The organism is Microvirga makkahensis (assembly GCF_009830105.1).
GTDB classification, from domain to species: domain Bacteria; phylum Pseudomonadota; class Alphaproteobacteria; order Rhizobiales; family Beijerinckiaceae; genus Microvirga; species Microvirga makkahensis.
In genome coordinates this window covers 112,588-169,090 of sequence record NZ_WURB01000005.1, presented here as the reverse complement: position 1 = coordinate 169,090, position 56,503 = coordinate 112,588, and the positions used below count along the sequence as shown (strand labels likewise).

At 64.6% G+C, this 56,503-nt stretch carries 57 protein-coding genes and 1 other RNA gene (1 of these 58 cut by a window edge); 28 read left to right on the top strand and 30 right to left on the bottom strand.

From position 1 onward, the window contains the following. Window positions 1-86 precede the first annotated feature (86 nt). On the top strand, window positions 87-989 hold the full coding sequence (gene argB / locus GR328_RS09160) for an acetylglutamate kinase (protein WP_160884217.1): 903 nt from the start codon (window positions 87-89) through the stop codon (window positions 987-989). A 79-nt stretch (window positions 990-1,068) separates the two neighbouring features. Further along, complete coding sequence (locus tag GR328_RS09155; RefSeq protein ID WP_160884216.1) at window positions 1,069-1,800, top strand: pyrimidine 5'-nucleotidase; 732 nt, start codon at window positions 1,069-1,071, stop codon at window positions 1,798-1,800. Window positions 1,801-1,862: 62 nt separating this feature from the next. On the opposite strand, the gene GR328_RS09150 is transcribed toward GR328_RS09155, so the two are convergent. Both GR328_RS09150 and GR328_RS09145 read right to left on the bottom strand, forming a co-directional pair. After that, a complete protein-coding gene (locus tag GR328_RS09150) occupies window positions 1,863-2,366 on the bottom strand; it encodes a YciE/YciF ferroxidase family protein (protein ID WP_160884215.1) in 504 nt (167 codons plus the stop codon). A 108-nt stretch (window positions 2,367-2,474) separates the two neighbouring features. Next, window positions 2,475-3,662, bottom strand: a complete 1,188-nt coding sequence (locus GR328_RS09145) for a DNA recombination protein RmuC (protein WP_160884214.1) — start codon at window positions 3,660-3,662, stop codon at window positions 2,475-2,477. An 84-nt stretch (window positions 3,663-3,746) separates the two neighbouring features. Here GR328_RS09145 and def point away from each other — a divergent pair, with 84 nt between their 5' ends. From def to truA, 4 genes are read left to right on the top strand one after another with little or no spacing between them, the layout of a single operon-like run. Continuing rightward, on the top strand, window positions 3,747-4,265 hold the full coding sequence (def, locus tag GR328_RS09140) for a peptide deformylase (protein ID WP_160884213.1): 519 nt from the start codon (window positions 3,747-3,749) through the stop codon (window positions 4,263-4,265). Then, window positions 4,262-5,194, top strand: a complete 933-nt coding sequence (gene fmt / locus GR328_RS09135; protein WP_160884212.1) for a methionyl-tRNA formyltransferase — start codon at window positions 4,262-4,264, stop codon at window positions 5,192-5,194. Before def ends, fmt begins: the two co-directional genes overlap by 4 nt. Before the next feature lie 10 nt (window positions 5,195-5,204). Continuing rightward, the gene (locus GR328_RS09130) at window positions 5,205-5,699 is read left to right on the top strand and encodes a GNAT family N-acetyltransferase (protein WP_160884211.1); all 495 of its coding nucleotides are present in this window, start codon (window positions 5,205-5,207) and stop codon (window positions 5,697-5,699) included. A gap of 1 nt (window position 5,700) precedes the next feature. Continuing rightward, window positions 5,701-6,444: a tRNA pseudouridine(38-40) synthase TruA gene (truA, locus tag GR328_RS09125; RefSeq protein ID WP_160884210.1), complete on the top strand. Its 744-nt coding sequence runs from the start codon at window positions 5,701-5,703 to the stop codon at window positions 6,442-6,444. On the opposite strand, the gene GR328_RS09120 is transcribed toward truA, so the two are convergent. From GR328_RS09120 to ffs, 7 genes are all read right to left on the bottom strand, one after another. Next, window positions 6,441-7,031: a hypothetical protein gene (locus tag GR328_RS09120; protein ID WP_160884209.1), complete on the bottom strand. Its 591-nt coding sequence runs from the start codon at window positions 7,029-7,031 to the stop codon at window positions 6,441-6,443. The two genes, truA and GR328_RS09120, sit on opposite strands and share 4 nt — an antisense overlap. A gap of 98 nt (window positions 7,032-7,129) precedes the next feature. After that, window positions 7,130-8,293, bottom strand: a complete 1,164-nt coding sequence (dapE, locus tag GR328_RS09115) for a succinyl-diaminopimelate desuccinylase (RefSeq protein ID WP_160884208.1) — start codon at window positions 8,291-8,293, stop codon at window positions 7,130-7,132. A gap of 3 nt (window positions 8,294-8,296) precedes the next feature. Next, window positions 8,297-9,142, bottom strand: coding sequence for a 2,3,4,5-tetrahydropyridine-2,6-dicarboxylate N-succinyltransferase (gene dapD / locus GR328_RS09110; RefSeq protein WP_160884207.1), 846 nt, complete (start codon window positions 9,140-9,142; stop codon window positions 8,297-8,299). 210 nt (window positions 9,143-9,352) lie between these two features. Continuing rightward, the gene (gene recR / locus GR328_RS09105; protein WP_160884206.1) at window positions 9,353-9,958 is read right to left on the bottom strand and encodes a recombination mediator RecR; all 606 of its coding nucleotides are present in this window, start codon (window positions 9,956-9,958) and stop codon (window positions 9,353-9,355) included. 9 nt (window positions 9,959-9,967) lie between these two features. Then, entirely contained in the window at window positions 9,968-10,288 is a 321-nt protein-coding gene (locus tag GR328_RS09100; protein ID WP_160884205.1) for a YbaB/EbfC family nucleoid-associated protein, read from the bottom strand. Between the two features lie 15 nt (window positions 10,289-10,303). Beyond that, window positions 10,304-12,127, bottom strand: a complete 1,824-nt coding sequence (locus GR328_RS09095) for a DNA polymerase III subunit gamma/tau (protein ID WP_160884204.1) — start codon at window positions 12,125-12,127, stop codon at window positions 10,304-10,306. A gap of 27 nt (window positions 12,128-12,154) precedes the next feature. Further along, window positions 12,155-12,251, bottom strand: an RNA gene (ffs, locus tag GR328_RS09090) — signal recognition particle sRNA small type. Window positions 12,252-12,567: 316 nt separating this feature from the next. Between ffs and GR328_RS09085 the strand changes: the two genes are divergently transcribed. Next, window positions 12,568-12,978, top strand: coding sequence for an HIT domain-containing protein (locus tag GR328_RS09085; RefSeq protein WP_160884203.1), 411 nt, complete (start codon window positions 12,568-12,570; stop codon window positions 12,976-12,978). An 18-nt stretch (window positions 12,979-12,996) separates the two neighbouring features. After that, window positions 12,997-13,899: an NAD(+) diphosphatase gene (gene nudC / locus GR328_RS09080; RefSeq protein WP_160884202.1), complete on the top strand. Its 903-nt coding sequence runs from the start codon at window positions 12,997-12,999 to the stop codon at window positions 13,897-13,899. 210 nt (window positions 13,900-14,109) lie between these two features. Here nudC and GR328_RS09075 read toward each other — a convergent pair whose 3' ends face one another. Further along, a complete protein-coding gene (locus GR328_RS09075) occupies window positions 14,110-14,964 on the bottom strand; it encodes a prephenate dehydratase (protein WP_160884201.1) in 855 nt (284 codons plus the stop codon). Continuing rightward, on the bottom strand, window positions 14,961-15,704 hold the full coding sequence (locus GR328_RS09070; protein ID WP_160884200.1) for a 3-deoxy-manno-octulosonate cytidylyltransferase: 744 nt from the start codon (window positions 15,702-15,704) through the stop codon (window positions 14,961-14,963). The genes GR328_RS09075 and GR328_RS09070 overlap by 4 nt, the downstream gene beginning before the upstream one ends. 273 nt (window positions 15,705-15,977) lie before the next feature. On the opposite strand from GR328_RS09070, the gene GR328_RS09065 reads away from it, so the two are divergent. The 16 genes from GR328_RS09065 (at window position 15,978) to GR328_RS08990 (ending at window position 34,633) form a co-directional block, all read left to right on the top strand. Continuing rightward, entirely contained in the window at window positions 15,978-16,520 is a 543-nt protein-coding gene (locus GR328_RS09065) for a c-type cytochrome (protein ID WP_160884199.1), read from the top strand. Between the two features lie 140 nt (window positions 16,521-16,660). Next, window positions 16,661-18,505 (top strand): extracellular solute-binding protein, encoded by a 1,845-nt coding sequence (locus GR328_RS09060; RefSeq protein WP_343039332.1) that lies wholly within the window; start codon window positions 16,661-16,663, stop codon window positions 18,503-18,505. Next, complete coding sequence (locus GR328_RS09055; RefSeq protein WP_160884198.1) at window positions 18,502-20,367, top strand: extracellular solute-binding protein; 1,866 nt, start codon at window positions 18,502-18,504, stop codon at window positions 20,365-20,367. Before GR328_RS09060 ends, GR328_RS09055 begins: the two co-directional genes overlap by 4 nt. Window positions 20,368-20,382: 15 nt before the next feature. Then, window positions 20,383-20,775, top strand: coding sequence for a DUF4260 domain-containing protein (locus GR328_RS09050; RefSeq protein WP_160884197.1), 393 nt, complete (start codon window positions 20,383-20,385; stop codon window positions 20,773-20,775). Further along, window positions 20,775-21,887: a microcin C ABC transporter permease YejB gene (locus GR328_RS09045; protein ID WP_160884196.1), complete on the top strand. Its 1,113-nt coding sequence runs from the start codon at window positions 20,775-20,777 to the stop codon at window positions 21,885-21,887. The genes GR328_RS09050 and GR328_RS09045 overlap by 1 nt, the downstream gene beginning before the upstream one ends. Before the next feature lies 1 nt (window position 21,888). After that, window positions 21,889-23,052, top strand: a complete 1,164-nt coding sequence (locus GR328_RS09040; protein ID WP_170304113.1) for an ABC transporter permease — start codon at window positions 21,889-21,891, stop codon at window positions 23,050-23,052. Next, window positions 23,049-24,677 carry an ABC transporter ATP-binding protein gene (locus tag GR328_RS09035; protein WP_160884195.1) on the top strand — a complete coding sequence of 543 codons (1,629 nt, stop codon included), beginning with the start codon at window positions 23,049-23,051 and terminating at the stop codon, window positions 24,675-24,677. The genes GR328_RS09040 and GR328_RS09035 overlap by 4 nt, the downstream gene beginning before the upstream one ends. A 12-nt stretch (window positions 24,678-24,689) precedes the next feature. Beyond that, window positions 24,690-25,721 (top strand): cation diffusion facilitator family transporter, encoded by a 1,032-nt coding sequence (locus GR328_RS09030; protein ID WP_160884194.1) that lies wholly within the window; start codon window positions 24,690-24,692, stop codon window positions 25,719-25,721. 44 nt (window positions 25,722-25,765) lie between these two features. Further along, window positions 25,766-26,986: a phosphopentomutase gene (locus GR328_RS09025; RefSeq protein WP_160884193.1), complete on the top strand. Its 1,221-nt coding sequence runs from the start codon at window positions 25,766-25,768 to the stop codon at window positions 26,984-26,986. Window positions 26,987-27,116: 130 nt separating this feature from the next. Continuing rightward, on the top strand, window positions 27,117-28,379 hold the full coding sequence (locus GR328_RS09020; protein ID WP_160884192.1) for a GTP cyclohydrolase II: 1,263 nt from the start codon (window positions 27,117-27,119) through the stop codon (window positions 28,377-28,379). A 148-nt stretch (window positions 28,380-28,527) separates the two neighbouring features. Then, a complete protein-coding gene (locus tag GR328_RS09015; RefSeq protein WP_160884191.1) occupies window positions 28,528-29,781 on the top strand; it encodes a DUF1688 family protein in 1,254 nt (417 codons plus the stop codon). A 29-nt stretch (window positions 29,782-29,810) separates the two neighbouring features. Next, window positions 29,811-30,446 carry a uracil phosphoribosyltransferase gene (upp, locus tag GR328_RS09010; RefSeq protein ID WP_160884190.1) on the top strand — a complete coding sequence of 212 codons (636 nt, stop codon included), beginning with the start codon at window positions 29,811-29,813 and terminating at the stop codon, window positions 30,444-30,446. Between the two features lie 47 nt (window positions 30,447-30,493). Next, a complete protein-coding gene (locus GR328_RS09005; RefSeq protein WP_160884189.1) occupies window positions 30,494-31,405 on the top strand; it encodes a 2-dehydro-3-deoxygalactonokinase in 912 nt (303 codons plus the stop codon). A 151-nt stretch (window positions 31,406-31,556) separates the two neighbouring features. Next, window positions 31,557-32,939 carry a leucyl aminopeptidase family protein gene (locus tag GR328_RS09000; protein ID WP_160884188.1) on the top strand — a complete coding sequence of 461 codons (1,383 nt, stop codon included), beginning with the start codon at window positions 31,557-31,559 and terminating at the stop codon, window positions 32,937-32,939. Between the two features lie 78 nt (window positions 32,940-33,017). Further along, entirely contained in the window at window positions 33,018-33,866 is an 849-nt protein-coding gene (locus GR328_RS08995) for a C40 family peptidase (protein WP_160884187.1), read from the top strand. Between the two features lie 65 nt (window positions 33,867-33,931). Next, window positions 33,932-34,633: a sulfite exporter TauE/SafE family protein gene (locus GR328_RS08990; RefSeq protein ID WP_160884398.1), complete on the top strand. Its 702-nt coding sequence runs from the start codon at window positions 33,932-33,934 to the stop codon at window positions 34,631-34,633. A 15-nt stretch (window positions 34,634-34,648) separates the two neighbouring features. Here the strand turns inward: GR328_RS08990 and GR328_RS08985 are convergent, their stop codons facing one another. From GR328_RS08985 to GR328_RS08940, 10 genes are all read right to left on the bottom strand, one after another. Beyond that, on the bottom strand, window positions 34,649-35,590 hold the full coding sequence (locus GR328_RS08985) for a 2-hydroxyacid dehydrogenase (RefSeq protein ID WP_160884186.1): 942 nt from the start codon (window positions 35,588-35,590) through the stop codon (window positions 34,649-34,651). Beyond that, the gene (deoA, locus tag GR328_RS08980) at window positions 35,587-36,909 is read right to left on the bottom strand and encodes a thymidine phosphorylase (RefSeq protein ID WP_160884185.1); all 1,323 of its coding nucleotides are present in this window, start codon (window positions 36,907-36,909) and stop codon (window positions 35,587-35,589) included. The genes GR328_RS08985 and deoA overlap by 4 nt, the downstream gene beginning before the upstream one ends. A 1-nt stretch (window position 36,910) precedes the next feature. Next, window positions 36,911-37,672, bottom strand: coding sequence for a deoxyribose-phosphate aldolase (deoC, locus tag GR328_RS08975; RefSeq protein WP_160884184.1), 762 nt, complete (start codon window positions 37,670-37,672; stop codon window positions 36,911-36,913). 3 nt (window positions 37,673-37,675) lie between these two features. Continuing rightward, window positions 37,676-38,482 carry a purine-nucleoside phosphorylase gene (locus GR328_RS08970; RefSeq protein ID WP_160884183.1) on the bottom strand — a complete coding sequence of 269 codons (807 nt, stop codon included), beginning with the start codon at window positions 38,480-38,482 and terminating at the stop codon, window positions 37,676-37,678. Window positions 38,483-38,491: 9 nt separating this feature from the next. Beyond that, entirely contained in the window at window positions 38,492-38,896 is a 405-nt protein-coding gene (locus GR328_RS08965) for a cytidine deaminase (protein WP_160884182.1), read from the bottom strand. A 1-nt stretch (window position 38,897) separates the two neighbouring features. Further along, window positions 38,898-39,803: an ABC transporter permease gene (locus GR328_RS08960; RefSeq protein WP_160884397.1), complete on the bottom strand. Its 906-nt coding sequence runs from the start codon at window positions 39,801-39,803 to the stop codon at window positions 38,898-38,900. Window positions 39,804-39,805: 2 nt separating this feature from the next. Continuing rightward, entirely contained in the window at window positions 39,806-40,909 is a 1,104-nt protein-coding gene (locus GR328_RS08955) for an ABC transporter permease subunit (protein ID WP_160884181.1), read from the bottom strand. Continuing rightward, window positions 40,906-41,340 carry a VOC family protein gene (locus tag GR328_RS08950; RefSeq protein ID WP_160884180.1) on the bottom strand — a complete coding sequence of 145 codons (435 nt, stop codon included), beginning with the start codon at window positions 41,338-41,340 and terminating at the stop codon, window positions 40,906-40,908. Before GR328_RS08950 ends, GR328_RS08955 begins: the two co-directional genes overlap by 4 nt. Continuing rightward, complete coding sequence (locus tag GR328_RS08945; RefSeq protein WP_160884179.1) at window positions 41,340-42,863, bottom strand: ABC transporter ATP-binding protein; 1,524 nt, start codon at window positions 42,861-42,863, stop codon at window positions 41,340-41,342. The genes GR328_RS08950 and GR328_RS08945 overlap by 1 nt, the downstream gene beginning before the upstream one ends. A gap of 120 nt (window positions 42,864-42,983) precedes the next feature. Further along, a complete protein-coding gene (locus tag GR328_RS08940; RefSeq protein ID WP_160884178.1) occupies window positions 42,984-43,988 on the bottom strand; it encodes a BMP family lipoprotein in 1,005 nt (334 codons plus the stop codon). A 156-nt stretch (window positions 43,989-44,144) separates the two neighbouring features. Between GR328_RS08940 and GR328_RS08935 the strand changes: the two genes are divergently transcribed. After that, window positions 44,145-44,930: a HesA/MoeB/ThiF family protein gene (locus tag GR328_RS08935; protein WP_160884177.1), complete on the top strand. Its 786-nt coding sequence runs from the start codon at window positions 44,145-44,147 to the stop codon at window positions 44,928-44,930. 339 nt (window positions 44,931-45,269) lie between these two features. Here the strand turns inward: GR328_RS08935 and pheT are convergent, their stop codons facing one another. The 6 genes from pheT to GR328_RS08905 form a co-directional block, all read right to left on the bottom strand. Then, entirely contained in the window at window positions 45,270-47,693 is a 2,424-nt protein-coding gene (gene pheT / locus GR328_RS08930) for a phenylalanine--tRNA ligase subunit beta (RefSeq protein ID WP_160884176.1), read from the bottom strand. Window positions 47,694-47,708: 15 nt separating this feature from the next. Further along, entirely contained in the window at window positions 47,709-48,791 is a 1,083-nt protein-coding gene (gene pheS / locus GR328_RS08925; protein WP_160884175.1) for a phenylalanine--tRNA ligase subunit alpha, read from the bottom strand. Window positions 48,792-48,982: 191 nt separating this feature from the next. Then, window positions 48,983-49,351 (bottom strand): 50S ribosomal protein L20, encoded by a 369-nt coding sequence (rplT, locus tag GR328_RS08920; RefSeq protein WP_160884174.1) that lies wholly within the window; start codon window positions 49,349-49,351, stop codon window positions 48,983-48,985. A gap of 42 nt (window positions 49,352-49,393) precedes the next feature. After that, entirely contained in the window at window positions 49,394-49,594 is a 201-nt protein-coding gene (gene rpmI / locus GR328_RS08915; protein WP_027315905.1) for a 50S ribosomal protein L35, read from the bottom strand. 200 nt (window positions 49,595-49,794) lie between these two features. Further along, window positions 49,795-50,325: a translation initiation factor IF-3 gene (gene infC / locus GR328_RS08910; RefSeq protein WP_160884173.1), complete on the bottom strand. Its 531-nt coding sequence runs from the start codon at window positions 50,323-50,325 to the stop codon at window positions 49,795-49,797. A gap of 127 nt (window positions 50,326-50,452) precedes the next feature. Continuing rightward, window positions 50,453-51,697, bottom strand: coding sequence for a glycosyltransferase (locus GR328_RS08905; protein WP_160884172.1), 1,245 nt, complete (start codon window positions 51,695-51,697; stop codon window positions 50,453-50,455). A 78-nt stretch (window positions 51,698-51,775) separates the two neighbouring features. Between GR328_RS08905 and GR328_RS08900 the strand changes: the two genes are divergently transcribed. Continuing rightward, a complete protein-coding gene (locus tag GR328_RS08900; protein WP_160884171.1) occupies window positions 51,776-52,537 on the top strand; it encodes an alpha/beta hydrolase in 762 nt (253 codons plus the stop codon). A gap of 57 nt (window positions 52,538-52,594) precedes the next feature. On the opposite strand, the gene GR328_RS08895 is transcribed toward GR328_RS08900, so the two are convergent. Both GR328_RS08895 and GR328_RS08890 read right to left on the bottom strand, forming a co-directional pair. After that, window positions 52,595-52,861 carry a BQ00720 family protein gene (locus GR328_RS08895; RefSeq protein ID WP_160884170.1) on the bottom strand — a complete coding sequence of 89 codons (267 nt, stop codon included), beginning with the start codon at window positions 52,859-52,861 and terminating at the stop codon, window positions 52,595-52,597. A gap of 27 nt (window positions 52,862-52,888) precedes the next feature. Continuing rightward, entirely contained in the window at window positions 52,889-53,323 is a 435-nt protein-coding gene (locus GR328_RS08890) for an Hsp20 family protein (RefSeq protein WP_160884169.1), read from the bottom strand. Window positions 53,324-53,573: 250 nt separating this feature from the next. On the opposite strand from GR328_RS08890, the gene GR328_RS08885 reads away from it, so the two are divergent. Beyond that, window positions 53,574-54,374, top strand: a complete 801-nt coding sequence (locus tag GR328_RS08885) for a class I SAM-dependent methyltransferase (RefSeq protein ID WP_205789855.1) — start codon at window positions 53,574-53,576, stop codon at window positions 54,372-54,374. 295 nt (window positions 54,375-54,669) lie between these two features. On the opposite strand, the gene argH is transcribed toward GR328_RS08885, so the two are convergent. After that, window positions 54,670-56,070 carry an argininosuccinate lyase gene (argH, locus tag GR328_RS08880; RefSeq protein ID WP_425487027.1) on the bottom strand — a complete coding sequence of 467 codons (1,401 nt, stop codon included), beginning with the start codon at window positions 56,068-56,070 and terminating at the stop codon, window positions 54,670-54,672. A 203-nt stretch (window positions 56,071-56,273) separates the two neighbouring features. Between argH and GR328_RS08875 the strand changes: the two genes are divergently transcribed. Beyond that, window positions 56,274-56,503: the beginning of an ABC transporter substrate-binding protein gene (locus tag GR328_RS08875; protein WP_160884168.1), read on the top strand. Its footprint extends 1,366 nt past the window's final position; 230 of the gene's 1,596 nt are visible here — the first part of the coding sequence; its start codon is at window positions 56,274-56,276; its stop codon lies off the right edge, out of view.

Genomic DNA, 56,503 nt, shown 5'->3' with positions numbered 1-56,503 from the left:
AACCCTCCCAAAAGTGCATTCCACTTTCGGGTTCGATGCTCTAGAACGCAGGCCGTTTCGTCCTCACCTCACCTCTGGAGCCGCCCATGTCCGATTCCAAACAGCTCCCCGACGTCCATGTACAGGCCGAGGTGCTTGTGCAGGCCCTGCCGCACATGCAGCGCTACGACCAGCAGGTCGTCGTGATCAAATATGGCGGCCATGCCATGGGTGACCGTGCGGCAGCCGAGGATTTCGCCGAGGACGTGGTGCTGCTCGAGCAATCGGGAATCAAGCCTATCGTGGTTCACGGCGGCGGCCCCCAGATCGGCAAGATGCTCGAGAAGCTCGGCATCCGGTCCGAGTTCAAAGGCGGCCTGCGAGTGACGGACGAAGCCACGGTCGAGATCGTGGAGATGGTGCTTGCCGGCTCCATCAACAAGCAGATCGTGGGCTGGATCGGCACCGAGGGCGGAAAGGCCGTCGGCCTGTCGGGCAAGGATGGCAACATGGTCATCGCCCGGAAGGCAACCCGTACTGCCGTGGATCCCGAATCCAACATCGAGAAGGCGGTTGATCTCGGCTTCGTCGGCGAGCCCGAAAAGGTCAACCGTGACGTTCTGGACAAGGTGCTCAGTGCCGAGCTGATCCCGGTTCTCGCCCCCGTGGCCATCGGCCAGGACGGCCAGACCTACAACGTCAATGCGGATACCTTCGCGGGCGCCATCGCCGGCGCCATGACTGCCAAGCGCCTCCTGCTGCTGACGGACGTTCCGGGGGTTTTGGACAAGAACAAGAACCTGATCCCGGAAATGACCATCGAGGATTGCCGCCGCCTCATCGCCGACGGCACCATTACCGATGGCATGATCCCGAAGATCGAGACCTGCATCTATGCCCTGGAGCGAGGCGTGGAAGCGGTTGTCATCCTGGACGGCAAGGTGCCCCACGCGGTTCTTCTGGAACTGTTCACGGATCATGGCGCGGGTACGCTAATCCGGCGGGGCTGAGGCCCCTTTTCGCCGGCCCGAACAATCCCTATATTGTGAGCAGTGGGGCCACACGGCCCCATTGTCGTCTCTGGAACTCATGAACGCAAAACCGCCTGTCGAGAACCACCTGTCGTCTCCCGAATCCCGCGCCTTCTCGCATGTGGATACGTGGATCTTCGACCTGGACAATACCCTCTACCCGCACACATCGCGGGTCTGGCCGCAGATCGACGAGCGCATCACTCTCTACATTGCGAAACTCTTCGGCCTGGACGGCATGTCCTCCAGAGCGCTGCAGAAGTATTTCTACCACCGATACGGCACGACCCTTCGCGCGCTGATTGATGAATATGACGTCGATCCGCACGACTTCCTGGACTTCGCGCACGATATCGACCACACGGACATTGAGCTCAACCCCAGCCTGGGTGAAGCGATCGAGAAGCTGCCGGGCCGCAAGCTGATCCTCACGAACGGTTCGCGCAAGCACGCGGAGAACGTGGCAAAGAAGATCGGCATCCTGGATCACTTCGAGGACGTGTTCGATATTGCCGCGTCCAATTTCGTGCCTAAGCCTGAGCGGCGTGCCTATGAGAACTTTCTCGACAAGCACGGCGTCGAGCCCGCACGCTCGGCCATGTTCGAGGATATCGCCAAGAACCTCGCTGTGCCCCACCAGCTCGGCATGACGACGACCTTGATCGTGCCGAAAGCGGTCGATCCGTTTCGGGAGAGCTTCGAGCAGGAAGCGGTGAAGACGCCCGATATCGACTATATCACGAACGACCTCGCGGAGTTCCTGCGCGCCTTCGCGCTACCTGCGAAATAAGCGCCTCCTCGAATGGAAATGGCCTCCCGAGGGAGGCCATTTCGCGTATGGCTGAAGAGACGTTAAGCAGCCTGCGTGTTGATCTTGCTTTCGGCGATACGATTGAGCTTTTGATCGGTGGCTTTCTCCTGATCGAGGATCTGGTGAAGCACACCCGCGCAATCGTCACGGCCGAGCTGCTTGGCCCAGGCGACCAGCGTACCGTAGCGGGTGATCTCATAATGCTCCACGGCCTGTGCGGCTGCGAGAAGTGCAGCGTCCAGAACCTGCGGATCGTCTATATCGCCCGCAATTTCCTGCGCCTCGTCGATGATCCCGTCTATCGCCGGGCAGGTTACTCCCTTAGGATCATGGCCGTGCATGCGGAAAACCTGCTCGACCATTTGAATCTGCTGCTGTGTCTCACCCAGATGCGTCTGGAAAGCCTGCTTCAATTGAGGATCTGAAGCCTGCTCTATCATCTGCGGCAGAGCCTTCGTGATCTGCTGCTCCGCGTAGTAGATGTCCTGCAGGGTGTGAACAAAAAGGTCGTCCAGCGACTTGATATCTTTCGACAGAAGGCCCATGGCGCTCAATCCTTCTCTTGTTGTGATGCATGCGATATGCAAGCGCCAGCATCCGCTTGGCGCGATGGCTAGAGTTGAGAGAACGTCGCGGTCGAGTGGCGGTTCCGGTTATTCGACAATGCGCAGGTCACGTCCCTGAAGGCGTCGCAGCTCGGCACGAGCCTGCGTTTCGCCCTCCTCGAATTCCAGCGCCTCGATCCGCTCCCCCCGCTTGGTAATCTTTTCCGTCGAGACGCGGATCTGAACCATATCGTCCTGTGCCTGCCGGAAATGAGCGTCGAGCTTGGCCACTCGGCTGTCGAGACGCATCACATCCTCCAACAGCTTCTGCACCTCGGCCTGGATCACGCGCGCCTCCTCGCGGATGCGGGCGTCGCGCACCAGCGCCTGCATGACCTGAATGGCGAGCGTCAGGAGCGACGGAGAAACGATGACGACACGTGCACGATGCGCCTTCTGCACCACGTCGTCGAAATGCTCCGCGAGGTCCGCGTAGATCGACTCCGCCGGGACGAAGAGCATGGCGATGTCCTGCGTCTCGCCGGGGATGAGATATTTCGCAGCGATGTCCTTCACATGGACGAGCATGTCGCTGCGCACCCTCGCGGCGGCGCGGGCACGCGCCTCCTCGCCCCTTGCTTCGCGGAACGCGGTGAAACCCTCCAGCGGGAATTTGGCGTCGATCACGAGGCCTCTTTCGTCCCCCGGTAGCCGCACCAGGCAATCGGGACGGGTGCGATTAGAGAGCGTGGCCTGGAACTCGAATGCATTCGCGGGAAGACCGTCGCGGATGATCGCCTCCATCCGGCCTTGGCCATAGGCCCCGCGGCTCTGCTTGTTGGAGAGAATATCCTTCAAGCCGACGAGTTCGCCCGTGAGCGTGCTGAGGTTCTGCTGGGCCGCATCGATGACGGCAAGCCGCTCGTTGAGCTTCGACAGGTTCTCCGTCTGATGGCGTGTGGAGGCCTCCAGCCCCTGCCCCACCCGGTGCTGCAGACCGTCGATGCGTTCTGAGATCATGCGCACGAAATCGCTCTGACGGGAGCCGAAGACCTCGGCCATGGTCCGCATCCGCCCGGTCATCTCCGCCTGGATCCGGGCCAGCTCGGCGACCTTGTCGTCCATCTCCCGGGCCCGCTCCTCGGCCAGGGCCTCCTCCAGGGCCTTTTCCCGACGCGTCCGCAGGAGAAGCACCGTCACCATGACAAGAAGCAGAAGGCTTAAAGCCGCCATGCCGGTCACGACATGTCCCCAGGTCAGGGCATGAGAGCCGAGGATCAGGATAATATCGTTCATGGCCACGCTTCCGGTTGACGCCGGCATCCGAACATATCACGAACGATTTGACCATCCTCCTGCAAGCCCTTATCTCCCGCAATCATGAGCATCAGACCCCTTGTCATCCTTCCCGATTCCAAGCTCCGACTGATTTCCGAGCCTGTTAAGGAAATCACGCAGGAGATCCGCCAGCTGGCCGAAGACATGCTGGAGACCATGTACGACGCTCCCGGCGTAGGCCTTGCCGCGATCCAAATCGGGGTTCCCTTGAGGGTGATCACCATGGACGTGTCGAAATCCGAGGACGAGCGCCAGCCCATGGTGCTCATCAACCCGGAGATCACCTGGGCTTCGGAGGAGATGCGGTCTTACGAGGAGGGCTGCCTCTCGATTCCCGAATATTACGAGGAGGTCGAGCGGCCTGACCGGGTGCGCTTCCGCTACATGAACCTCCAGGGGGAGGTGATCGAGCAGGAGGCGGATGGTCTTCTGGCCACCTGCGTACAGCATGAGATCGACCATCTGAACGGCGTCCTGTTCATCGACTATCTCTCCAAGCTCAAGCGGGACCGGTTGATGACCAAGTTCAAGAAGGCCGCCAAGCGCGGGGTCGTGGCATGAGCCTGCGCGTCGTCTTCATGGGCACGCCCGACTTCGCGGTTCCCACGCTGGCGGAGATCGTCGGCCAAGGCCACGAGATCGTTGCCGTCTACACCCGCGAGCCTGCTGCGGCGGGCCGGGGCATGGACCTGAAGCCCTCCCCCGTGCACCGGATGGCGGAGCGGTTCGGCCTGCCCGTCTTCACGCCCAAGACCCTGCGCACCGAAGAGGCGGCAGAGACCTTCCGCAGCCTCGATGCGGATGTGGCCGTTGTGGTGGCCTACGGCATGATCCTGCCGAAAGCCATTCTGGAAGCGCCGCACCTCGGCTGCCTCAATCTTCACGCCTCCCTGCTCCCCCGCTGGCGCGGCGCCGCTCCGATCCAGCGGGCCATTATGGCAGGCGACAAGGAAACGGGTGTCGCCGTCATGAAGATGGAGGAGGGCCTCGATACCGGACCCGTCGCCATGGTCGAGAAGAGCGCGATTGCTCCAGACATGACCGCCGGGGAACTCCACGACAAGCTGATGGTGCTGGGCGCCGATCTGATGGTCCGCGCTTTGGCCGCCCTCTCCCGCGGAGGCCTGAGCTTCACGCCCCAGCCGGAAGAGGGCGTGACATACGCCCACAAGCTCAAGAACGAGGACGCGCGCATCGATTGGTCGAAGCCCGCTCAGGCGGTCCACGACCATATCCGGGGCCTGTCACCCTTCCCGGGGGCTTTCTTCACCGCAGATTTCGGCAAGGGCCAGGAGCGGGTGAAGATCCTGAAAACCATGCCTGGAAAAGGCTCAGGCGAGGCGGGGACGCTCCTCGACGGCGATGGTTCGGTATCCTGCGGCGACGGGGCTGTTCGGCTGCTCCAGGTTCAGCGGGCCGGCAAGGGACCGGTTGCTTTCGATGAGTTCCTTCGCGGCGTGAGGATCGGTCCGGGCGCCCGCTTTTCTTGAGGTCTCTCCATTGGACATTCGTGTCGAGGAAATCGCCGATTGGTCTGCGCTCTACGCGATCTGCGAGGCCGCCTTCCGGCAATCGGGCGAAGCCGACCTTGTGCGTCGGCTCCACGATGACGGAGAGCTGACCCTGTCCCTCGTGGCCTATGCCGACAAGCCGGCTGGACACGTCGCCTTTTCACGTCTGACGCTTCACGGAACTCCTGACCTCAAAGGTTGCGCCCTGGCCCCGCTGGCGGTCGCCCCCGAGTTTCAAAGGCAAGGCGTCGGCTCGGTCCTCGTCCGGCTCGGAATCGAGAGGCTTCGGGCGGATGGCTACGATCTCGTCCTGGTCCTCGGTGAGCCCGACTACTATGCACGCTTCGGCTTCACCCCCGGTCTGGCGACCCAGATGAAGACCCCTTATGAGGGGCCCTATCTCCAAGCCCTTGCTCTTTCCGAGAGGGGAAAAAACGCTCATGGCCCGGTATCCTATGCCAGAGCCTTTGCAGAATTGAAGTGACATGCCCCGCTACAAGCTCGTCGTGGAATACGACGGCACGCCCTTTACAGGCTGGCAGCACCAGACGAACGGCCTCTCCGTACAGCAGGCGGTGGAGGATGCCATCGCGCGCTTTGCCGGCGAAACTGTCCGCGTCCATTGCGCCGGGCGCACGGATTCCGGCGTTCATGCGACCCATCAGGTCGTGCATGTAAGCCTCACGAGGGAATGGCGCCCCGACACGGTTCGCGATGCGACCAACGCTCACCTGAGACCCGCCCCGGTTGCGGTCGTCTCGGCTCAGATCGTACCTGAGACATTCAATGCGCGCCTCTCCGCCGTCAAAAGGCATTACGTCTATCGTATTCTGAACCGCCGCGCGCCGCCGACGCTCGATGTCTCGCGCGTCTGGCACGTAGCCTGGCCTCTCGATGCGGCCGTCATGCATGAAGCAGCGCAAACGCTCATAGGCCGACACGACTTCACCACTTTCCGGGCCGCGGAGTGCCAGGCGAACAGCCCGATCCGCACCCTCGACCGGCTGGATGTGGAGCGCATCGGCGACGAGATCCGGATCTACGCCTCCGCCCGCTCGTTCCTGCACCATCAGGTGCGCTCGATGACGGGAACCCTGGAGAGAGCAGGAGCCGGGCGCTGGTCGGTCGAAGACGTACGTGCGGCCCTCGAGGCCCGTGACCGTACCCGATGCGGTCCCATGGCGCCGTCGATGGGTCTCTACCTGATCGGGGTCGATTATCCGGACTAGCCGAGCAGGGCGCGCGTGATATTCCCTACACAGGAATTGAGGACGATCCCCAGCAGCACGATTCCGAAGGCCGCAAGGCCAGGTACGCCGAGGGTCGCCTTGGTGGCGAACCACTGCATCCGCACGATGATCACGGCGAAAGCCAGACTGAAGACGCTGGCGAGAGCTGGAGTGGCCCAGCCAAGCAGCAGGAGCATGGCGGGCAAAGACAGCACGAGCATGCTCATGACCGTGATCCAGTTCGTCACGATCACGAAGGGCACATAGGCTCTCGTGAGATCGAAGCTGCGGGCGATCCAGATCATCGCGAGAGGCAGCGCAGCGAAGCCCGCCACATGACCCAACGCAACGACGAGGTCGATCCATATACTGTCGAGAAGCGACCGATCGGGCTTCAGCAGGCCAAGACGCAGGCGCTCGAAAGCCAGCGAGACGATATAAGCCGGAAGCGTCAGCCAGATCGCCGCGAAGGATCGCCAGAATCCTCTTTCGCTCATGTCGAAGGACTTCAGCCCCTCGGCCCTGCTGTGGAGCAGGTCGAGCGTCCCCCTGAACGAGCGATTGACCTCATCAGCCGTGACGATCATGAGCAGCCTCACAGAGGTTGGGATGCTCACGAAAACAGGTTCAAACGGGAAAACGTTCCGGCCAGAATGCGACTTTAGTTGAATAAAATCTCGCTTCTCTAAGAGGCTGGCGCGAAATAGGCGTTCAACACTTTGCGATAGATCGCGGCGAGCCGGTCCAGATCCTCCACCGCCACCCGCTCATCGATCTGGTGCATGGTCTGTCCGACAAGGCCGAATTCCACGACCGGACAATCCTTGACGATGAAGCGTGCATCCGATGTGCCGCCCGTTGTGGAGAGTTTCGGACGCAGCCCCGTCTCGGCTTCCACCGCATCGGCAATGAAGCCCACGAACTCGTTGGGAGGCGTGAGAAACGCGATCGCGTTCGTCGGTTCCATGCGCAAGGTATAGCGAATGCCGTTCCCGGCTGCCTCGCTCAGGCGGCGGGAGATTTCCGCTTCCAGGCTCTCGGGTGTCCAAAGGTCGTTGAAACGGATGTTGAACGTCGCCCTCGCCTCGGCGGGGATGACGTTGGATGCGGGATTGCCCACATCCACCGTGGTCACCTCGAGATTCGAGGCGTCAAAGTGGTCCGTACCGTGATCGAGCGGATCGCGCAGGAGCCCTTCGAGGAGGCGCAGCATGCCGGGAATCGGATTGTCGGCGAGATGCGGATACGCCACATGCCCTTGCTTGCCCTCGACGACGATCCTGCCCGTCAGCGAACCGCGCCGCCCGATTTTGATCATGTCGCCAAGCTGGTTGGGATTGGTCGGCTCGCCGAGAATGCAATGATCGAAGCGCTCGCCGCGTCCCTTCGCCCATTCGAGGAGCTTGGCGGTGCCATTGATGGCGGGCCCCTCCTCGTCGCCCGTGATGAGGAAGCCGATGGAGCCCCCGAAATCGGGGTTCTCGCGGATGAATTCGAGCGCCGCTGCCATCATGCAGGCGATGCCGCCCTTCATGTCGACGGCGCCGCGTCCGTAAAGCTCGCCATCCTCGATCTCGGCGCTGAACGGATCGTGCCGCCAGCGGCTTGGATCACCGGGCGGCACCACATCCGTATGGCCGGCAAAAAGCAGGTAGGGCTTGCGGGTCCCGTAGCGGGCGTAGAGGTTCTCCACGTCCTGCGTCCCGGGCTCTGAGAAGACCGGCCGGTGCACCTCGAATCCTGCTGCCTTCAGCACGCCCTCGATCAGAGAGAGCGCGCCGCCCTCCTCCGGAGTCACGGATGGACAGCGAAGGAGCGATTTGGCGAGGAAGAGGGGCGAGTGGTCCATCGGTCAGTCCCGCAGCAGTTCGTTGATGCCTGTCTTCGCGCGGGTCTGCGCGTCCACGCGCTTGACGATCACGGCGCAATAGAGGGACGGGCCGGGCGTGCCGTCCGGCAGGGGCTTTCCCGGAAGGGAGCCGGGCACGACCACGGAATAAGGCGGAACGCGCCCGACGAAGACCTCGCCCGTGTTGCGGTCGATGATCTTGGTGGAGGCCGAGAGGAAGACGCCCATGGAAAGCACCGAGCCCTCGCCCACGATCACACCCTCCACCACTTCGGAACGGGCGCCGATGAAGCAATTGTCCTCGATGATGGTGGGATTGGCCTGGAGCGGCTCCAGCACGCCGCCGATGCCGACGCCGCCCGAGAGATGCACGTTCTTGCCGATCTGCGCGCACGAGCCGACGGTGGCCCAGGTGTCCACCATGGTGCCCTCGCCCACATAGGCGCCGAGATTGACAAAGGACGGCATCAGCACCACGCCGGGTGCGATATAGGCGCCGCGCCGCACGACGCAATTGGGAACGGCCCGGAACGCGGCCACCTTGAACTCGGCCTCGGCCCAACCCTCGAACTTGGAGGGAACCTTGTCCCACCATGTGGCCTGGCCGGGGCCGCCCTTGATCACCTCCATGTCATTGAGACGGAAGGAGAGGAGCACCGCTTTCTTGAGCCATTGGTGCACCTGCCACTCGCCGTCGGCCTGTTTCTCGGCGACGCGCGCCTGTCCCGCGTCGAGAAGCTGCAAAGCCTGCTCGACAGCGTCGCGGACAGCCCCCGTCGTGGAAGCATTCACATTGGCGCGGTCTTCCCAGGCGGCATCGATGGTGCGGGCGAGATCGGTCAGGGACATGGGTTCACTCGGAGATTAGGGATTGTAGATTCCCTGCTTAGCAACGGCAGCTGAGGCTGTCACCTGTACAGGAGAGCCGACTGAATCGCGCATCGCGCAGAAAAGTGGAGCCGATCCTCGCTGGTGCGGCCCAGCCTCGAACGATACGCCGCTCAAAGGTGGAGCATCACGCGGACCCGAAGAGCCGCTTCAGCGAAAAGCCGCCCGTCGTCAGAACGACGTGCGCTGGCGAATCGCGGCGGAGAGCGTGCCCTCGTCGAGATAGTCGAGTTCCCCGCCGACCGGCACGCCATGGGCGAGCTTGGTCACCTTCACCGGCAGATGTCCGAGAAGCTCGGTGATGTAGTGGGCCGTGGTCTGCCCGTCGACGGTGGCGTTGAGCGCGAGGATCACCTCGGCCACGCCCGGCTCGGACGCGCGCGCGACGAGACGGTCGAGATTCAGATGCTCGGGACGCACGCCGTCCAGGGGCGAGAGCACGCCGCCCAGCACATGGTACTTCGCGTTGACCGCGCCGGAGCGCTCAAGCGCCCAGAGATCTGATACGTCCTCCACCACCACGAGAATCGACGGATCGCGCTTCCCATCACGGCAGATGGTGCAGGGATCGGAGGTATCGACGTTGCCGCAGGTCGAGCACACGACGATGCGCTCGTTGGCGATGCGCATGGCATCGCTCAGCGGATTGAGCAGCGTATCCCGTTTCTTGATGAGATGGAGGGCGGCACGGCGCGCCGAGCGCGGGCCGAGACCCGGCAAGCGCGCGAGCAGCTGGATCAGGCGCTCGATCTCGGGACCGGCAACGTGCTGGGCCATTCAGGAGCCTCAGAACAGCTTCAGGCCGGGCGGAAGCGGGAGGCCCTTCGTCAGGCTTTCCATGCGCTCCTGCGCGGCACGGTCGGCTTTGCCGCGCGCGTCGTTCATGGCGGCGACGACGAGATCCTCCAGGATCTCCTTCTCGTCCTGGTTCATGAGCGAGGGATCAATGCTGATGGCTTTGAGATGACCTTTTCCCGAAACCCTCACGGTGACGACGCCGCCGCCGGCAGAGCCCTCGACCTCGAGGTTCTCGAGCTCGGCCTGTGCATCCTGCAGCTTCTGCTGCATAGCCTGCGCCTGCTTCATCAGTCCCATGATGTCCTTCATGACCGCGCTCCTCGATTAGAATAGATCGTCGTCGGCTTCCGCCTCGTGCGCCGCCAGCGCATCGGCCTCGCCCAGGATTTCCGTCTCCGCATCCTCTCCCGCCTTCTCCGCGCGCTCGATCACGTTAACGATCTGCGCGCCTGGGAACTTGGAGAGCACCGCCTGCACGAGCGGGTGGGTGGCCGCCCCTTCCTTGCGCTCCCGCTCGGCGGCCACCGCCTGCTCACGCAATGTGGGCGCGCCCTCATCAGAGGAGAGAGACACCATCCAGCGCTCGCCGGTCCATTGCTGGAGCGCGCGCGCCAGATCGTTGGCGATCGTGCGGCTGCCATTCTCGGTGAGGCTGAGTTCGATGCGGCCTTCCTGGAAGCGCACCAGACGGACGTCGCGCTCCAGAGCCGCCTTCAGCACGATCTCGCGGCGCTCGCCCGCGAGCGCCACCACGTCCTCGAACCGGCGAAGGCGCATGACCGGTTCGGCCGGCGCGGCTTGCGGACGGGGCTGAGGCTGAGGCTGTGAGGTCGCGAGGGCCATGTTGCCGGATGTGGAAGTTCCGCCGGAGGGTCTCGCGGGTGCGGGCGCAGGACCACCGGGAGCGAGCGGCGTGCCGTCTTTCAGCGCGCGCAGGGCCTCGTCGGGCGTCGGCAGGTCAGCCGCATAGGCCAGTCGCACGAGCACCATCTCGGCCGCGGCGATCGGGCGGCTGGAGGACTGGACTTCGGGAATGCCCTTCAACAGCATCTGCCACGCCCGCGAGAGCGTACGCACGGAGAGCTTCTGCGCATAGTCGAGACCACGAGTCCGCTCGATCTCGGAAAGCGCCGGATCCTTCGCTGCTTCGGGGATCAGCTTCAGGCGCGTGACCACATGCGAGAAGGCGGCGAGATCGGACAGGATCACCGCCGGATCGGCGCCCGCGTCATACTGGGACCGAAGCCCCGCAAAGGCCGCCGGAACGTCGCCGCGCATCACGGATTCGAACAGATCGATGATCTGGGTGCGGTCGGCAAGCCCCAGCATGTCGCGCACCGTATCGGGCGTCACGACGCCTGCGCCATGGGCAATCGCCTGATCGAGCAGCGAAAGCGAATCGCGCACCGACCCCTCCGCAGCGCGGGCGACGGCGGCCAAAGCCTCCTGCTCCGCCTGAACGCCCTCGGAGGCGCAGATCCGGGCGAGGTGGCCCACGAGCTTGTCAGCCTCGACACGGCGCAGGTCGAAGCGCTGGCAGCGGGACAGGATGGTGACGGGCACCTTCCGGATCTCGGTGGTCGCGAAGATGAACTTTGCGTGCGGCGGAGGCTCCTCCAGCGTCTTCAGGAAGGCGTTGAACGCCTTCTCCGAGAGCATGTGGACCTCGTCGATGATGTAGACCTTGTAGCGGGCCGAGACCGGCGAATAGCGGATGCCGTCGATGATCTGGCGAACGTCGTCGATGCCGGTATGAGAGGCCGCGTCCATCTCCAGCACATCCACGTGCCGCGATTCCATGATGGCCTCGCAATGGACGCCGAGCTCGGGCAGGTGGATGGTGGGGGCGCCGGAGCCGTCGTGCCTCTGATAGTTGAGGCCCCGCGCCAGGATGCGGGCCGTCGTCGTCTTGCCTACGCCGCGGACGCCGGTGAGCATCCAGGCCTGGGGGATGCGTCCGGTCTCGAAGGCATTCGAGAGGGTGCGGACCATCGCCTCCTGGCCGATCAGATCGTCGAAGGTGCGGGGACGGTACTTGCGGGCGAGAACGCGATAAGGGGAGATCGGCGCGGCCGGTGCCGGCGCGGCGGGGAAACCCGGCAGGGCCGGCTCGTCGTTCAGGGGCGTGCCGGCTGTGGTGTTGTCCATCGGCTGCAAGGCTTTGGGAAACTTGAAGGTGGGAGGCTGGACGAAGACCCGTTCGGTCTCGTTAGGGCTGCTTCCTTCCGGACCTGACCCGGTTGGCGAGTGAGACGTCCCTCGCCAACCTCCCAGTGGCTATATGGGCGTTTCGCGCGAGGAACGCAAGTTGGAAACTTTTTCCTGTGGGTTCATCGCTCGATCTCGCGGGTGATCCCGATATGGCAAGGCGCGGCTTTCCTCAGCGCGAGGTGACCTGACGGCCTGCGTCACCCCGCCCCCACGTTCTTCCCCGTCGTCCCCAGCCTCGTGCCGGGGATCCCGATGCTAGGGGCGCCGCGCTTCCGGTTGGGGACAGGCCCGGCCATGACGGCGAAGGGGCCGGGCTTCTGCCGCATGAATCTGGATGACGGCTGACAGAGAGCCAGGACCTCGGCTACATAGACCCCATGACATTCCAGCTCGATTCCCGGCTTGAGGCCGATACGATCCCGATCGGCGACCTGGCTCTATCCTCGGTCCTGCTCCTGAACGATGCCCGCTTTCCCTGGTTCGTGCTGGTGCCCCGCATTCCGGAGGTGAGCGAAATCACAGATCTTTCTGAGGAACATTACGTTCAGCTGGCGCAGGAGATCCGCATCGCGACGCGGGTCATGCTGGAGATGTCCAAGCCCGACAAGGTGAATGTGGGCGCACTCGGCAACATCGTGACGCAGCTCCACGTCCACGTGATCGGACGCTTCCGCTCCGATCCCGCCTGGCCTGGCCCAGCTTGGGGCCACGGGACCCGGAAGTCCTATCCGGATCACGCCGCAACCGCCCTCGTCGAGCGCGCCGCCGCTCTTTTCGCCAAAGCCTGAGAACCCGAAGCTCCCATCATGACGCGCCCGATCGGCTACATCACCAACCCCCTCGTCCGCCACAGTGGGGAGAGGGAACCGGAGGCCCTGGCCCATGCCGCCCGAAACCCGGAGAGTGCCCTGGTGCTCCTGGCGGGCGACCTGCCGGTCCTGAAGACCGGGGAGCCCGGAACGGGGCTTCTGCCCCTATCTGTCTTGAGCCGCCTGCCCGCCCACAGGGAGCAGGTGTTCCTCGGCACCCTGCAGGAGCGGCCCGTGATCGCGACCCTGGCCGCGCCGGAAGCGGCGGGGCTGTTCCAGGACGATCCGGCCTACGCGGTCTCGGATCTGCGCTCCATCGCCGTTCGCGGTCTCGTGCCCACGGAGGAACTTGGCATTCTCGCCATGGCGAAATCCGTCCTCGACTGGCACAACCGCCACCGCTTCTGCGCCAATTGCGGCGCTCCGACGCAAAGTACCCAGGCCGGTTTCCGCCGCGACTGCGCGGCTTGCGGCGCACAGCATTTTCCCCGCACCGATCCGGTGGTGATCATGCTGATCACCCGCGGCGACAAATGCCTCATGGGCCGTCAGCCGCGCTTCGCGGAGAAGATGTATTCCTGCCTTGCGGGGTTCCTGGAGCCGGGCGAGACCATCGAGGACGCAGTACGCCGCGAGACGTTCGAGGAAGCCGGCATCCGCGTCGGCGAGATCCGCTATCTCGCCTCGCAGCCCTGGCCTTTCCCGTCGAACATCATGATCGGCTGCGTCGGCGAGGCGCTGACGGAAGAGATCAACTTCGACCGCGACGAGCTGGAGGACGCCCGCTGGTTCACCAGGGACGACGTGCGTCGCATGCTGGAGGGCACGCACGAGGAATTCGCAGCTCCCACTCCGATCGCCATCGCGAACTACCTTCTGCGGGAGTGGATGAAGGGCTGAGAAGGATTTTCGTCATCCCGAACGGCGAAGCCGACACAGGATCGGCGGGAGGGATCTGTGACGCCCCTTCTTGTCATGGCCGGGCTCGTCCCGGCCACCTCGACGCGAAAAACGCAGCCCTCGAAAGATCGTCATTACCGGCAAAGGCCGGCGATGACGTGAGTGCGCGGTGGTCACGAGATGAATCCCGGCTCTCACCGGGACGGCTCCTCACTCCGCCGCCTCCCTGATCTTCTCGCGGAACGGGTCTGCCGGATAAACGCCCAGAATCCGCAGCTCGCGGGAGAAGAATTCGAGTTCCTCCAGGGCGCGCTTGAGGTTGGTGTCCTCGGGATGGCCATCGACCTCGGCGTAGAACTGTGTCGCCAGGAATTCGCCCTCGAGCATGTAGCTCTCGAGCTTCGTCATGTTGATGCCGTTCGTGGCGAAGCCACCGAGCGCCTTGTAGAGCGCGGCGGGCAGGTTGCGCACGCGGAACACGAAGGAGGTGACCGTCGCCCCCTTGCCGGCGGGCGCCCATTGCGGCGTCTTGGAGAGGACGACGAACCGCGTGGTGTTGTGTGCCTCGTCCTCCACATCCTCAGCGAGGATCTTCAGACCGTAGATGCTGGCGGCCATGCGCGGCGCGAGCGAGGCGCGGGTCGGGTCCCTCCACTCGGCGACCTGGCGCGCAGAGCCCGCGGTGTCGCCGGCCACATGGGCCTTGAGCCCGAGCTTGCGGATGATCTTGCGGCATTGGCCCAGCGCATGGACGTGGCTGTAGACGCTCCGAATGGTGCCGAGATCGGCCTCCGGCAGCGCCATAAGCTGGAAATGGATCGGCAGGAAGCCCTCGCCCACGATGTGCAGGCCCGAGGTCGGCAGGAGGTGATGGATATCCGCTACGCGGCCCGCGATCGAATTCTCGATTGGGATCATGGCGAGCCCCGCGTGGCCCTCGTTCACGGCGGCGAAGGCATCCTCGAAGGTCGGGCACGGCAGCACTTCCCATCCGGGATACATTTCAGAGCAGATGATGTGGGAATTGGCCCCAGGCTCGCCCTGGAACGAAATGACCTGCTTCATGCTGTCCTCCGGGCCGCGATCATCTCGCGGGCTCTGTTCAAATCGTGGGGCGTATCGACCCCGAGCGGCACGTCGTCGACGAGCACGGCGTCGATGCGCATGCCCGCCTCAAGGGCACGCAGCTGCTCCAGCTTCTCGCGCAGCTCCAGGGGAGACGGCGGCAGGGAGACGAAGCGCTGCAGGGCCCTGCGCCGATAGGCGTAAAGGCCGATGTGATGATAGAGCGGACCATCCCCATAGGGGGCCGTAGCGCGGGTGAAGTAGAGCGACCGGAAACGGCCGGGCGCGACCTCGGCGCCCACCATCTTCACCACGTTCGGATCGGTCCTCTCCTCCTTCCGTTTGATGATCGCCACAAGGGTGGAAAGATCGACCCCGGGATCCGAGAGGGGCACAACCGAGGCCGCGATCGCCCCAGGATCGACCGTCGGCAGATCGCCCTGGACGTTCACCACCACGTCGTGGCGGCCCTCCGGGTCGAGCTTTTCCACAGCCTCGAAGATACGGTCGGAGCCCGAGGCGTGGTCGGAGCGGGTCATGACGGCCCGCCCGCCCGCCCGGGTCACGGCCTCGGCGATCTCGGGCGCGTCGGTCGCGACGGCGACCGGACCGATCCCCGCCTCCGTGGCCCGCCGCCAGACATGGACGATCATGGGCTCGCCCGCGATATCCGCCAGGGGCTTGTTCGGCAGGCGGGTCGCCGCGAGACGGGCGGGGATGAGAACCAGAGGACCGGACATGATGCAATCTTCGCAACAGAAGCTGCGCGGTCCTTAGCAAGGCGAACCGCGTTTGTCATGGGTCCTGCGGCACTCAGTTCCTGGACCCAGGAGCTTCGGCCCGGCGTTTTGAACCCGAGCTGCGACCAATGGAGCGCCGAAACCTGCAAGTACCCCATTGTCAAAACCCCTTCATAACGGCTAAGCAACGCCGCGAAACCGCGGGCCCCCTGCCCGCGTAGCCGTTCTGTTTGCGCTGGGTTCGCCGTAACCAAGGCGAGGAGAGCCTCACTTATGAATATCGAGACCAATAAGATCCTGGGCGCCCTTTTCGGTACGCTTCTCTTCGTAGTGGGCGTCAAAGTCGTTGCCGAAGGTCTTTTCTCGCCTCACGCCCCTGCCGTTCCGGGCTACGACCTTCCGGCCGCAGAGGAAGCCGCCGCCGGGGGCGCCGGCGGCGCTCCTGCCGCTCCAGCCGAGCCGCTCCCCGTTCTCCTGGCCAGCGCCGATCCGGCCAAGGGCCAGGCCTCGGCCAAGAAGTGCGCCTCCTGCCACACCTTCGAGAAGGGCGGCGCGAACAAGGTCGGCCCGAACCTCTATGGCATCGTGGGCCGCCCGGTCGCCTCGCACGAAGGCTTCAACTATTCCAACGGCATGAAGGCTCATGGCGGCGAATGGACTTACGAGGCCCTGAACGATTTCATTCATAACCCGAAGAAGGCCGCCCCCGGCACCATCATGGCGTTCGCCGGCATCGCTAACGACAAGGAGCGCGCCGACCTCCTCGCCTATCTTCAGACCCTGTCCGACAATCCGGTTCCGTTCCCGGCTCCCTGAGGCCCTGCGAACGACCCTGAACTTCGGTGAAGCCGGGCCCTGTGCCCGGCTTTTGTTTTGCCCCTCATCCCTTGCGCTCGCCCCGGACAGCACAAAAATGTAACCTGCCGACAGACGCCTCGCCCTTCAGGAGACGCTTTGTGATCCGTACCCTTCTGGCCGGCTTCCTGGCCGCCTGCCTCAGCCTCCCCCCTCTCGCAGCCCAGGAAGCCCCATGGCGGCATGGCGCGGCCCTCCTCGGAGAGCCCAAGTACCGGCCCGGCTTCAAGCATTTCGACTACGTGAATCCCGATGCTCCCAAGGGCGGGCTGGTCCGGCTCGGTGCGCAGGGCACCTTCGACAGCTTCAACATCGTGGTGGCGGGCGTGAAGGGGGCGCCCGAACAGGGGCTGGGCCTCCTCTACGACACGCTGACCACCTCCTCCTTCGACGAGCCGAGCGCCGCCTACGGCCTTCTCGCGGAGTCGTTCTCCTATCCGGAGGATTATTCCTCCGTCAGCTTCCGCTTACGCCCGGAGGCCAAATGGCACGACGGGCAACCGGTCACGGCGGACGACGTGATCTTCTCGTTCGAAGCCTTCAAGGCCAACAGCCCGACCTACGCCTTCTACTACGCCAACGTGACCAAGGCAGAGAAGACGGGCGAGCGCGAGGTGAAATTCACCTTCAACCAGACCGGCAACCGGGAGCTGCCGCAGATCATGGGGCAGCTGATCGTGCTGCCCAAGCACTGGTGGGAAGGCACGGCTCCCGACGGGCGCAGGCGCGACGTCACGCAGACCACCCTGGAGCCGCCGCTGGGCTCGGGCCCCTACCGTCTCAAGAGCTTCGAGGCGGGTCGCAACGCCACCTACGAGCGCGTGAAGGATTACTGGGGTGTGAACCTCAACGTCAATGTAGGCCAGAACAACATCGACGAAATCCGCTACGAATATTACCGCGACGCGACGGTGCTGCTCGAAGCCTTCAAGGCGGACCGGATCGACTTCCGGACCGAGAACAGCGCCCGCAACTGGGCGACGGGCTATGATTTCCCGGCCAGGCAGGAAGGCCGGGTCGTTCTGGAGGAATTCCCCTACCGCGCCACCGGCATCATGCAGGCCTTCGTGCTCAACCTGAGACGCGACAAGTTCAAGGACGAGCGCGTGCGGCGCGCCTTCAATCTCGCCTTCCCCTTCGAGGAGCTCAACAAGACCGTGTTCTACGGTCTCTATGAGCGCGTAGGGAGCTACTTCCACGGCCTCGAACTCGCCTCCTCGGGCCTGCCGGAAGGCGAGGAGCTGGAGATTCTCGAATCCCTACGCGACAAGATTCCGCCGGAGGTCTTCACGACGCCCTACCAGAACCCGGTCAACGACACTCCGGAGAACATCCGCAAGAACCTGCGCGAGGCGGATCGCCTGCTGCGCGAAGCGGGATGGGAGGTGAAGAGCGGGCGGCGGGTGAATGCGAGCGGCGAGCCGTTGAGCGTGGAGCTTCTCAGCAGCAGCCCCAATGACGAGCGCGTCTTCCTGCCCTACAAGGCAGTGCTCGAGCGCCTCGGCATCATCGTTTCGGTCCGCACGGTGGACGACGTGCAGTTCACGAACCGCACCCGCTCCTTCGACTTCGACATCACCTCGACCGTCTGGCCGCAATCCCTGTCCCCGGGCAACGAGCAGCGTGAGTTCTGGGGCTCCCAGGCGGCCCGGCGCGAAGGCTCGCGCAATCTGGCGGGCATCGCCGATCCGGGGGTGGATGCGCTGATCGACAGGATCATCTACGCCAAGGACCGCGACGAGCTGGTGGCCGCCACGAAGGCGCTCGACCGCGTCCTGCTCGCCCACAATTACGTGGTGCCGCAATGGACGTCCCTGAAGCAGCGCACCGCCCGCTGGGACCGCTACAGCCATCCGCAGACCATGCCCCGTTACGCGGGCGCGGCCTTCCCGACCGTGTGGTGGTACGACGAGGAGAAAGCCGCCAAAACGGGAGCGCCCCGATGAGATCGTTCAATCGCCGCGCCGTTCTCCAGGCCGGTGCCGCCGGCGCGATCGTGAGCCTTCTGCCGGATTCCGGCCTCACCCAATCCGCCGGCGAAACCGAGACCCACGGCCTCTCTGCCTTCGGCGAGCTCAAATACCCGACCGGCTTCAAGCATTTCGATTACGTCAACCCGCAGGCCCCCAAAGGCGGAGCGCTGGTGCTCCAGATCAAGCAGACGACAGGCAACCAGAATTTCGACACCTTCAACACGCTGAACATCTACGTGCTCCGGGGCGATGGCGCCGCCGGCATGGGCGCCACGTTCGATTCGCTGATGGCGGGCTCCGGCGACGAGCCGGACGCGCTGTACGGCCTGGTCGCGAGAAGCGTGCGCGTCTCAGCGGACAAGCTGACCTATCGCTTCATCCTGCGTCCGGAGGCGCGGTTCCACGACGGGTCGAAACTGACCGCGAAGGACGCGGCCTTCTCTCTGAATGTCCTGAAGGAGAAGGGGCACCCCGTTTACCGCGCCCTGCTGACGCAGATGGCTTCGGCAGAAGCGGAAGCCGACGACGTCCTGCGCGTGCAGTTCACGCCGCAGCGCAGCCGCGACCTGCATCTCGTCGTGGCCGGTCTGCCGATCCTTTCCGAGCGCTATTGGCAGGGCAAGGATTTCGAGGCTTCGACGCTCGAAGCGCCGCTCGGTTCCGGCCCTTACAAGGTCGGTAAATTCGAGACGGGACGCTTCATCGAGTTCGAGCGCGTGCCGGATTATTGGGCCAAGGACCTTCCGGTGAATGTGGGCCAGAACAATTTCGACCGCATCCGCTGGGAATACTTCCGCGACCGAACAGTCGCCTTCGAGGCGTTCAAGAACGGCACGCTCAACTATCATGAGGAGTACACCTCGCGCATCTGGTCGACTGGCTACGATTTCCCGGCGGTGCGCGAGGGGAAGGTAAAGAAGGAAGAGATCTCCAACGACTCGCCCGCTACCATCCAGGGCTGGTACTTCAACACCCGCCGCGAAGCCTTCAAGGACCCGCGCATCCGCGAAGCCATCGGGCTCGCGTTCGATTTCGAATGGACGAACGCCAACATCATGTTCGGCCTGTACAAGCGCACCACGTCCTATTTCGAGAACAGCGACATGAAGGCGACGGGCATGCCCTCGCCCGAGGAGCTCGCGCTTCTGGAGCCGTTCCGCAGCCAACTTCCGGCCTCCGTGTTCGGCGAGCCGCCCGTGCCGCCCGTATCGGACGGATCGGGGCAAGATCGGCGGCTGCTGCGCCGGGCCGACGAACTGCTTCGCGCGGCCGGTTGCAAACGCGAGGGCGGCACTCTGAAGCTGCCCAACGGACAGCCGTTCCGGATCGAGTTCCTCGATTTTCAGGCCGCGCTCCAGCCGCACACGCAGCCCTTCCAAGCCAATCTGAAGCGGCTCGGGATCGATGCGTTCTCCCGCGTGGTCGATGCCGCCCAGTACCAGCGCCGCATGGAGGAATTCGATTTCGACATGGCGAGCCGGAATCTCGTGGGCGGCTCGACACCCGGCGACAGCCTGCGGGTGGTCTACGGCTCGCAGGCGGCGAAGACGCCCGGCTCTCGGAACATCGCCGGCATCAGCCACCCGGCCGTGGACACGCTGGTCGAGACGATCGCCAATGCCGAATCCCGGCAGGAGCTCAACACCGCCTGCCGCGCCCTGGACCGAATTCTCCGTTCGGGCCACTATTGGGTGCCCATGTGGTACCGGGCCAGCGAATGGATCGCCTATTGGGACCAGTTCTCCCGCCCCGAGAGGAAGCCCCGCTTCGGATCGGGAGCTCCGGGAACCTGGTGGTACGATGCCGAAAAGGCCAAGCGGATCGGGCGAGGGTAAGGTTTGGACACGATCATGACGGCCCCGGCCGTGGCGGGCGCGCCCCGCCTGCTCCTGCGACTCGAAGGTTTGGCGCTGTTCGGCCTCGGCACGGGAGCCTATGCCCAAACGGGACTCTCCTGGTGGCTCTACGCCGTCCTGTTCTTCAGCCCGGACCTGAGCTTTGCCGGGTACGTGGCAGGACCTCGACCGGGAGCCGCGATCTACAATGCCGCCCACACCATTCTCGGCCCGGCGGTCCTGCTGGGCACCGGGCTGGTGCTGGACCCTCCTCTCTTCCTCGGGCTGGCCGCCATCTGGGCGGCGCATATCGGTTTCGACCGCATGTTGGGATACGGATTGAAGTACGCCACCTCTTTCAGCGACACCCATCTCGGCCCAAGCGGCCGCAACCGCACAGGCACCTGATGCTGGGCTATATCGCACGCCGCGTCCTTCTCATGATCCCGACCATCCTTGGGATCATGCTCATCTCCTTCGTTCTCGTGCAGTTCGCCCCCGGAGGCCCGGTCGAGCGCATCATCGCGCAGCTGCAGGGGCAGGACTCCACCGCGACCTCACGCATCTCGGGCGGCGGAGGCGACTTCTCGGGAGGGAGCCAGAGCCCCGGAGGCGGGGGCGACACGTCGTCTTCGTCCCGCTATCGCGGCGCCCAGGGCCTCGACCCGCAATTCATCCGGCAGCTTGAGGCGCAGTTCGGCTTTGACAAGCCCGCCCACGAGCGTTTCCTCAAGATGCTGTGGGACTATGCTCGCTTCGATTTCGGCAAGAGCTACTTTCGCGACATCTCTGTTCTGGAGCTGATCAAGGAAAAGCTGCCGGTCTCGATCAGCCTCGGGCTGTGGATGACGCTCCTGTCCTATGCGATCTCGATACCGCTCGGCATCAGGAAGGCGGTGCGCGACGGCTCCTCCTTCGACATCTGGACATCGGCCATCGTCATCGTCGGCTATGCGATTCCGGGCTTCCTGTTCGCGATCCTGCTCATCGTGCTGTTCGCGGGCGGTTCGTTCTGGCAGATATTCCCCTTGCGCGGCCTGACCTCCGAGAACTGGGCCCTCATGCCTTGGTACATGCAGATCGCCGACTACTTCTGGCATCTGGTGCTGCCGATCACCGCGATGGCGCTCGGCGCTTTCGCCACCTCGACCCTGCTCACGAAGAACTCGTTCCTCGACGAGATCCGCAAACAATACGTGCTCACCGCGCGCATGAAGGGCTTGTCGGAGCGGCAGGTGCTTTACGGCCACGTTTTCCGCAACGCCATGCTGATCGTGATCGCAGGTTTTCCGGGCGCTTTCATCAGCGCCTTCTTCGCTGGCTCGCTCCTCATCGAGACGATCTTCTCTCTCGACGGATTGGGGCTTCTCTCCTTCGAATCCATCGTGAACCGCGATTATCCGGTCGTGTTCGCCAATCTCTACATCTTCTCCCTGCTGGGACTGGTGGTGAACCTACTCTCCGACCTCACCTATACCTGGATCGATCCGCGGATCGATTTCGAAACGCGGGAGGCGTGAGATGAACGAGAATGTGCCCGTCGTCTCTCCGGCCGCGTCGCCCGTCGCGCCGCCGCTGCCGAAGGAGGGCTTCATCAGGCTCTCGCCGCTCAACCGGCGCCGGCTGCAGAACTTCAAGGCCAACCGCCGCGGCTACTGGTCGTTCTGGATCTTCACCATCCTGTTCGTCCTGAGCCTGTTCGCCGAACTTCTCGCCAACGACAAGCCGATCCTCGCCTCCTACAAGGGCGAGCTTCTGTATCCGGCTTTCGTCGATTACCCGGAGGAAAAATTCGGCGGTTTCCTGGCTCAGACCGATTACCGCGACCCGGTGATCGCGAAGGAGATCCGGGAGAACGGATGGATGCTCTGGGCGCCGGTCCGTTTCTCCTACAACACGCACAATCTCGACCTTCCCGTCCCCGCCCCCGCTCCGCCGACCTGGATGCTCACCGACGAGCAATGCCGTCCCATTGCGGAGCGCAACGGCGGCACGGGCTGCAACGACATCGAGTGGAACTGGCTCGGCACGGACGACCAGGGCCGCGACGTGGTGGCTCGCCTCATCTACGGCTTTCGCATCTCCGTGCTGTTCGGCCTGATCCTCGCCGGCATCTCGTCCGTCATCGGCATCCTCGCAGGCGCAGTGCAGGGCTATTACGGCGGATGGATCGATCTCGTCGCACAGCGTTTCATCGAGATATGGACCGCCATACCCTCGCTCTACCTGCTCATCATCATTTCATCGATCATCACGCCGAGCTTCTTCGTTCTGCTCGGAATTTTGCTGCTCTTCTCCTGGGTGTCGCTCGTAGGCGTCGTGCGCGCGGAGTTCCTGCGGGCACGCAACTTCGAATATGTACGGGCTGCGCGGGCCCTGGGGCTCTCCAACGCCACCATCATGTTCAAGCACCTGCTGCCGAACGCCATGGTCGCGACGCTCACCTTCATGCCGTTCATCATCAACGGCTCGATCACGACGCTGACCTCCCTCGACTTCCTGGGCTTCGGCCTGCCGCCCGGCTCCCCCTCCCTCGGGGAGCTCCTGGCGCAGGGCAAGGCCAATCTTCAGGCTCCGTGGCTCGGCCTCGCGGGCTTCTTCGTGATCGCCCTCATGCTCAGCCTTCTCATCTTCATCGGCGAAGCCGTGCGTGACGCCTTCGATCCGCGAAAGACGTTCCGATGACAGAGCCCCTTCTTTCGGTCCAAGATCTCTCCGTCGCATTCCGCCAGGGGGAGCGCGATACGCTGGCGGTAGACCGCATCTCATTCGACATCATGCCCGGCGAGACCGTGGCTCTGGTGGGCGAATCCGGATCTGGCAAATCCGTCTCAGCGCTGTCCGTGCTCAAGCTCCTGCCCTACCCGTCCGCCCATCATCCGTCCGGCCGCATCCTGTTCAAGGGCCAGGATTTGATGGGCTTGAGCGAGAACGAGATGCGCCGGGTGCGCGGCAACGACATCACCATGGTGTTCCAAGAGCCGATGACCTCGCTCAATCCGCTCCACACCATCGACCGGCAGATCGGCGAGATCCTCAAGCTCCATCGCGGCCTTTCCGAGAAGGATGCGCGCGCCCGCACGCTGGAGCTGCTGCACCTCGTGGGCATCCGCGATGCGGAAAGCCGCCTGACCGCCTATCCGCACCAGCTGTCCGGCGGCCAGCGCCAGCGCGTGATGATCGCCATGGCGCTCGCTAACGAACCCGATCTCTTCATCGCCGACGAACCGACCACCGCGCTCGACGTGACGGTGCAGGCGCAGATTCTGAAGCTGCTCGCAGAGCTGAAATCCAAGCTCGGCATGTCCATGCTCTTCATCACGCACGATCTCGGTATCGTGCGCAAGATCGCCGACCGCGTCTGCGTCATGCTGGACGGTAAGATCGTGGAGCATGGCCCGACGGCGGAAGTCTTCGACAACCCGCGCCACGCCTACACGCAGCGACTTCTCGCCGCCGAACCGAAGGGCCGCGCCAATCCCCTGCCCGCGGACGCCCCTACCATCGTCGAAGCGGGACCCATCAAGGTGTGGTTTCCCATCAAGCGCGGCTTTTTCCAGAGGACCGTCGGTCATGTGAAGGCCGTCGACGGTGTGTCGCTGAGCGTGCGGCGGGGCGAAACGGTGGGCGTCGTGGGCGAATCGGGATCGGGTAAAACTACATTGGGCCTGGCGATTCTGCGCCTCGTTCAGTCGGAAGGTCCCATCGTGTTCCTCGGCAACCGCATCGACGGCCTGCGCGCGCGGGAGATCCGGCCCATGCGCAAGAATCTCCAAGTGGTGTTCCAGGATCCCTACGGCTCGCTCTCGCCGCGCATGTCCATCGCCGAGATCGTCGAGGAGGGACTGCTCGTCCAGGACAAGGGCCTGAACTACCGCCAGCGCCGTGACGTGGTGGCGAAGGCCCTACACGATGTGGGGCTCGATCCCGCGACCATGGACCGCTACCCTCATGAATTCTCCGGCGGGCAGCGCCAGCGCATCGCCATTGCGCGCGCGATGGCGCTTGAACCGCAATTCATCATGCTCGACGAGCCGACATCGGCGCTCGACATGTCGGTGCAGGCGCAGATTGTGGAACTCCTGCGCGATCTGCAGAAACGGCGAGATCTGGCCTATATGTTCATCAGCCACGATCTGAAGGTGGTGCGCGCGCTGGCGAACCACGTGATCGTGATGCAGAACGGCAAGGTGGTCGAGGAAGGACCGGCCGAGAGCATCTTCGCCGCCCCTCGAACGGAATACACGCAGGCCCTGTTCGCGGCAGCCTTCAATCTCGAGGCGGACGGCGCAGCCACCGTCCGCCAGTGACGCACGACGATCATGCCCGCACACCATCACCATTCCGCGAGTCATGCGCATCACGGCCATCCACATGAGGTCGGCCACGGCCGCGCTTTCGTGATCGGAATCGTGCTGAACCTTTCCTTCGTAGCCATCGAGGCGGGGTACGGTTTCTATGCGGATTCCATGGCGCTCCTGTCGGATGCGGGGCACAACCTGAGCGACGTGCTGGGCCTTGCCATCGCGTGGGGCGCCGCAATCCTGGCCAGGCGCGCGCCCAGCGAGCGCTACACCTACGGCTTGCGCTCGAGCTCCATTCTCGCGGCGCTGCTCAACGCTCTTCTCCTGATGGTCGCCGTCGGCGGTATCGTATGGGAATCCGCTCAACGCCTCGTCGAGCCCGCGCCCGTGATGGCCGGTACCATGATGATCGTGGCAGGAATCGGCATCGTGGTGAACGGTTTCACCGCCTTTCTCTTCATGGGCGGGCACAACGACCTCAACATACGCGGCGCGTTCCTGCACATGGTCGCGGATACCGCCGTGTCCCTGGGCGTCGTGCTCGGTGGCCTCACCATCCTCTGGACGGATGCGACCTGGATCGACCCGGTCCTCAGTCTCGTCATCGCAGCCGTGATCGTCTGGGGGACCTGGGACCTGCTGCGGCAATCGCTCAGGCTGTCGCTTCAGGGCGTACCGCGCGGGATTTCTGTATCGGCAGTGCGAAAGATGCTGACGGAGCGCCCCGGCGTCGCCCGTGTCCACCATCTGCATGTCTGGGCCATCAGCACCACCCAGACTGCGCTGACGGCGCATCTCGTCATGCCGGAAGGTCATCCGGGCGACCATTTCCTCGCGGAGACGCAGCGCGAGCTGAGGGAGCGCTTCGGGATCAGCCACGCGACCCTGCAGATCGAGATTCATGCTCCCGGCGTCCATGACCATAGTGGTGAATGCCCCCTTGACCATCACGGGCCTGGGCACGACCATCGCCATGAGGGGGCCACTCATGAGGGGCACGATCATGGGGGGCTCCCCCATGGGACCGGAGCATCGCATCCCTTGCGGTAATGCCGTATCACTCGTGATTCTCATCTCTTGAGGGACCTGGATTCATGGCTCGCGCTCTCCTCATCGTGCTCGATTCCGTCGGTATCGGCGGAGCCGAAGACGCGAACGCCTACGGCGATGTCGGGGCCGACACGGTCGGCCACATCGCCGAAGCCTGCTCGCAGGGACGCGGCGATCGGGCGGGTCTGCGCCGGGGAGCACTCGACCTTCCCCAGATGAGGGCCCTAGGGCTCGGCCTCGCCTGCGAGGCTTCGACGGGTCGCATGCCGCCCGATCTTGCGCCTCGGGGGGGTCTCAGGGGAGTCTGGGGCTACGGCGTCGAGACCTCCAGGGGCAAGGACACGCCGTCCGGCCACTGGGAGATCGCGGGCGTTCCCGTGGCCTTCGACTGGGGGTATTTCCCCAATACGGTTCCAGCTTTCCCGGAAAAGCTGACGAGCACGCTCGTTCAGCGCGGCCGTCTGCCCGGCATTCTCGGCAACAAGCACGCCTCCGGTACCGCCATCATCGAGGAATTCGCCGTCGAGCATCTTCGCACCGGAAAGCCGATATGCTACACCTCCGTCGACAGCGTGCTGCAGATCGCCGCGCACGAGGAGTTTTTCGGCCTGGAGCGCCTCTACGACCTCTGCCGGATCGCCCGCGAGCTGTGCGACGAATACAAGATCGGCCGCGTGATCGCGCGGCCTTTTCAGGGCACGCCCGAGACCGGGTTCACGCGCACCGGCAACCGCAAGGATTTCGCGACGCCTCCCCCCGCCGACACCATTCTCGACACGCTGACCAAGGCGGGCCGCGCAGTGGTGACCGTCGGCAAGATCGGTGACATCTTCGCCCATCGCGGCACCGGCCATGAGATCAAGCCCAACGGCAACGATGCGTGTCTCTCCGCCGCGATCGATGCCATGAGGACCCTGCCGGATGGCGGCTTCGTCTTCGCCAATCTGGTGGATTTCGACAGCGAATTCGGTCATCGCCGCGACATTCCAGGCTATGCGGCGGCCCTGGAGGCCTTCGACAGGCGCGTGCCCGAGGTCGAAGCCGTGCTGAGAGAGGGCGACCTCGTCATCATCACCGCCGATCACGGCAACGACCCGTCCTGGCACGGTACGGACCACACCCGCGAGCATGTGCCGATCCTCTGCTTCGGACCCGGCGTCGGGCCCGGCAGCATCGGGCGGCGGGAGAGCTTCGCCGATATCGGGGCGAGCGTCCTGGCCCATTTGGGCGTGAGGCGGGAGAGCAAGGGCTCGTCCTGGCTCTAGCCTTCAACCACCTGGCCGGACTTGGGCCGTTGACGGCACCGCAACTTTGGCTCACTCTTCCAAGGATCGTAAGGAGACTTTCCTGACGATCGTTGGGGGAGTCTTCCCGTTCTCGCGTGGAAGATCATTCATGAGCACGCCCAACCGCTCGACCCATATCCGGCTCACCTCCCATCCCGAGCCGAACGCAGGCACCATCAGACATCCGATCAAATGGGGCGCCAGGGACCCGAAGGAGCGCGGGCCGATCATCGGAACCGTGACCAATCCCGGCGATCGCAACGTGATCGGCGCACATGGCGGCTCCTATTCGCTTTATCGAGCGCTGGCGATCTCGGCGCGCGCCCTCAATCCGCTTACCCGCCCTGATCTGCGCAATACGCATCCCACCGCCGGGATCGGGCCGCATCCGCAATGGTTCGAGCCGGGCCGAATCGTATCCCTCGATCCCTGGGGGCATCTGGTCGGCGACGTCTATGCCGACGTGATCGCGGCCGGCCTCGACATCCGCCCCACCATCGCGGTGACGAAGGCGCGCCTCAACATGCCGGAAATCCTGGCCGCCATGGGCGCGAAACGCCTGAAGGCGGACGGCGGCTTCCTGCACGAATCCGGCGACATCTCGGTCACGAAGATCGCGGTCGATCCCGTCTGGCATCTGCCCGGCATCGCGCAGCGCTTCGGCTGCATGGAGGGCGAACTCCGCCGCACCCTGTTCGAGCAGACCGGCGGCATGTTTCCTGAACTTGTGACGCGGCCCGACATGAGCGTATTCCTGCCGCCCATCGGGAACACGACCGTGTACGTCGTCGGCGACGTGGCGCGCCTGAGCGATCCGAAGACCCGCATCGCCTGCCGCGTGCACGACGAGTGCAACGGCTCGGACGTGTTCGGCTCCGACATCTGCACGTGCCGTCCTTACCTCGTGCACGGCATCGAGGAATGCGTCAGGCAAGCCCAGGAGGGTGGCGTCGGCGTGATCGCTTACAACCGCAAGGAGGGCCGCGCTCTGGGGGAGGTCACCAAGTTCCTCGTCTACAACGCGCGCAAGCGGCAGGAGGGCGGGGATTCCGCCGCCACGTATTTCGAGCGCACGGAATGCGTGGCGGGCGTGCAGGATGCGCGCTTCCAGCAGCTCATGCCCGATGTGCTGCATTGGCTCGGCATCCGACGCATCGACCGTCTCATGTCCATGTCCAACATGAAATACGACGCCATCACCGGATCCGGCATCGAGGTGGGGGAGCGCGTGCCGATCCCGCCCGAGCTGGTGCCGCCGGATGCCCAAGTCGAGCTCGAAGCCAAGAAGGCCGCGGGCTACTATACGCCGGACGGCGCGCCCGACGCGGCGGAACTGGACAGGGTGAAGGGCCGCGACCTCGAGCGCTTTTAACCCTCTCCACAACCCGACCAAGCTCGAGAGTGCTGGCCGACGTCGAGTCTATGCTATCGCTTCTCCCTAAGCATATCGTGCGGCAAAGCGGACCCGGTTTCCGCCTCCCATGGTACGTTGTTCATAAAGTGGAGCATCGGAGTCCCGCGTGACGGACCAGTCCAATCCTTCTCCCGAAACTCAAGCCGCCCGCCAGCTCCTGAGTGCTGCGGCGGTGCGCGAGCGGTCCCATCAGTTGTTGCAAGCAGGCCTTGACGGCCGCCTGCAGCATTTCACGGTGAACCTGGGCCGCCTGGAGGCCTGCGCCGATGAGGTGATGGCAACGATCCGGGCGGCCTACCCTTCGCTGGACATTCCCTTCCACGCCCGCTGGCGGCATTTCTCCGCCGGCGGCCATGATCGCTGGGACGCGGTGATGCACGGCGCGTCGTGGTCGACGGCAGGCGAAATGGCGCGCTCGGCCTTCGACCTCGCCATCGTGTCCGTGCTGCTCGATGCAGGCGCGGGCCCGCAATGGCGCTACGCGGAAGGCCGCACGGGCGAAACCTACACCCGCTCCGAGGGCCTCGCCGTGGCGAGCTTCGACATGTTCGTGAGCGGAGCCTTTTCGAGCAGGCCGGACGACCCGTTCCGCGTCGACGCGGACGTGCTGATGGCGCTGACGCCGCAGGATCTGGCCGAAGGCTTTCAGGCATCGGCCGACAACCCGCTCGTGGGGCTGGAGGGCCGCGCGGCCCTTCTCAATCGCCTCGGGCGCGTGGTGGCCACGAACCCCGACATCTTCGGACAGGCGGACGATCCCCGCCCCGGCGGCCTCGTCGACATGATCGTGGCGGGTGCCGAAGACGAAGTGGTCGAGGCCCCGTCGATCCTTGAGAGTCTTCTCACTCATCTCGGGCCGATCTGGCCCGGGCGGATCACCCTGGGCGGAATCGATCTTGGCGATACTTGGCGACACCCGCTGGTAGAGGCGCCTGATGCCACGAAGGGGCTTATCCCCTTCCACAAGCTCTCGCAGTGGCTCTCGTATTCGCTGATCGAGCCCCTGGAATGGGCCGGCTACACCATCACCGAGATCGACGGGCTTACCGGCCTGCCGGAATACCGCAATGGCGGCCTTTTCCTGGACACGGACGTGATCGCCCTGAAGGACCCGGAGGATGCGGAACGTGCACATCCGGTGGATTCCACCCTGGTCGTGGAATGGCGGGCCTTGACGGTCGCCCTTCTGGACCGCATTGCCGAACCGATCCGCGCCCAGCTCGGGCTTTCCGCCGAGAACTTTCCCCTAGCGAAGGCGCTCGAGGGCGGAACCTGGGCAACAGGCCGCAGATTGGCCAAGGAGAAGCGCGGCGACGGCTCGCCGCCTTTCAGCGTAATCAGTGACGGAACGGTGTTTTGATGAATCAGCCTACGACGACCAAAGGAGGAATGAGTATGGAAGGCGTGACGGTGGTCGATCATCCGCTGGTTCAGCACAAGCTCACCCTGATGCGGGACAAGCAGCGTTCGACCAAGGGCTTCCGCCAGCTCCTCAACGAGATCGGCATGCTCCTTTGCTACGAGGTCACCCGCGATCTGCCCATGGAGCGCATCGAGATCGACACGCCGCTCACCAGGACGGAAGGAGTGCAGATCGCCGGCAAGAAGCTCGTCTTCGCCCCCATCTTGCGCGCGGGCGTCGGCTTCCTCGACGGCATGCTCACCCTGGTCCCCGCGGCCCGCGTGGCGCATATCGGCCTCTATCGCGATCCGGAATCGCTCCAGGCCGTGGAATATTACTTCAAGGCTCCATCCGACCTCGCCGACCGCATGGTGCTGGTGCTCGATCCCATGCTCGCCACCGCCAACTCGGCCGTGGCCGCCATCGAGCGCCTCAAGGAGCGCGGCGCCAAAGATCTTCGCTTCGTCTGCCTGCTGGCCGCGCCGGAGGGTATCGAGCGGCTGCGCAGCGCCCATCCGGACGTGCATATCTGGACCGCCTCCATCGACGAGCGCCTCAACGAGCACGGCTATATCGTGCCGGGCCTGGGTGACGCCGGCGACCGGATGTATGGAACGCGCTGAAACCTCGCTCTGTTAGCGTTTGACAGGGTGAAACAAGGATCAATGCCGTGCGCTTCATCGTCGCCGACTGGGGAACGACCCGCTTCCGTGGCTACCTGATCGACAACGAAATCATTCTCGATCAGGTCTCGTCGGACGAGGGCGTCTCCGCTCTCCAGAAGGGGCAGCATCGCGATGTGTTCCTGCATCATTGCGGGCGCTGGCTCGAGGCCGAGCCGAATGCGCCCGTGCTGCTCGTGGGCATGGTGGGAAGCCGCGAAGGATGGGTGGAGGCGCCCTATGCCTCCTGCCCGGCGGGTCCTGCGGAGATTGCGCAGGCGCTGATCCCGGTCGACCTCACCAAGGGTCGCAAAGCCCACATCATTCCCGGCCTTTTCTGCGAGCCCGCTCCCGGCGCGGCCGATGTAATACGCGGCGAGGAAACGCTGGTGTTGGGTGCGGGTGTCGAGAACGGCCTCGTGTGCTCGGCTGGCACGCATCCCAAATGGATCCTCGTGCGCAACGGGCGCATCGAGCGTTTCGCCACCTATATGACCGGCGAGATGTACGCGCTCCTGCGGGAGCATTCCATGATCGGACGTCCCGCGACGGAGCCCTCCGACCAGAAGGGCTTCGACATGGGCCTCGACGCGGCGGAGCGCAACGGCGGCGCGCAAGGCGCCGAGCGCGTCGGACTTCTTCATCTTCTATTCGGCGCACGCGCCGCAGTGGTGTCCGGGCGCATGGCGAGCAATCTGCTCGCACCCTATCTCTCCGGCCTTCTGACGGGCGACGAGATCAACGGGGCGCTCGCGCAGTTCGGACGTCCCTCCTCGGTCACCATTCTCGCCGATCAGGCCCGCTCGGATCTTTATGCGCGTGCGCTGGCGCGCCACGGCATCGGGGCGGAGCGAAGGAATCCCAAACAGGCTCTCCTGGCCGGGCTCACGCGGATCGTGCAGCAACACGCAGGGGGATAACATCCTCGGAATCGGGATGGCCGGGACGGTCCCGACCATGACGAGAAGGATATCCGTTCCGGATCTTCACTCCGCTCTGTTCTGGATGACAGCCGCCTCGTTCGCCCCTACAACTCACCTCCAACGACCTCGCGACACCCAAGGCTCAGCCATGCCCCACCGTCTTCTCGCCACGTCCGCCGACAACTCGCTTCCGATCTGGATCGTGACGGAAAGCACGTGGAGCGCCGTTTCCGCGCAGATGCCGAAGACGGCGCAGAGCTTTGCGAAGGCTCAGGGGTTCGAGGGCAAGGCAGGCAGCCATTGCCTGCTGCCCGACGCGGAGGGTAGTCTCGCTGGCGTGGCCTTCGGCCTTGCTGATGAAGACACAAAACAGCGCGATCCTTTCGCCGTCGGCAAGCTCCCCGTGATCCTTCCGGAGGGCGTCTATCGCTTTGAGACCGGGGTGCCGGACGCGGCGCTCGCTACGCTCGCATGGATCCTGGGTTCTTACAGCTTCACCCGCTACCGCAAGCGCTCGGAGAAGTCCGCGCGCCTCGTCGTACCCCGGGGGGTCGATGCGGACGAGATGACGCGGATCGCCGATGCGGTGTTCCGCGGCCGCGATCTCGTCAACACACCCACGAGCGATCTCGGCCCCGACGGCATCGAGGCGGCGGCGCGCCAGATCGCGGAGACACACGGAGCGCAATTCACCAGCATCGTCGGCGACGATCTCCTGAGGCAGAACTTCCCGATGATCCATGCGGTCGGCCGCGCATCGGAGACGGCGCCGCGCCTCATCGACTTCACCTGGGGCGACGCGGATGCGCCTCGCATCACCCTCGTCGGCAAGGGCGTGACCTTCGACACGGGCGGCCTCGACATCAAGCCCGCCTCGTCCATGCTCCTGATGCGCAAGGACATGGGCGGTGCCGCCGCGGCGCTCGCTCTCGCGGACATGATCATGGGCGCGAAGCTTCGGCTGCGCCTGCGCGTGCTCATTCCCGCCGTCGAGAACGCGATCTCCGGCAACGCCTTCCGCCCGGGCGACATTCTGGCGAGCCGCAAGGGCGTCACGGTCGAGATCGGCAACACGGACGCGGAGGGCCGTCTCATCCTCGCCGATGCGCTGGCGCTGGCGGACGAGGAGAAGCCAGACCTCATCGTCGATTTCGCGACGCTGACGGGGGCCGCCCGCGTGGCCCTCGGCCCCGAGCTTCCGCCCTTCTACACGGACGACGAGGAGCTTGCCGCCGAGATCGCCCGCACCGGCCTGGAGGTGAACGACCCCGTGTGGCGCCTGCCGCTGTGGGCACCCTACCAGGGCCAGCTCGACTCGAAATACGCCGACATGAACAACACGGGTGGGCCGATGGCGGGCTCGATCACCGCGGCCCTGTTCCTGCGCCGCTTCGTCTCCGAGGCCAAGGCACATGTGCATTTCGACATCTTCGCCTGGAACAACGCGCCGCGTCCCGCCCGCCCGGAAGGCGGAGAGGTGCAGGCGGCCCGCCTCATGTATGCGCTCCTCAAGAAGCGCTACGCGCCCTGAGCGACGCGCGGTCGCTGGCGCAATGGCCACGGAAGAGCTAGGAGAAATCGCCACCGTCCGTGCCAAGGAGCCGCCTCGATGAGTTTCGACCGCCGCATCACCCCGATCCGTGCCGATCTGGCCGACGAGAGGCTCCGTGGGCAGGTGGAAGCCGAGCGCTACACGACGGGCACGGCGAGGCGCGTCGTCGCCTCCTTTGCTCCTCTCCACCGCAATCCCTCGCGGGAGGCGCCGGTCGATACGCAGGCGATCTTCGGGGAAGCCGTAACCGTCTATAACGAGCACGAGGGCTGGGCCTGGGTGCAGCTGCACGAGGACGGCTATGTCGGCTATCTGCCGGGCGCTGCCCTGGGAGAACCGGGACCGGCGCCGACGCACAGGGTCGCGGCCATCCGCACCTTCGTCTATCCGGGCCCGAACCTGAAACTCCCCTATCGGGATTATCTGACCCTCAACTCCAAGCTCGCGGTCACTGACACTGAGGGCGATTACGCGCGGCTCGCCGACGGCTTCTGGGTCTATGCTCCACACCTAGCTCCTCTCGACTCGAAGGAGCCCGATTATGTGAGCGTCGCCGAGCGGTTCCTGCACACGCCCTATCTCTGGGGCGGCAAGACGAGCCTCGGCATCGACTGCTCCGGCCTCACCCAAACCGTGCTGGCGGCCGCCGGCATCAAGGCTCCCCGCGACAGCGACATGCAGGAGCGGGAGCTCGGCACCGCCGTCGAGATCAAGCCCGATCTCGGCGGCCTCAGGCGCGGCGACCTGGTGTTCTGGAAGGGCCATGTGGGCCTGATGATGGACGAGACGCACTTCATCCACGCCACCGGCCACAGCATGACTGTGATGATCGAGCCCCTCGCGGCGGCCGAGGAGCGCATCCGCAGGACCAGCTACGGACCGATCAGCTCCGTCAAACGCCTGTAGGCGGCGTCGTGCCCGATCTATCCGTCTTTTTCGTCGCCGCCTTCGGCGTCTTCCTCATCGCCTTCATGAAGGGCGCATTCGGCGGCGGGCTCGCCGTCATCGGCATCCCGGTTCTGTCCCTCGTGATGGACCCGATCACCGCCGGCGCGCTTCTCGCGCCGCTCTTCGTGCTGATGGACGCGTTCGCGCTCTATTACTGGCGGCCGAAGACCTGGTCGAGGATCGATCTCGCGCTTCTGGTGCCTGCCCTCGCTCTTGGCACGGCCATCGGCTTCATGCTCATGAAAGTGGTTGACCGGCATGGCTTCGCCATCCTGATCGCACTGATCACGCTGACCTTTACGGGACTGTGGTTTCGCGGCGGCGGCAGGATCGTTCAGCGGCCGCGCTCGAAGGTGAAGGCATGGATCGCAGGAACTGCATCGGGCATATCATCCATGATGGCCCATTCCGGCGGCCCGCCGGCTGCCATGTACCTCCTTTCCCTGGGCCTTCCCAAAGCTGTCTATGCGGGGACGAGCAGCAGCTTCTTCGCCGCAGGCAACCTGATGAAAGCGGCGCCGTGGCTGATGCTGGCGAAACCCGGGCAGCAGCTCTGGATCCTGATGGCGCTGTGCCTTCCCCTCATCCCCCTCGGCGTCTGGTCCGGCTACAGGCTGCATGAGCGCCTCGATCAGAGACAGCTCTACCGCCTCTGCTACGGGCTGCTCACGCTGACGGCGCTGAAGCTCCTCTGGGACGGGTTGAAAGGTTACGGAGTGCTCTGACACCCCGCCCTAGTCTCAATAGCCCCGCGTGCGATCCACGACGTTCTGGAAGGGCTCGCCCGCCTCGTAACGGCGAATCTGATCCGCAATGTAGCGCGCCGTCGCCTCGGGCTCGCTCACGGCTGCGTTGTGCGGCGTGATTGTGACGCGGGGATGCTCCCAGAGCGGGGAATTCTCCGGCAGCGGCTCCTTTTCGAACACGTCGAGCGTTGCCGCCTTGAGCGTTCCGTCGTCGAGGCAGGCGAGGATATCGCTCTCCACCTGCAGCCCGCCGCGGCCCGCATTGATGAGGATGGGACCGCCGAGCCTTCCGTCCCGCGCCAGCTTCCTGAACAGGCTGCGGTTGAGTATGCCGCGCGTGTCGGGCGTGAGCGGAACGAGGGCGATGAGGATATCCGTGCGCGCCAAAAATGCATCGAACTCATTCTCGCCGGAATAGACCTTGAAGCCCTCGACGCTCTTCGGCGTGCGGCTCCAGCCCGCTACGTTAAAGCCCATCATCTTGAGCTTGAAGGCCGCATCCTGCCCCAGCACGCCAAAGCCCATGATGCCGACGCGAACATCTCCCGCGATCGGCGGCGAACGGTCCTCCTCCCAGCGCTTGGTACGCTGTGCGGCCGCGAAGCGCGCATGGTCTCGCAGATACAAGAGACAATGCATGACCATGTATTCGCTCATGCGATGAGTAAGATCGTCCTGCGCCACCCGTACGATCGGCACGTCCGGAAGACCGGGATACCCCATGAGATGATCGACACCGGCACCAAGAGAGAAGACCGCCTCGAGATTCGGAAGGCCGTCCAGACTCCCCGGCTTTGGCCCCCAGGTGGCGACGTAACGGATGCTGGCCCGGTCGAACTCCTCTCCCAGCACGACGATCTCGCGACCGGGAAGATGGCGCGTGAAGCGATCGACCCAAGGCTGCGTTTCCCAGGTGACGGCGACGAGAAGGCTCAAGGCATTGCTCCAATACGTTCGAGGATCAGGGCTCGGGGCTCCGCTTTCGCATCCCCGAGAGTATAGGCGGCGCGCACCACGCGCGCGGCGGCCTCCGCCGCCTCTTCGCTGCGCGCATGCACGATGGCGAGCGGGCGGTTCGCATCGACCGTATCGCCGATCTCGGCAAGCCCACTGAGGCCGACCGCGTGATCGATTGCGTCCTGCGGGCGCGTGCGCCCACCGCCCAGAGCCACCACGGCCACGCCCAAGTCGCGCGTGGCGATGCTCTGCACGATCCCGGCGCGTTCCGCAGGGATGGGACGGATCACGGGAGCGGCCTGCAGGTGCCTGTCATGCTTCTCCACGAAATCCGCTGGACCGCCGAGTGCCGAGACCATGCGCTGGAACACCTCGGCGGCCTTGCCGGATGAAATCGCATTCTCGATCTTCGTGCGCGCCTCATCGATACCGGCGGCAATCCCGCCCAGCACCAGCATCTCGGCGGACAATTCCACCGTCACCTCGTGGAACCGCTTCTCACGATGGCGGCCCGTCAGATAATCGACCGCATAGGCCACCTCCACTGCGTTGCCTGCTGCGGAGGCGAGAGGCTGATTCATGTCGGTGAGCAAGGCGCTGGTAGGCAGCCCGGCCCCGTTGGCGACGAGCACGAGACTCTCGGCCAGGGCGCGCGCATCCTTCACGTTGTCCATGAAGGCGCCTGAGCCGAACTTCACGTCCATCACGAGCCCCTGAAGGCCAGCTGACAATTTCTTCGACAGGATGGACGCGGTGATGAGATCGACGGATTCCACCGTCGCCGTCACGTCGCGAATGGCGTAGAGGCGCTTGTCGGCGGGCGCGAGATCCGCCGTTTGGCCGATGATGGCGCAGCCGACCTCGCGCGTGACACGGCGGAAGGTGTCGATGTCGGGCTGCGTCACGTAGCCCGGAATGGAATCGAACTTGTCGAGGGTGCCGCCCGTGTGCCCCAGGCCGCGCCCGGAGATCATCGGCACGTAGCCGCCGCAGGCCGCGACGGCCGGGCCGAGCGCAAGGCTCACCGTGTCGCCCACACCGCCGGTGGAATGCTTGTCGAGCACGGGGCCCGGCAAATCCCACATCAGCACCTCGCCCGAATTCATCATAGCGCGCGTCAGCGCCACGCGTTCCGGCACGGTAAGACCACGGAAGAAGATCGCCATGGCGAAGGCGGCAGCCTGACCCTCGGAAACCGCCCCCGAGGTCAATCCCTGAATGAAGCTCTCGACCTCGCCTGCCTCAAGCGTGCCGCCGTCGCGCTTGCGGCGGATGATTTCCTGCGGAAGAAGGGCCATGTCAGTACGCTCCGGTGGTGGCGGCAGTACTCCGTCCCTCGATGGCGGCGATCAACGCATCGTAGACGCTGCTCGCACCGATGCGGAAATGCTGCGGCGTCGCCCAGCCCGGCCCCATGATGCGCTCGGCGAGATCGAGATAGAGCCGCGCATCGGCAACGGTGCGGATACCGCCGGACGGCTTCAGGCCCACCTCGCGCCCGGAGATCTTGATGGCATCGAGCATGATCTCGGCGGCTTCCGGCGTCGCGGATACGGGCGTCTTGCCAGTCGATGTCTTGATGAAGTCCGCGCCGGCATCGATGGAAAGGCGGCTTGCGGTCTCGATCAGCTTCGCATCCTTCAGCTCGCCGGTTTCCAGGATCACCTTGAGAAGCCGCTCCTGGTCCACGAGATCGCGCACCGCCTCAACCATCTCTGTCGCGATCGCCAGATCGCCGCGGCGCACGGCATTGTAGGGAATCACCAGATCGATCTCGTTCGCGCCGTCGGAGAGCGCCTCCTGCACATCGTCCGTGACACGGTCAACCTCCTCTCCGCCTGCAGGAAAGTTCACCACCGTCGCGATGCGCACGGGCGAGCCTCTTAGAGCCTCCTGCGCGCGCTTCACGAATTGCGGCCAGACGCAGACAGCGGCCACGGGCCCGCGCAAATCGAGCGCTTTCCTGCACAGGGCGTCGATCGCCTGATCGGTACAATTGTCCGTCAGATCGGTAAAATCGAGGCAACGCAAAGCATGCTGGGCAATCTGCGCATCGGACATGTCTTAAAGCTCCGCGACGAAGGAACGGATGAGGCGCTTGAACTTCTCGGAGGCTTCCGCCGCCGTGTCCTTGGTTTCCTGGTGCGAGGGCGAGGCGCCCTCGATCCCCGCCGCCAGGTTGGTGACGACCGAGACAGCGGCGACTCGCAAGCCGTAATATCGCGCGAGGATCACCTCCGGCACGGTCGACATGCCGACGAGATCGCCGCCGAGGATCTGCACCATCCTGATCTCGGCGGGCGTCTCGAAGCTTGGGCCGGACAGCCAGGCATAGACGCCCTCCGTCAGGTCGATGCCGCTCTTTCTTGCAGCGCGTTGCAGACCCTCGCGCAAAGCGGGATCGTAGGCACGGGTCAGCGAGACGAAACGGCCTTCCGTGTGATCGCGCAGCAGCGGATTCGCGCCGGAAAGATTGAGATGGTCGCTGATCGCGACCAAGCTCCCCGGACGGATCGACGCCCGCACGGAGCCTGCCGCATTGGTGGCGACCAGCACCGGAATGCCGAGCTCCTTCACAAAGGCAACAGGAAGCCGCATCGCGCCCGCATCGCCGGTTTCGTAATAGTGTGCGCGCCCCTGGAACAGCAGAACACGCTTTCCCTCGAGCTGCCCGGCCACGAGCCTGCCCGCATGCCCGGAGACGCCGCTTCTCGGAAAATGCGGAATGTCCGCAAAGGCGAGGCTTGTCGCGTCCTCCACCTCATCGACCAGGGTCCCCAGTCCCGTCCCGAGCACGAAGGCTGCATCGAAGCAGCCGCCAAAGCCGCGGGCACGCACGAATTCGGCCGCCTCTTGAACGTTCTGCTGCATGATCGTCTCTTACCTGTCCGCCAGATTGTCGGGCCCGAACGAGAAGGGCAACAGCTCATCCAGGGTAAAGGTCCGGCGGATGCCCTCCGGGCCCGCGACATGGATCCTGGTATCCGGCGCGGCGAATTCGCGGATGCGCTGGCGGCAGCCGCCGCAGGGTGTGCAGAGAATGTCGCCCTCCCCCATCACCACGATCTCGCCGATGCGGCTTTCACCCCCCGCGACCATCGCGGAAATGGCACCCGCCTCCGCGCAGGAGCCGACGGGATAGGCCGCGTTCTCCACGTTGCAGCCGGTGAACACGCGGCCCTCCGAGGTCGCGATGGCGGCTCCCACCCTGAAGCGCGAATAGGGCGCATAGGCCTTGGCCTGAACGGCCTTGGCGGCCTGGAAAAGCGTCTCGAGAGACGACATGTCAGCGCTCCTTCACATAGGGTACGCCAGCCGCCCGGGGCGGGATGGCCTTGCCGATGACGCCGGCGAGCAGGATCACCGTCATGAGATAGGGCAGCGCCTGGATGGCCTGCACCGGAACCTCGCCGACGCCTGGAATGAAAAGCCCCTGCAGCTGATTGGCGATGGCATCGAGAAGACCGAAGAGAAAGCAGGCCCCGAGTGCGGGCCAGGCCCGCCACTTGGCGAAGATGAGGGCCGCGAGCGCGATGAATCCTCGTCCCGCCGTCATGTTGGGCAGGAAGCCCGCCGCTTGGCCGACCGAGAGATAGGTGCCGCCGATCCCGCAGAGAATTCCGCCGATCACCACGGCCGAGTAGCGCAGGCGCGCGACCGAAATCCCGGCCGTATCCACCGCGGCCGGGTTCTCGCCGACGGCGCGCAGGCGCAGGCCGAAGCGCGTGCGGCCGAGCACGAACCAGGTGAGCGGTACGGCGAGCAGCACGATATAGACCAGTGACGAGTGGCCAAGGAGGATGCCGTCGAAGCGTTGCACGCCCTCCAGCGGTGGCGTGCGGCCGCCCTGCCCGTACCAGGCGTTGCCGACGATGGCGGTGAGTCCCGCCGCCAGCATGTTGATGGCGACCCCCGACACGATCTGGTTGCCGCGCTGGCTGATGGAGGCGAAGCCGTGAACGAGGCCGAAAGCCACCGATGCCATGATGCCGAAGACGAGGCCGATCCAGGCGGAGCCGAACGCGTAGGCCGCGGCGGCGGCGGCAAAGGCCGAGACCAGCATCTTGCCCTCGAGGCCGATATCCACGACGCCCGACCGTTCCGACCACAGGCCCGCAAGACACGCGGCGAGCAGCGGGATCGCGAGGCGCAGCGCGGAATCGAGAATGGTTGCGATGATGCCGGGATCCATGTTCACGCCCCCGCCAGTTTTTGGCGCGTGAAGAGCTGCGCGACGAGGCGCCGGAACAGGCCGTCCAGCGCGCCGGCGAACAGAATGATGATCCCGCCGATCACCACCACCATGTCGCGGGTGATGTTGGGCTGCTCGAAGGCCAGCTCCGCGCCGCCCTGATAGAGAATGCCGAACAGCAGCGAGGCGAGGATGATGCCCACCGGATGGGCGCGCCCCATGAGCGCGACGGCGATGCCGACGAAGCCATAGCCGGAAGTGAATTCCAGGAGCAGGCGGTGCTGGTAACCCATGAGCTCGTTGACCGCGAGGCCGCCCGCGAGCGCCCCAGACAGCATCATGGCGATGATGATGATGCGCGCCGGCGAAATGCCGGCATAGACCGCAGCGGTAGGATTGGAGCCGACTACCCGGATCGCGTAGCCGAGGCGCGAGCGATAGATGAGCAGCCAGACGAGATAGGCGGAGAGCAGCGCCAGGACCAGGGTGAGGTTGAGCTGAGAGGAGGGAATCGTAATGCCGAACCAGGCGAACGCCTCGTGCATGAACGGAATATGGGAGGTCTCGGGAAAGGAGGGCGTCTCCGGATTCATGGATTGCGGCTCGCGCAGCACGTTCACGAGCAGGTACACGATCAGCACGCTTGCCAGCCAGTTGAACATGATCGTGGTGATCACGATGTGGCTGCCGCGCTTGGCCTGCAGATAGCCTGGCACCGCCGCCCATGCTGCGCCGAACGCGGCGGCGGAAAGAATGCCGACGGGAATGAGCAGGAAGCCCGGCAGGAAAGCGAGGTTGTTGAGCGCGAGCGCGATGCCTAAGCCCGCCAGCGTCGCCTGACCCTCGCCGCCGATATTGAAAAGGCCCGCATGATAGGCCACCGCCACCGCGAGCCCCACGAAGATGAAGTCGGTGGCATAGAACAGGGTGAAGCCAAGGCCTTCCCCCGTGCCGAGGCTTCCCTGCAGCAGATAGCGCGTTGCCGTCAGCGGATTCTCACCGATACTGAGCACCACGAGACCAGCGATCAGAAAGGCTGCCGCGACCGAGATGGCGGGCACGAGAACCGTTTCGGCCCATTTGGGCAATTGGATGGGAGCGCTCACGTCTGATGGTCCGGCAGGAACAGGCAGCCCTGCTCGTCGAGAGGGAAGAAGGGATTCCAGGCCACCTCCCACAGGTGCCCGTCGGGATCGGCGAAATAGCCCGAATAGCCGCCCCAAAACACGTCCTGCAGCGGTTTCATCGCGGAGGCGCCTGCCGTGATGGCTCGGGCGTAAACCTCATCGGCCTCCTGCTTCGAATGCGCGTTGTAGGCGAGCGTGACGGCGGCAAAACCCGTGGGCCTGTCCTCGACCCCCGCATCCTTGGCGAGATCGGCACGCCCGAAGAGGGCGAGCGCAAGGCCGTTCGCCTGGAAGAACACGACGCCGGGCTGGCTGGCGGAAGAGGCCTTCCAGCCCCATGCCTCGTAGAAGGCACGTGACTTTTCGAGATCCGAAACGCCAAGGGTGACGAGTGACAATCGCGGCTGCATCAGGCGGCCTCGTCGGTAACACCGGCCATGAGCAGGCCGAGATCCTGTTCGTTCGTTTCAGCGGCTCTGCGCTCGCCGGTGATCCTGGCCCCGCACATGGTGAGAATGCGGTCGGAGAGATGCATGATCTCGTCGAGTTCCACCGATACGAGCAGTATGCCCACACCCGCGTCGCGAAGCGCGATGAGGCGGCGGTGGATGAACTCGATGGCACCGATATCCACGCCGCGCGTCGGCTGTCCCACGAGAAGCACCTTCGGATTGCGCTCGATCTCGCGCGCCAGCACGATCTTCTGCTGATTGCCGCCGGAGAAGTTCGATGTCTTCAGACGCGGAGCGGGCGGACGCACGTCGTATTGCTCCATCGTCTTCGCCAGATCCGCCACGAGGCGATCGTGATCGAGGAGCGGGCCGGGGCCGAGCTGCGGCTCATGAGAGAAGCCGAGAATGGCGCTCTCGAAAGCGGGGAAAGCCGGAACGAGGCCCGTGCGCAGGCGATCCTCCGGCACATGCAGAAGACCGAGTTCGCGCATGCGGTGCGGATTGTGTCGTGATGAGGGGATATCGCGCCCCTCGAAGCGGATGGAGCCGACCGAGGGCTGGCGCATCCCGGCGATCGTTTCGAGCAACTCGCTCTGTCCGTTGCCCGCCACGCCGGCGATGCCGACGATCTCGCCCGCATGGACGGTGAAGGAGACATCGGCAACACGCAGCACGCCGCGCGTATCGACGACGGAGAGATTGCGTATTTCGAGCACGGGCGCGCCAGGCGCCTTCTCTGTTTTCTCAACGCGCAGCAGCACGCGGCGTCCGACCATCGCCTCCGCCAGTTCCGGCGGCGATGTGTTCGCGGTCTCCACGGTCGACACCATCTCGCCGCGCCGCATGACGGAGACACGATCCGTCACCGCCATGATCTCGCGCAGCTTGTGGGTGATGAGAATAACAGTCTTACCCTGCTCTTTCAGTGAGCGGAGCAGTTCGAACAGCGCATCCGCCTCGGCGGGAGTCAGCACGGCGGTGGGCTCGTCGAGAATGAGAATGTCGGCGCCGCGATAGAGCGCCTTCAGGATCTCGATGCGCTGCTGAAGCCCGACGGAGAGCTCGCCGACGATGGCGTCCGCATCGATGTCGAGGCCGTAATCCTGGGCCAGCCGTGCGAGTTCCTTGCGAACCTTGGCCTCTCCCGCGCGCAGCATGGCGCCGCCCTCGGCGCCGAGCATCACGTTCTCGACCACAGTGAGCGGCTCGACCAGCATGAAATGCTGGTGAACCATGCCGATACCGGCCGCGATCGCATCATTTGAGGAACGGATCCGGATGGGCGCCCCATTCACGCGGATCTCGCCGGAATCAGCTTCGTAGAAGCCGTAGAGGATCGACATGAGGGTCGATTTGCCCGCCCCGTTCTCCCCGACAATGCCGTGGATCGCGCCGCGCTCGACGATCAAGTTCACATCCTTGTTGGCATGAACGGCGCCGAAGCTCTTGTTGATGGCAATGAGTTCAATCGCGGGAGACATCGGCCTCTGGGGGTTGTCCGAAGGAAGACTAGGCGAATCTTATCGGATAACGCACGAACCTGAAAACGGAAACGGCCGCAGGCCTCTCGGGAGAGCCTGCGGCCGGATCGAAACCTCGGCTTACATCGGGCACTTGGAGTCCGACATGTAGTCGTGGACCTTGATGGCGCCGGACTTGATATCGGCGGCGGCCTTGTCGGCGGCGGCTTTCATGTCGGCGGTGATCAGCGACTTGTTATGGTCGTCGAGCGCCCAGGCCACGCCGTCCTCCGCGAGGCCGAGAACCTGGAGGCCGCTCTTGAAGGTGCCCTTCTTGGCCTGATCGAAGGCGTTGTAGGTGGCCACGTCCACGCGCTTGACCATTGAGGTCAGCACCTTCCCCGGATGCAGGCCGTTCTGGTTGGAATCGACGCCGATGCCGAGCTTGCCCGCATCGGCGGCGGCCCGCAGCACGCCCACGCCGGTGCCACCGGCTGCATGATAGATCACGTCCGCGCCGCGGCTGATCTGCCCCTTGGCGAGTTCGCCGCCCTTGACGGGATCGTTCCAGGCGGCACCGGTGGTGCCGGTCATGTTCTGGAACACCTCGGCATCCTTGTTGGCGTATTTGACCCCCTGAACGTAGCCGCAGGCGAACTTGCGGATGAGCGGAATGTCCATGCCGCCCACGAACCCGACCTTGCCAGTCTTCGAGGCCCTGGCGGCGAGCAGACCTACCAGGAACGAGCCCTCATGCTCCTTGAACACGATGGACTGCACGTTCGGCTTCTCGACCACGGCGTCGATGATGGCGAACTTGATGTTAGGGAACTCCTCGGCAACCTTCTTCAGAGCGGTTTCCTGGGAAAAGCCGACAGCCACGATCGGCGAGTAACCATCCCGGGCGAAGCGGCGCAGGGCCTGCTCACGCTGAGCGTCGTTCTGAGGCTCGAAATCGCGGTATTCGGTGCCCGTATCCTTCTTGAACTTCTCGGCGCCCATGTGAACGCCCTCGTTGAAGGACTTGTCGAACTTGCCGCCCAGATCGTAGACGACGGCGGGCTTGAAAACCGCCTGCTGCGCGAAGGCAGCCGCAGCGGAGAAAGCGAGGCCCGCAAGCGCGAGGCAGAACTTGGTTGCTGTCATCGGCATTGTTCCCTGTCTGTGGCCGGATTTTAGCGTCCGGTTGCCTCTTGACGATGGCATGGGAAGGGTCATGACGCCAAGATCCCTGTCAAGATATGGCATTACTTTCCTTCAACGAATGGTTGATAGCCCGTGCTCCGGCGTTAAGCTCACCCTATGACCCTGACATCCGACGAAATCGACCGCTATGCCCGCCATCTGGTCCTGAGGGACGTGGGCGGCCCGGGACAGGCGAAGCTCAAAAGTGCCCGCGTGCTCGTCATCGGCGCTGGGGGACTTGGCGCCCCGCTGGTCCAATACCTTGCGGCGGCCGGCGTCGGCACCATCGGCCTCGTGGACCACGATACGGTGTCCCTCTCCAACCTGCAGCGACAGGTGATACACGGAACGCCCGATATCGGTTCCCTGAAGGTGGACAGCGCGGCCAGGGCCATCCAGCGCCTGAACCCTTACGTAACGGCAGAGCCGCATGCGGTGCGGCTGACCCCCCAGAATGCCCGCGAACTCGTCCGATCCTATGACATCGTCGCCGACGGCACGGACAATTTCGAGGCCCGCTATGCGGTGTCCGACGCCTGCTTTCATGAATGCAGGCCTCTGGTCACGGCGGCACTGGGTCAGTTCGACGGCTCGTTGACCACGATCAGGGCCCACGAGACCGGCCCCGACGGCGTGCCGAACCCGACCTATCGCTGCCTGTTCCCCTCCCCGCCTCCGCCGGGCGCGATCCCGACCTGTGCGGAGGCCGGCGTGCTGGGAGCCTTGGCCGGGGTGATGGGAAGCCTGATGGCAATGGAGGTCGTCCGGGAGATCGTCGGCTTCGGGGAGAGCCTCGTCGGGCGTCTGCTGATGGTCGATGCGCGCTCCATGCGCTTCGACACGATCCGGTACGGGTGGGACGAGGGAAATCCGCTGAATGGGTCCGGATCGATCTCGTCCTAGTCTGAGCGCCGCGAAGACTTGGGACCGCAGGCAGAATTGAGCGTGTGTTTCCTTCCCGACTGTCTCGGATACGTCCGGGAGGACTTTTCCTTGCACCCGTCGGGAACACCCCAGCTGAGGAGAGATGCTTTCCTCATCCCCGCACGCTCCCTCGTCCTTCTGGCGCTACTACGCGTCATCGCCGGCCTTGTGCCGGTGATCCCATTTCCATAAAGCGCCGCGTTTTTCGGATTGGGATGGCCGGAACAGGCCCGGCCATGGCGAGGAGATGGAGGTGCCTGTTTCAGAAAACCATCCCGGGGTCACACGGCGTTGCCCCGAGATGATCGCTGCTTGGGATCAGGACCGTAACACGGCCCCGGTCTTCTTGGCGACTTCGGCGACGATCTTGGACGAGACGGCCTCGATCTCCACGTCGGTAAGCGTCTTTTCCGTGGGCTGGAGCGTGACGGCAATCGCTACGGACTTTTTGTCCGGGTCGATGCCGGTGCCCTCGTACACGTCGAACACGTCGACGCCCACGATCAGCTGACGCTCGGCGCCCTGGGCCGCCTTCACGATGTCGCCTGCCGCTACGTCGCGGCCGACCACAAAGGCGAAATCACGTGTGAGCGGCTGGAAGTCGGGCAGGCCCAGCCTCGGCCTCATCTTGGTGGGCTTCGCCTTGGGGGGCACGAGCGCATTGAGATCGAGCTCGAAAGCCACCAGCGGCCCCTTCAGGTCGAGGGCCTTCAGGATCTTCGGGTGAACCTCGCCAAAGGCGCCGACCACGTTCCTCGGGCCGAACTGGAGCGTGCCCGAGCGGCCGGGATGGAACCAGGCCGGACCGCCGGAAACGATCTGCAGACCACCGGCCGGAATGCCGAGCGCCGCGAGCAGCGCCAGCACATCCGCCTTCGCATCGAAGGCATCGACGCTCTCGGCTCCGCCGTCCCAGTGACGGCCGACACCTTCCGCGCGCGCCGTGCCGCGACGCACGGCGGCGGCCTTGATCGACTGGCCCTCAGGCTCGTCGGATGCGAAAGTCTGGCCAACCTCGAAGAGCGCCACGTCACCGAAGCCGCGATCCGCGTTGCGCTGCGCGGCCTTGAGCAGGCCCGGCAGCAGGCTCGGCCGCATGTCGGAGAGTTCCGCCGCAATCGGATTGGCGAGCGACAGACGCGGATCGCCGCCACCGAAGAGTTCGGCCTCGCCCTTCGAGATGAAGGACCAGGTGACGGCCTCCACCAGGCCGCGCACGGCGAGTGCGCGGCGCGCAAGGCGCGTGCGCTTCTGGATCAGCGTGAGGATCGGCTTGGCGACGGCAGCTTCGAGGCGCGCCAGAGGCTGCGGCTCGATGCGGTCGACGCCGGCGATGCGGATGACCTCCTCGACGAGATCCGCCTTGCCTTCGATGTCGGGACGCCAGGACGGGGGCGTGACGTTCACGCGCTCGCCCGAGCCCTCAACCTTGAAGCCGAGTTTTCTGAGGATCTCCTCCGACTCGGCGGGCCTTACGTCGAGACCCGACAGGCGCGGTACCTCCGACCACGGGAATGCGATGACGCGGCTGGTGTCAGGCACCTGACCCGCCACCACGGCTTCGCTCGGCTCGCCGCCGCAGAGATCGATGACCATCTGCGTGGCGAGATCGAGGCCCGGCAGAGTGAAGGCCGGATCGATGCCGCGCTCGAAGCGATAGCGCGCATCGGTGATGATGCCGTGCTTGCGGCCCGTCTGAGCGATGTTCAGCGGATCCCAGAGTGCGGATTCGATCAGCACGTCCGTGGTGCCCTCATCGGAGCCCGAATGCTCGCCGCCCATGATACCGGCGATGGACTCGACGCCGCTCTCGTCGGCGATTACCACGGTGCCGGAATCGAGCGCGTAGGTGCGTCCGTCGAGGGCAAGCACCTCTTCGCCGGCTTTCGCGCGGCGAACGGTGAGATTGCCCTTCACCTTCTTGAGATCGAACACGTGCAGCGGACGTCCGCGGTCGAAGGTGACGTAGTTTGTGATGTCGACGAGCGCGTTGATCGGGCGAAGGCCGATGGAGAGCAGGCGGCGCTGCATCCATTCCGGCGACGGGCCGTTCTTCACCCCGCGCACGAGGCGTAGCGCAAAGACCGGGCAGAGCTTCTCGTCACCGGGGACGAAATCGAGCGTCACGGAAACGGGGCACGCGCCCCGACCCTGAACGGCAGGAACCGCATCGGCCTTCAGGGTGCCGAGACCCGCGGCGGCCAGATCGCGCGCGATGCCGTGGATCGAGGTGCAATCGGGACGGTTCGGCGTGAGATTGATCTCGATCACCGGATCGTCGAGGCCCGCATAGGCTGCATAGGCTTTACCCACCGGTGCATCCTCCGGCAGTTCGATAATGCCGTCGTGATCATCGGAGATTTCGAGCTCCGAGCCTGAGCACAGCATGCCTGCGCTCTCGACGCCGCGAATGGTGCCGATCCCGAGGGTGATGTTCTTGCCCGGAATGTAGGTGCCGGGCGGCGCGAACACGCTCTTCATGCCCGTGCGGGCGTTCGGTGCGCCGCAGACGACCTGGATCGGCTTGCCCGCGCCCGTATCGACCATGCACACGCGAAGCCTGTCGGCGTTCGGATGTTGCTCGGCGGCGATCACATAGGCGATCGTGTAAGGCGCAAGCGTCTTCGCCTTGTCCTCCACACCTTCGACCTCGAGGCCAATGCGCGTGAGCGTTTCCACGATCTCGTCGAGAGATGCCGTGGTGTCGAGATGGTCTTTCAACCAGGAGAGGGTGAATTTCATGGGGGCTCTCCTTCTTTACGCAGTCAGGCCGCTGACGAGGGACGGAATGTCGAGCGGGCGGAAGCCGTAATGGTTCAGCCAGCGCACGTCGGCCTCGAAAAACGGGCGCAGATCCGGCATGCCGTATTTCAGCATCGCGATGCGGTCGATGCCCATACCCCATGCGAAGCCCTGGTACTCGTCCGGATCGAGGCCGCAATTCCTGAGCACGTTCGGATGCACCATGCCGCAGCCGAGGATCTCGAGCCAATCGCTGCCCTCGCCGAAGCGGATCTCGCCGCCCTTTCGCGAGCACTGGATGTCGACTTCAGCGGACGGTTCCGTGAAGGGGAAGAAGGACGGGCGGAACCGCATCTTCACCTGATCGACCTCGAAGAAAGCCTTGCAGAACTCTTCCAGGATCCACTTCATGTGCGCGATGTTGGCCGACTTGTCGATGACGAGGCCTTCCACCTGGTGGAACATCGGCGTGTGAGTCTGATCCGAGTCGTGCCGATAGGTGCGACCCGGGATGATCACGCGGATCGGCGGCGCCTTGGAGGTCATCGTGCGCACCTGCACGGGCGAGGTATGCGTGCGCAGCACCTTGCGCTCGCCCTTCTCGTCGGGGGCGAGAAAGAAGGTGTCGTGCATCTCGCGGGCCGGATGGCCTTCAGGGAAGTTGAGCGCCGTGAAATTGAGATAGTCCGTCTCAATATCCGGACCCTCGGCCACGGAGAAGCCCATATCGGCGAAGATCGCCGTCAGTTCCTCGATCACCTGGCTGATGGGGTGGATGCGGCCGCGCGCCTCGGGCGCCTCCGGCACGGGCAGCGTCACGTCGATGCGCTCGGCGGCAAGCCTCGCCTCGAGCGCCGCCTCGGCGAGCGTCTCCTTCTTGGCGGCGATCGCGGTCTGCACCTTGTCGCGCAGGCCGTTGATGAGCGGGCCGCGTTCCTTCCGCTCCTCCGGGGTCATGGAGCCGAGGGTTTTGAGCAATTCGGAGACGGAGCCCTTCTTGCCGAGCGCGGAGACGCGTACGGCTTCGAGAGCCGCTTCGTCGCCGGCGGCTTCGACCTGGGAAAGCAGGTCACGTTCGAGTTGATTGAGATCGGTCATCGGTCCCTGGCCAGATGCGAGCGCCCCATGGAGGCGCCTTGAGTGGGGTGCGGCGCGGGAACCGTCAAGTCGTCCGAGCCGCGAAGAGGCAACCGACAGCGTTCAGGCCGTCAGCGCGGGTGGTCTCGGAGAAGGGGGAGTAAGGCGGTGCGGCTGAACAGGCCAGCCGCACCGAAGCTAGTCTATCCGACTCAAGCGGCCTGCTGCGGCAGGGCGGCCTTGGCGCGCTCCACGTAAGCGGCGAAAGCCGCCGGCTCGTGGATGGCCAGTTCGGACAGGACCTTGCGATCGACCTCGATCCCAGCCTTGCCGAGACCGTCGATAAATCGGGAATAGGTCAGGCCATGCAGGCGCACCGCAGCGTTGAGGCGCTGGATCCAGAGAGCGCGGAAGGTGCGCTTCTTGTTGCGACGGTCGCGAGTGGCATATTGCATGCTCTTCTCGACCGCCTGCTTGGCGATGCGGATGGTGTTCTTGCGGCGGCCGTAGAAACCTTTGGCAGCCTTCAGAACCTTCTTGTGCTTGGCGTGGGCGGTAACGCCCCGTTTGACGCGGGCCATGGAAAAACTCCTTCAAAATCCGGGATGTGGGGGAAGACCGCCTTAGCCGTTCGGCAGGAAGTACTTCTTCACGTTGTAAGCGTCGCCCTCAAACAGCGTCGTGGTGCCGCGCAGGTTACGGATCTGCTTGTTGGTCCGCTTGATCATCCCGTGGCGCTTGCCGGACTGGGCGTAAACGACCTTGCCGGTGCCAGTGATCTTGAAGCGCTTCTTCGCGCCAGATTTCGTCTTCAGCTTGGGCATTTGGCTCTCCTTTGGTCAGGCGTCCGGGGCGGCGAAACCGCCCTTTCGGCCCATTCATTGCTGCTGTGAGCAAAACGAACCGCCACGGCAGCCCTAACAGCCGGGCGGTTCGATGAAGGGCGGCTTATGGCAGAAGCCGACCCGAAAAGCAATGGCCGCCGGATGCCGGCGGCCATCAAATTCACTGAAGCCGGAATCCCTTAGCGGGGCGCCAGCACCATGACGACCTGGCGGCCTTCGAAGTTGGGCTCCTGCTCGACCTTAGCGAGATCGCCCACATCGGCCTTCACGCGCTCGAGGACCTTCAGGCCCAGATCCTGGTGCGCCATCTCACGACCGCGGAAGCGCAAAGTGATCTTCACCTTGTTGCCCTCCTCGAAGAAGCCCTTCATGGCCTTCATCTTGACGTCGTAATCGTGGTCGTCGATGCCCGGGCGCAGCTTGATTTCCTTGACCTCGACGGTCTTCTGCTTCTTGCGCGCCTCGGCGGCCTTCTTCTGTTCCAGGAAGCGGAATTTGCCGTAGTCGAGGATCTTGCAGACCGGGGGAGACGCGTTCGGCGAGATTTCCACCAGGTCGAGGCCGGCATCTTCCGCGATGCGAAGCGCATCGAAGAAGGGCATCACGCCCCGGTTCTGCCCGGCATCATCGATCAGCTGAACTTCACGAACTCCGCGGATGTCTCGGTTGGCGCGCGGGCCTTCTTTCTGCGGCACCGGCAAGGGTCTCATTGGACGGCGAATGGCTCATATCTCCTGTTTGAGGGCTCAGTCGAGGAAGGAGACTTCATCGAAAGCCTCCGCAGCATGCTCAACATTGCCGAGAATGCTCAGACATTTCGCGCAAAATGGCCGGAAGTCAACTTGTTCTGTGGGCTGACCAGCTATCCAGGAGGGCTGAATACACATTGAGCGTGCTCGAAACCATCCGTTCGAGGGAAAAGTGGCGCTCCACATGGGCCCTCGCCCGGTTGCTCAACGCGATTCTGGCGCTGGCACCCAGGTTCAGGGCGGCACCGACCGCCTCCGCGAGCGCATCGGCATCGCCCGCCGGAACCCGCCAGCCGGTGCGCTCCAGCGGCGGAACGGCGGGCGGCGCGAGCACCGTCTCCGGCACGGCCCCGAGATCCGAGACCACGACGGGGGTGCCCATGGCCTGCGCCTCTACCGCCGAGCGCCCGAAAGCCTCGGGCTCCGTCGAGGGTACCGTCACCACCGCCGCCGCCAGGAAGGCCGCCGGCATGTCGGCGCAATGGCCGACCCGACGCACGATCTTCTTCAGCTTCCTGGCCTCGATGAGGCCCTCGAGCTCCTTTACGTAGGAGTCCCGGCCCTGCGGATCCCCCGCCAGGATGTAGACGACATCCTTCACGCCTGCGTCACGCAGCTTCGCGGCGGCCTCGATGAGGACCTTTTGTCCCTTCCAGCCCGTGAGCCGGGCGGCGAGCAGCACCACCCGCTCGTGAGGCGCCACGTTCCAGGCTTTCCTCAGAGCCTCGATTCGCTCCGGCGCCACCGCGGAGGGCGAGAATTTCAGGAAATCCGTTCCCCGGTAGATCACCCCGATCCGGTCCGCGGCCTGGGGGTAGTGCGAGCGGATCAGGCCGCTTGTGTATTGCGAGTTTGCGATGACCACGTCGCCCCGGGCCATGACCGAATTGTAGAGCACCTTCACCGACGAGCGGCCGGAATAGCTGCCGTGATAGGTGGTCACGAAGGGGATGTTGAGGCTGCGCGCCGCGCCCAGAGCCACCCAGGCCGGCGCCCGGGAGCGGGCATGGACCAGGGCTACGCCCTCCCTATGGCATATCCTGGCGAGCCTGCGCACGTTGAGGAGCATGGAGAAGGGGTTTTTCGTCGCCGCCGGGAACGGAACCCAGATGCCGCCCTTGGCCTGGAGCTCGCCCACGAGCCGACCGCCCTCGGTCGCCACAAGCGCCCTTGCGCCTGCATGGACCAGGCCCTCGGCGATGTCCACTGTGGTGCGCTCCGCCCCGCCGGCTTCAAGCTCCGGAATGATCTGCAGGATGGTCCGGCCCGCCAGGGGATGAATACTGGATGACGGGAAAGACGCTCCTCCGCCGGGTCGCGCTGAAAAACTCACCGATGTAAGAGCCTTCTCGAAGTGGTTGACAGAATCGCTTCAAACCCTTGCTTCAAAGCAGTTGAGGACAGGTTAACCATGCAGCATAGCGTCACAGTCGGGTCGGGCGCCGAGGAGCGCCGGATCGCCGTGCTCCGTCGCGAGGGCAAGGGACCACCGGTGGTCTGGATCGGCGGCTTCAAGTCCGACATGCGCGCCACGAAGGCGAGCGCCATCGATTCTTGGGCCGAGAGGCAAGGTCGCGCGTTCCTGCGCTTTGATTACAGCGGCCATGGCGAGTCGGGCGGTGAATTCGAGAAGGGCACCATTTCCCGCTGGCTGGAGGAGGCGCTCACCGTCATGGAGCGATTTCTCGAGGAGCGCCCCATCCTCGTGGGCTCATCCATGGGCGGCTGGATCTCCCTTCTCGCCGCGCGCCGTCTCACGGACAGGCGCCCTGTCCTCTCACCCGCTGGCATCGTGCTCATCGCGCCCGCCATCGACATGACCGAAGCACTGATGTGGAGGCGGTTCCCGGAGGACATCAGGCGGATTGTCGAGGAATCGGGCGTCTATTATCGCCCGTCCGCCTATTCGGACGCCCCTTACCCCATCACCAGAGAGCTGATCGAGGACGGACGGCGCCACCTTCTCCTCGGCTCGCCGATTCGGACCGGCTGCCCCGTCCATATCCTTCAGGGCATGGAGGACCCGGATGTGCCGTGGGGGCATGCGCTGGAGCTGGTGGAACACCTTCCGGGAGACAGCGTCTCGCTCACGCTCGTCAAGGACGGCGACCACCGCCTCTCGCGGGACGAGGACCTGGAGCGCCTGATCGGAGCGATCGAGGCGATTGCCTGAAGGCTTGAGGAAGGTCGGGCGGGCCGGACCATCCGGCCCGCGCGTTCGGACGACGGGTTAGTGCAGGCTCACCGTCGTGAGGTCATGGGCCCAGGCATTGGCGACCGCCGCATCGCGGCTGTCTGTCAGCACGATGGGCTCGCCGCTGGCGGAGAGAAGCGCAAAGAGCTTTATGCCGGGCTGCAGCTTGGGAGCCTGCGGGAAGAGCCGCGCCACATCATCGGAACGCAGCGGTTTCACATAGGCCATCTCGCCGAGGCCGAGGGTCGCCAGCTCAGCCACATCCAAAGGCCGACCGGCTGGATTGTTGATGTCGTGGTTCATGGCCATCTCCTTGATGCGGCCGCGCCGTCACACCTTGTCCGATGCGCTGATGCTGATCTTGCGGACGATCCGCTCCGGTTCGGGCCGGACCAGATCGATCGACAACAGCCCATTGGACAGATCCGCGCCCAGAACCTCCATTCCGTCGACGAGGAGGAAGGTGCGCTGGAACTGACGGGCGGCGATGCCGCGATGAAGGAAGTGCCTGGTCTTGTCGTCGGACTGACGCCCCCGGATGACGAGTTGATTCTCTTCCAGGGTCACCTCGAGCTGATCCTGGGTGAAGCCAGCGACAGCCAGGGTGATGCGCAGACGCTCGGGAGCGTGCTCGGTACGGGGCAAACGCTCGATATTGTAGGGAGGATAACCGTCTCCGGCTGCTTTCGCGACGCGGTCGAGCGCCTGCTCGATTTCGTCGAAGCCTAACAGAAACGGATGCCCAAACGGCGACTGACGCGACATGTTCGAAGCCCAAGGTTTAAGAGGCACTTCGGTTGATTGTGAGCCCGCTCATGCGGCACTCACGCAGCCCTCATCGGGCCGCTGCCACCAATATGGATACGGCGCCACGGGGTATCAAGACCCCTGCCAAGGCGCCTCGGCAGGGATGTCCGTCAGGGTAAACGGCTCCGGCTTCCTACCCCGCAAGATACATCATCCGCCAGCCTATTCGGGCTTATGATCATGCTCCCCGCCTGACAGGAGCTCCGGCATGATCGAGAACATGCAGCCCCGCTGGTCCAACGGCAATCTCTACGAACCCTATGCCGGACGGTGGAGCAGGTTGGTGGCCGGGGAATTTCTCGCCTGGCTGAGTGCCCCGCCCGGCCTCGATTGGCTCGACGTGGGCTGCGGCACGGGCGCCCTGACGGAGGCGATCGCCGAGCGGTGTGCTCCCAACCGCCTTGTCGGCATCGACGCCTCCGAGGGCTTTCTCGACTTCGCTCGCGGCCGCCTGGAAGGTACCGCAGCCGAACTCCTGCGCGCCGATGCGCAGAGCCTGCCCTTTGCGACCGCCGAATTCGACCGGGTCGTGTCCGGCCTCGTGCTGAACTTCGTTCCCGATCGGGAGCGCGCAGCGGCGGAGATGGCGCGGGCGGCCCGCCAGAACGGCCAAGTCGCGCTCTATGTCTGGGACTATACGGGCGGAATGGAGCTGATGTGCCGGTTCTGGGATGCGGCAACGGACCTGAACCCCTACGCACGAGAACTCCAGGACAACTGGCATGCCGCATTCTGCCAGCCGGAGCCGCTCTACCGGCTTCTCGAAGAGGTCGGCCTCAGCCACATCGAGGTCCGCGCCATCGACGTCCCCACCCTATTCCGCGACTTCGACGATTACTGGACCCCATTTCTGGGAGGCCAATCCCCGGCCCCGGCCTATTGCATGTCGCTGAGCGAGGGTGAGCGAACCGCCCTCCGCGAGAGATTGCGGGCGACGCTGCCCACGCGGCCGGATGGCAGCATCCATCTCACGGCCCGCGCCTGGGCCGCGAGAGGCTCCAAACGTTGAAGCATCGGACGTAAAAGTGGATTTGTCCTTTTCGGATCGCTCCGATGCTTCTTCCTTGGACGAGAGCATCGTTCAAAGCGGACGGACGGGCCGCACGATGGGCCAGGACAGCGTGTCATGGCCGTCCACGGACTGGATTCGGGAATCAGTCCCTGCCAATCCGACGGGGAAGGCGCGGCGCTTCGGCAGACTGGGATCACCGGCACCAGGCCTGCGATGAAGCGGAAAAGCGAGCGGAGAACCGGATCCACTTTCCGCTAGCGCGGCTCTTGAACCCGCACGATGCTCCAGCCTGTCAGACTTGGCCGCGCCACCAGGCCACCTGCTCGGCCACCCTGACCGGCGCGGTACCGCCGAAGCTCGTGCGGGAGCGCACGGAATTGTCGACCCCCAGCACCTCGTAGATGCCCTCGTGGACGCGCGGCTCGACGGCCTGCATGACCTCCAGCGGCAGCTCCTCGAGGCTGCAGCCTCGGCTCTCGGCCTCCGAGACGATCCGGCCCGTCACATGATGGGCATCGCGGAATGGGATATTGAGGCTGCGCACGAGCCAGTCGGCGAGGTCCGTCGCCGTGGAGAACCCGGCGCCCGCCACCGCCGCCATGCGCTCCGGTACGGGCTCAAGATCCTGGATCATGCCGGTGGTGGCGGCGAGCACGATCTCGAGGGTGTCGGCAGCGTCGAAGAGCGGCTCCTTGTCCTCCTGCGTATCCTTTGCATAGGCGAGCGGCAGGCCCTTCATGACAGTGAGCAGCGAAACCAGGGAGCCGATCACGCGGCCGGTCTTGCCGCGCACAAGCTCGGCCGCGTCGGGATTGCGCTTCTGCGGCATCATGCTGGAGCCCGTGGTCCAGCGGTCGGGGAGCCTCACGAAGCCGAACGGAGCCGACATCCAGATGATGATCTCTTCCGCCAACCGCGAAAGATGCATGGCGCAGATCGAGGCGGCAGCCATGAATTCCAGCAGGCTGTCGCGGTCGGACACCGTATCGAGGGAATTGCGGGTGGGCCCGTCGAAGCCTAAGGCCTGCGCGGTCATATGCCGGTCGATCGGGAAGGACGTGCCGGCCAGCGCGCCCGCGCCGAGCGGACATTCGTTGAGGCGCCTGCGGGAATCGCGGAAGCGGCCGCGGTCGCGGCCGAACATCTCCACATAGGCCATGAGATGGTGCCCGAAGGTCACCGGCTGGGCGCTCTGCAGGTGAGTGAAGCCCGGCATCACGGTGGCCGCGTGAGCCTCTGCCTTGTCGAGCAGAGCCTTGATGAGATTGGTGAGCTGCTCTTCCGTACGGTCGTGGGCCTCACGCACCCAGAGGCGCGTGTCCGTGGCCACCTGATCGTTGCGGCTGCGGGCCGTGTGAAGGCGCGCCGCGGGATCGCCCACGATCTCGCGCAGCCGGCTCTCGACATTCATGTGAATGTCTTCCAGCGCCGTGGAGAAGGTAAAGCTGCCGGACTCAATCTCGCTCAGGACCTGCCGCAGCCCCTGATGAATGGCGTCCCGGTCGCTCTCCGCGATGATTCCTTGCGTCGCAAGCATGGCGCTGTGGGCGATGGAGCCCTGGATGTCCTGGGCGTAGAGGCGCCGGTCGAAATCGATGGACGCGTTGATCGCCTCCATGAGGGCGCTCGGAGAGGACGAGAAACGCCCGCCCCACATGGTATTGGCACCAGACTTCTTGGCTTCTTCAGACACTGTGTTTCACCCGGAATTCGCGTTCGCTAAGCCTTTGCCACAGGTCGGCGGCCGAGGCAAAGCCGCAACGGGGCTGCTCCTGCATTAAGCACAATGGGTAATGTTTGCCAGTATGAAACCAGTCCCTGGACTCGACAGCGCCTATGTGATTTGCATTCATACGGTCGCACAGGAGCGCATGTAGCGCACAAGGGAACTGGCCTATGAAAAGACTAACGAAATTCCTCCTATCCGCCGCGATGGCCGCCACGATGGCCACCTCATTCAATGCCGTTCAGGCAGCCACCCCCCCGGATACCCTTGTCCAGGCCTGGCAGATGGACGACATCATCACCCTCGATCCGGCCGAGGTGTTCGAGTTCACGGCTTCCGAGATCCTGGGCAACACCTATGAGCGCCTGATTGCCTACGACTATAAGGATGTTTCCAAGAT

Coding starts and splice junctions, on each gene's coding strand:
- argB (WP_160884217.1), top strand. CDS start 87: ATGTCCGATTCCAAACAGCTCCCCGACGTCCATGTACAGGCCGAGGTG.
- GR328_RS09155 (WP_160884216.1), top strand. CDS start 1,069: ATGAACGCAAAACCGCCTGTCGAGAACCACCTGTCGTCTCCCGAATCC.
- GR328_RS09150 (WP_160884215.1), bottom strand. CDS start 2,366: ATGGGCCTTCTGTCGAAAGATATCAAGTCGCTGGACGACCTTTTTGTT.
- GR328_RS09145 (WP_160884214.1), bottom strand. CDS start 3,662: ATGAACGATATTATCCTGATCCTCGGCTCTCATGCCCTGACCTGGGGA.
- def (WP_160884213.1), top strand. CDS start 3,747: ATGAGCATCAGACCCCTTGTCATCCTTCCCGATTCCAAGCTCCGACTG.
- fmt (WP_160884212.1), top strand. CDS start 4,262: ATGAGCCTGCGCGTCGTCTTCATGGGCACGCCCGACTTCGCGGTTCCC.
- truA (WP_160884210.1), top strand. CDS start 5,701: ATGCCCCGCTACAAGCTCGTCGTGGAATACGACGGCACGCCCTTTACA.
- GR328_RS09120 (WP_160884209.1), bottom strand. CDS start 7,031: ATGATCGTCACGGCTGATGAGGTCAATCGCTCGTTCAGGGGGACGCTC.
- dapE (WP_160884208.1), bottom strand. CDS start 8,293: ATGGACCACTCGCCCCTCTTCCTCGCCAAATCGCTCCTTCGCTGTCCA.
- dapD (WP_160884207.1), bottom strand. CDS start 9,142: ATGTCCCTGACCGATCTCGCCCGCACCATCGATGCCGCCTGGGAAGAC.
- recR (WP_160884206.1), bottom strand. CDS start 9,958: ATGGCCCAGCACGTTGCCGGTCCCGAGATCGAGCGCCTGATCCAGCTG.
- GR328_RS09100 (WP_160884205.1), bottom strand. CDS start 10,288: ATGAAGGACATCATGGGACTGATGAAGCAGGCGCAGGCTATGCAGCAG.
- GR328_RS09095 (WP_160884204.1), bottom strand. CDS start 12,127: ATGGACAACACCACAGCCGGCACGCCCCTGAACGACGAGCCGGCCCTG.
- GR328_RS09085 (WP_160884203.1), top strand. CDS start 12,568: ATGACATTCCAGCTCGATTCCCGGCTTGAGGCCGATACGATCCCGATC.
- nudC (WP_160884202.1), top strand. CDS start 12,997: ATGACGCGCCCGATCGGCTACATCACCAACCCCCTCGTCCGCCACAGT.
- GR328_RS09075 (WP_160884201.1), bottom strand. CDS start 14,964: ATGAAGCAGGTCATTTCGTTCCAGGGCGAGCCTGGGGCCAATTCCCAC.
- GR328_RS09070 (WP_160884200.1), bottom strand. CDS start 15,704: ATGTCCGGTCCTCTGGTTCTCATCCCCGCCCGTCTCGCGGCGACCCGC.
- GR328_RS09065 (WP_160884199.1), top strand. CDS start 15,978: ATGAATATCGAGACCAATAAGATCCTGGGCGCCCTTTTCGGTACGCTT.
- GR328_RS09055 (WP_160884198.1), top strand. CDS start 18,502: ATGAGATCGTTCAATCGCCGCGCCGTTCTCCAGGCCGGTGCCGCCGGC.
- GR328_RS09050 (WP_160884197.1), top strand. CDS start 20,383: ATGACGGCCCCGGCCGTGGCGGGCGCGCCCCGCCTGCTCCTGCGACTC.
- GR328_RS09045 (WP_160884196.1), top strand. CDS start 20,775: ATGCTGGGCTATATCGCACGCCGCGTCCTTCTCATGATCCCGACCATC.
- GR328_RS09040 (WP_170304113.1), top strand. CDS start 21,889: ATGAACGAGAATGTGCCCGTCGTCTCTCCGGCCGCGTCGCCCGTCGCG.
- GR328_RS09035 (WP_160884195.1), top strand. CDS start 23,049: ATGACAGAGCCCCTTCTTTCGGTCCAAGATCTCTCCGTCGCATTCCGC.
- GR328_RS09030 (WP_160884194.1), top strand. CDS start 24,690: ATGCCCGCACACCATCACCATTCCGCGAGTCATGCGCATCACGGCCAT.
- GR328_RS09025 (WP_160884193.1), top strand. CDS start 25,766: ATGGCTCGCGCTCTCCTCATCGTGCTCGATTCCGTCGGTATCGGCGGA.
- GR328_RS09020 (WP_160884192.1), top strand. CDS start 27,117: ATGAGCACGCCCAACCGCTCGACCCATATCCGGCTCACCTCCCATCCC.
- upp (WP_160884190.1), top strand. CDS start 29,811: ATGAGTATGGAAGGCGTGACGGTGGTCGATCATCCGCTGGTTCAGCAC.
- GR328_RS09000 (WP_160884188.1), top strand. CDS start 31,557: ATGCCCCACCGTCTTCTCGCCACGTCCGCCGACAACTCGCTTCCGATC.
- GR328_RS08995 (WP_160884187.1), top strand. CDS start 33,018: ATGAGTTTCGACCGCCGCATCACCCCGATCCGTGCCGATCTGGCCGAC.
- GR328_RS08990 (WP_160884398.1), top strand. CDS start 33,932: ATGAAGGGCGCATTCGGCGGCGGGCTCGCCGTCATCGGCATCCCGGTT.
- deoA (WP_160884185.1), bottom strand. CDS start 36,909: ATGGCCCTTCTTCCGCAGGAAATCATCCGCCGCAAGCGCGACGGCGGC.
- deoC (WP_160884184.1), bottom strand. CDS start 37,672: ATGTCCGATGCGCAGATTGCCCAGCATGCTTTGCGTTGCCTCGATTTT.
- GR328_RS08970 (WP_160884183.1), bottom strand. CDS start 38,482: ATGCAGCAGAACGTTCAAGAGGCGGCCGAATTCGTGCGTGCCCGCGGC.
- GR328_RS08965 (WP_160884182.1), bottom strand. CDS start 38,896: ATGTCGTCTCTCGAGACGCTTTTCCAGGCCGCCAAGGCCGTTCAGGCC.
- GR328_RS08960 (WP_160884397.1), bottom strand. CDS start 39,803: ATGGATCCCGGCATCATCGCAACCATTCTCGATTCCGCGCTGCGCCTC.
- GR328_RS08950 (WP_160884180.1), bottom strand. CDS start 41,340: ATGCAGCCGCGATTGTCACTCGTCACCCTTGGCGTTTCGGATCTCGAA.
- GR328_RS08945 (WP_160884179.1), bottom strand. CDS start 42,863: ATGTCTCCCGCGATTGAACTCATTGCCATCAACAAGAGCTTCGGCGCC.
- GR328_RS08940 (WP_160884178.1), bottom strand. CDS start 43,988: ATGACAGCAACCAAGTTCTGCCTCGCGCTTGCGGGCCTCGCTTTCTCC.
- GR328_RS08935 (WP_160884177.1), top strand. CDS start 44,145: ATGACCCTGACATCCGACGAAATCGACCGCTATGCCCGCCATCTGGTC.
- pheT (WP_160884176.1), bottom strand. CDS start 47,693: ATGAAATTCACCCTCTCCTGGTTGAAAGACCATCTCGACACCACGGCA.
- pheS (WP_160884175.1), bottom strand. CDS start 48,791: ATGACCGATCTCAATCAACTCGAACGTGACCTGCTTTCCCAGGTCGAA.
- rplT (WP_160884174.1), bottom strand. CDS start 49,351: ATGGCCCGCGTCAAACGGGGCGTTACCGCCCACGCCAAGCACAAGAAG.
- rpmI (WP_027315905.1), bottom strand. CDS start 49,594: ATGCCCAAGCTGAAGACGAAATCTGGCGCGAAGAAGCGCTTCAAGATC.
- infC (WP_160884173.1), bottom strand. CDS start 50,325: ATGAGACCCTTGCCGGTGCCGCAGAAAGAAGGCCCGCGCGCCAACCGA.
- GR328_RS08900 (WP_160884171.1), top strand. CDS start 51,776: ATGCAGCATAGCGTCACAGTCGGGTCGGGCGCCGAGGAGCGCCGGATC.
- GR328_RS08895 (WP_160884170.1), bottom strand. CDS start 52,861: ATGAACCACGACATCAACAATCCAGCCGGTCGGCCTTTGGATGTGGCT.
- GR328_RS08890 (WP_160884169.1), bottom strand. CDS start 53,323: ATGTCGCGTCAGTCGCCGTTTGGGCATCCGTTTCTGTTAGGCTTCGAC.
- GR328_RS08885 (WP_205789855.1), top strand. CDS start 53,574: ATGATCGAGAACATGCAGCCCCGCTGGTCCAACGGCAATCTCTACGAA.